Consider the following 57,671-nt stretch of genomic DNA (forward strand, 5'->3'; position numbering starts at 1 on the left):
TCCCCTTGTGCGAAATGAAGAGCTTTTGTATCAGCTGAATGGAGTTTCCATGTATTCCTCAACTAATACAGAAGAAATGTGGAATTTTGTAAACAATATGGGATTTGAAAATCTGGAAAATCGTTTTCAGTATGCTGGAGCTACAGAGGTTATGGATATGCTTCTTGGCGTGAAGTATCTGCTTTGCAGGAATACCCGGACGCTTAACACTTCCTATGAGAAAATTGGTGAAAGCCTGTCTTTTGATCTTTACGAGAATCCACGGGCTCTGCAAACAGGGTACATGGTCGATGCTTCTGCGATGGATTATGTGCTGGAAGGGAATATTTTGAACAATCCTATGGAGATGCAGAACCGGCTATTGCGGGGAATTGCAGGAACAAGGTTGTATAAGCTGAAAAATATAAGCTCAGAAACAACTCTGACAGGAATGTCAGCATTTAACATCCGGCTGAAAAAAGGCGAGCATGGTTATCTTTACATTCCGGGAACGGAACCGGATACTGTGACGATCAACGGGCAGGAACAGAAATCGGATTACTGGAATAATAATTTCCTGGATCTTGGGACATACGATACGGAAACGATCGTGCACGTAACGGCAGGATCCGGAGTACATGAAGCTGTTCTGGGAACATACCAGGAAACCGAGCTGGATAAGATCTACGAAAAACTTTCTGCAGAACAGGCAGATCTTACATCTGGAACAAGCAGTATATCTGTAAATCAGGATGGTATGTTTATGATCAGCTGTTTTTATGATCCGGATGTGAGAATCTATGTGGATGGAAAAGAAGCCGTAACACAGAGTCTGCAGGGTTTGACCGAAGTAAAGCTTTCAGCGGGAACGCATACTGTAGAGATGAAATATGAGACGCCGGGACTTAAAGTGGGAGCAGTTCTTTCTATATTAATATTGATAATGATGGGAATTTCAAATTTGTGGTGGATGAGGAAGAAAAGAAGTGCTATACTTTCGGACAGGAGCGGAGGCCATAACTGAATATTTGACCAGACAGAGCACGAAGTGGATGATTTTTATCCGCCGGAACCGGACCGACTATGCGGAAGTGGGACGGACGTGCAGGGACAGAGAGAAAATCTGTCAGACAGAAAGGGAAGATCATGGAAAAACTGTGGAAGAGACTGGAGACACAGATGATACAGTCTTATGAAAGTATGGTAAAAGAGAACTCCGATATGACGGTGTGGAATCAGGCATTTGATACCATGGCTGAAATTGTGGAAAACGGCCGTGATGAAGATCAGGATTTTGCGCCGGAGCTTTTTGTTCTGGATAAGAGCAGAGACTTTATGTTTAATCTTAAGGTGTGGCTGAACGATTACATGGAAATGCTGGAACAGGAAGAAGAGCAGGAACAGCTGGAAAAGGTCTGCAGAAAGCTTCTGGAGCTTTTTGCATGGAAAAAAGAGTCGCCGTCTGAGATACGGTTCCGTCTGGCATCCTCCATGCTGTCACTGGATAAAAAAGAAGAAGCCGGAGTTTTCTGTGAGAAATGGTATGGACAGGATAAAGATGATCCAGTAGCGGCTACGGCGCTGATCTATGCGAGAATTGCAGATGGAAAACTGAAGGACGCACAGAAAATCGTGGACCGCTGGCTTAAGAAAGACGAAGGATATACAGAAGAGAATGCAGAGCTTCTTGGGGCTGCGTCTTTTCTGCAGACAGTATCCGGAAATGTATTTGCGTGATATGTTTTGCCAGGAGTGTTGACTGAGGGGCAGAAATCGCGCAGGCGGAGATTGGGGAGTGGGTAAGATATACAGACAGGTACGGTAATGCGATCTACGTCATGAACTACAAAAAGATCACCCCGGAAAAAATGGCAGAGATCGAGAATGCGATGGATAAGCTGGCATAGAAGATCCGGAAGAATTATGGACATGTAAAGCCCGGATTGAAGACGAAAGCGTTTTTTTATCTGATGAGGGGGCTTATGAAGGATGGATGGAATGAGGTGGATGCCCGTTACTGGAAGCAATTTGGCTGGAACGGGAAGGCACGGCCGTGGAAGTAAAATATGAATTTTCGACCGGTTGTAACATTCATGAATAAATTCCGGTAAAACCCCTGTAAAATCAGCAAAAATTCTTTGTAAAATACCTTGACAAGCCGTATATTTACGGTCTATAATGAGCAAGCGTGCGAAAGAAACGTTATATTTTCGCATGCCGTAATTTGTAAATAGCAACCGCAAGGCCCCATGGGAAAGCCCATGGAGAAATAAATCGGGAGGTGAAATGGAATGCCAACATTCAACCAGTTAGTAAGAAAGGGCCGTCAGACAGCTGTTAAAAAATCTACAGCACCGGCTCTGCAGAAAACATACAACTCTTTAAGAAAGAAAGCAGTTGATCAGGCTGCTCCACAGAAACGTGGTGTTTGTACTGCTGTTAAAACAGCTACTCCTAAAAAGCCTAACTCAGCTCTTAGAAAGATCGCCAGAGTTCGTCTTTCCAACGGTATCGAGGTAACAAGTTATATTCCAGGAGAGGGTCACAACCTTCAGGAGCATAGCGTTGTTCTTATCCGTGGAGGAAGAGTTAAGGACTTACCTGGTACAAGATACCACATCATCAGAGGTACTCTTGATACCGCAGGTGTCGCTAACAGAAAACAGGCTCGTTCCAAATACGGAGCTAAGAGACCTAAAGTTAAAAAATAATTTTTGTAGATCAGAAATCTACGCCGTTTCCTGATTGCAGATAATCAGGAGGATTACAAAGATATTATTCATCTAATGTATTACAGCGGAAGACTATAAGGATTTGTACGGTATTCCATATACCCTGTCGGTTGCGGGTTAAATATAGGACCTTACCAGTGCGAACATGCAATAGTTTTACTGCGTGAGTACCGATGATATAATCAATATGATTAAGGAGGGAAGTAACGTGCCACGTAAAGGACATACTCAGAAAAGAGACGTTCTGGCTGACCCGATGTACAACAACAAAGTGGTTACCAAACTTATCAATAACATCATGTTAGATGGTAAGAAAGGTGTTGCTCAGAAGATTGTATACGGCGCATTTGCCAGAGTAGAGGAAAAAGCTGGTAAACCAGCAATTGAAGTATTTGAAGAGGCTATGAACAACATCATGCCAGTTCTCGAGGTAAAAGCAAGACGTATCGGTGGTGCTACTTATCAGGTTCCGATCGAGGTAAGAGCAGACAGACGTCAGGCACTTGCTCTTCGTTGGCTTACAATGTTCTCACGTAAGAGAGGCGAGAAGACAATGGAAGAAAGACTGGCTAATGAGCTTCTGGACGCAATGAACAACACAGGTGCATCCGTTAAGAGAAAAGAAGACATGCACAAGATGGCTGAGGCAAATAAAGCATTTGCTCACTATCGCTTCTAATTCGAGGAGGAAAATTCATTGGCTGGAAAAGAAGGAAGAGAATATCCATTAGAGAGAACCAGAAATATCGGTATCATGGCGCATATCGATGCTGGTAAAACAACTCTTACAGAGCGTATTCTTTATTATACAGGAGTTAACTACAAGATCGGTGATACTCATGAAGGTACAGCGACAATGGACTGGATGGAGCAGGAGCAGGAGCGTGGTATCACAATCACATCCGCTGCTACCACATGTCACTGGACTCTTGAGGAGAACTGCAAGCCAAAGCCAGGTGCTCTTGAGCATCGTATCAACATCATTGATACACCAGGACATGTAGACTTCACTGTTGAGGTTGAGCGTTCCCTTCGTGTGCTTGATGGTGCTGTCGGCGTTTTCTGTGCTAAGGGTGGTGTTGAGCCGCAGTCAGAGAACGTATGGCGTCAGGCTGATACCTACAATGTACCTCGTATGGCATTCATCAACAAGATGGATATCCTTGGTGCAAACTTCTACGGTGCAGTAGAGCAGATCAAGACTCGTCTTGGTAAAAACGCTATCTGCCTTCAGCTTCCGATCGGAAAAGAGGATGACTTCAAAGGAATCATCGATCTTTTCGAGATGAAAGCATACATCTACAATGATGAGAAGGGTGATGACATCTCTATTACTGATATCCCGGAGGATATGCAGGAAGATGCAGAGCTTTATCATACAGAGCTGATCGAGAAGATCTGCGAGCTGGATGATGACCTCATGATGGAGTATCTTGAGGGAGATGAGCCTTCTGTTGACAGACTGAAAGCTGTCCTCAGAAAAGCTACATGTGAGTGTACAGCAGTACCTGTTTGCTGCGGTTCCGCTTACAGAAACAAAGGTGTTCAGAAACTTCTGGATGCAATCCTTGAGTACATGCCGGCTCCTACAGATATCCCGGCTATCAAGGGTGTTGACCTTGACGGCAACGAAGTTGAGAGACATTCATCTGATGATGAGCCATTCTCCGCTCTTGCATTCAAGATCATGACTGACCCATTTGTAGGAAAACTTGCTTATTTCCGTGTTTATTCAGGAACAATGAACTCCGGTTCTTATGTACTGAATGCCACAAAAGATAAAAAAGAGCGTGTTGGACGTATCCTTCAGATGCACGCTAACAAACGTATGGAGCTGGATAAGGTTTACTCCGGTGATATCGCTGCAGCAATCGGATTCAAATTCACTACAACAGGTGATACAATCTGTGACGAGCAGCATCCGGTAATCCTTGAGTCCATGGAGTTCCCGGAGCCAGTTATCGAGCTCGCTATCGAGCCTAAGACAAAAGCTGGACAGGGCAAACTTGGTGAGGCACTTGCTAAGCTTGCTGAGGAGGATCCGACATTCCGTGCTCATACAGATCAGGAAACAGGACAGACCATTATCGCTGGTATGGGTGAGCTTCACCTGGATATCATCGTTGACCGTCTTCTTCGTGAGTTCAAGGTTGAGGCTAACGTAGGTGCACCTCAGGTTGCTTACAAAGAGACAATCACCAAACCTGTTGATGTAGACAGCAAGTATGCTAAACAGTCTGGTGGTCGTGGACAGTATGGTCACTGTAAAGTTAAATTCGAGCCTATGGATGCCAACGGAGAAGAGCTGTACAAGTTCGAGTCCACAGTTGTTGGTGGTGCTATTCCGAAGGAGTACATCCCGGCAGTTGGCGAAGGTATCGAGGAAGCTATGAAAGCTGGTATCCTTGGAGGATTCCCGGTAGTTGGTGTACATGCTAATGTATACGACGGTTCTTACCATGAAGTCGATTCTTCTGAGATGGCATTCCACATTGCAGGTTCTCTTGCATTCAAGGATGCTATGCAGAAAGCAGCTCCGGTTCTTCTTGAGCCAATCATGAAGGTCGAAGTTACTACACCAGAGGATTACATGGGTGACGTTATCGGTGATATCAACTCCCGTCGTGGACGCATCGAGGGTATGGAAGATATCGGTGGCGGTAAGATGATCCGTGGATATGTTCCGCTTTCCGAGATGTTCGGATATGCTACAGACCTTCGTTCCAGAACACAGGGACGTGGTAACTACTCTATGTTCTTTGAGAAATATGAGCAGGTTCCGAAGTCTGTACAGGAGAAGATCCTTTCTAAGAAGGACTGATCCACTATAAATAAATAAAATGCTTGCAAATAACCTTGGTTTGCAATATAATCAAGGTTAGCAAGTTTAAATCTGAAAAAATGCTCTGATTACAGAGTCAAGTTTTTTAAGGAGGACATTTTAAAATGGCAAAGGCTAAGTTTGAGAGAACAAAACCGCATTGTAACATTGGTACCATTGGACACGTTGACCATGGTAAAACAACTTTAACAGCTGCAATCACAAAAGTTCTGGCTGAGAGAGTTGCTGGAAACGTAGTAGAAAACTTTGAAGATATCGATAAAGCTCCAGAAGAAAGAGAGCGTGGTATCACAATTTCTACAGCTCACGTTGAGTATCAGACAGAGAAGAGACATTATGCACATGTTGACTGCCCAGGACATGCTGACTACGTTAAGAACATGATCACAGGTGCAGCTCAGATGGATGGTGCTATCCTTGTTGTAGCAGCTACAGATGGTGTTATGGCTCAGACAAAAGAGCACGTTCTTCTTGCTCGTCAGGTAGGTGTTCCTTACATCGTTGTATTCATGAACAAATGTGATATGGTAGACGATGAGGAGCTTCTTGAGCTCGTAGAGATGGAGATCCGTGAACTTCTTTCCGAGTATGACTTCCCAGGAGATGATATCCCGGTAATCAAAGGTTCTGCTCTTAAAGCTCTTGAAGACCCGAACGGTGAGTGGGGCGACAAGATCATGGAGCTTATGGATGCTGTTGACAGCTACATTCCAGACCCACAGCGTGACACAGATAAACCGTTCGTTATGCCTGTAGAGGATGTATTCTCTATCACAGGACGTGGTACAGTTGCAACTGGTAGAGTTGAGGCTGGTGTTCTTCACGTATCTGATGAGGTTGAGATCGTTGGTATCAAAGAGGAGACTCGTAAAGTTGTTGTAACTGGTATCGAGATGTTCCGTAAACTTCTTGATGAGGCTCAGGCTGGTGATAACATCGGAGCACTTCTTCGTGGTGTTCAGAGAAACGAGATCGAGCGTGGACAGGTTCTTGCTAAACCGGGAACACTTACATGCCATACAAAATTCACAGCTCAGGTTTACGTTCTGACTAAAGATGAGGGTGGCCGTCATACACCATTCTTCAACAACTATCGTCCGCAGTTCTACTTCAGAACAACAGACGTAACAGGTGTTTGCAACCTTCCAGAGGGAACAGAGATGTGCATGCCTGGAGATAACATCGAGATGACAATCGAGCTGATTCATCCGATCGCTATGAGCCAGGGTCTTACATTCGCTATCCGTGAAGGTGGACGTACTGTAGGATCAGGACGTGTTGCTACAATCATCGAGTAATACAATCTGAATATAGATTTGTTATCGTAAGATAACGTTGTGTCCAAACGTAAGATACCCGTAGAACTTCGGTTCTACGGGTTTTTCTGTTGCCTGGAAATGTACAAAAGAGTGGAAAAGAATAACGAACAGTATAGAAAAACGGTTGCCTGGAGAGAGTCCTGACAACCGTTTGTGATAACAGAATGATAACAAAATCCTGAAAGCAGATTGACAAATTTGAAATCAATGCTATACTACCACTATAACAAAGTTAGCAATAGGCTCTGGTTCGATTCCAGATATCGCCACCATATTAGGAATTCTTTTGAGTTCTATGATTTCGGGAATAGTATATGACATCGAAAAGTGCATTTACAAGAAAGGAATTGATATTATGAAAAAAGAAATCTTATTAGTAGGTCTGGGTATTTGCGGCGATATGGTGTAATGGTAGCATGGAATGATAAGCAATTCCCCCAGACCACCAAAAATAAAGAGCTCTTCGTGAGCTCTTTTTCTTATGCACAAAATTAAGTCAGATCATATGTCTTGATGTCATTGCCTTCAGTGCCCTTCTTAATGATAGTATGGCAACCTATCGTAGTTCCCATAGCGCGCAGTTTCCATTCTTCCTGGGTAGCATTCAGCTTATCCAGTTCTTCTTGTCTTTTATCTTTATCTTCAATAGCTAATATTTCAGCTTTTTCCTTTTCATAGACATTTTTAAATTGACACCATTTCCTGAAAAAGTCCTGCATTGTAGGATTATCGAATGTCAGCGCAACCTTCTGATCAGGTGTTTCAGCAAGTGAGAGGTTCACTGAATCATCAATAGAAAACAACAGAGAGAGTACATCTCCGACTGTTTCAATATTAAAATCCAGAAAAACACTTACATTTAATCCCAGTGCAGTTGCTATCTTTTCTAACTGATCTGGTTTTGGATTCCGGATTCCCAGTTCATATTTTCTGATCGTTCCTACGTTAATGCCGGACAGCTCGGCTAATTGTATCTGACTGTATCCTCTGAATTCCCGGAATGCCCGGATTTTCTTACCTACCATAATGTGCTGCCTCCTTAATAATATTTGTGCTTCTATTCTAGCACAAAAGTGAATGATACAAAAGAGTGAGATTTAACAAATTGCCGATACGCAAGCAATAGGTATGGAATGGAAAAAATAAATTCGCAAATGTTTATTGACAAATTCACAAAAGTGAATTATTATAAGAGAACAACAAAAGAGTCACAAAAGTGACTGGAAAGGAGGACGATATGAGAACTAATTATATGATGACCGTTGATGATGTCATGGAAGAATTAGGTGTGAAACGCAGTAAAGCTTATTCTATTCTGAAACAGCTCAATGATGAACTGGTAAAGGAAGGATATGTGGCAGTTCGTGGAAAGATTCCACGTCCCTACTGGGAAACAAAATTTTACGGATGCACTCAGAGAGCAGTGTGAAGGAGGTTTTTAGATGTCAGCTTACAAGGACAAAACACAGGGAACCTGGTATGTGAGCTTCCGCTATATTGACTGGACAGGTAAGAAAACGCAGAAGCTGAAAAGAGGGTTCAAGACAAAGAAAGAAGCATTGAATTATGAAAAGGAATTCATAAGAAAGACTGCGGCGGATATGAAAATGGAGATGAACAGTTTTATTCAAGTCTATTTTGAAGATAAAAAGAATGAACTGAAAGAAAATTCAATTCGTAATAAGCAGCACATGATGAACAAGCACATTGTTCCATATTTTGGAACAAGAAAAATGAATGAAATTACACCAGCAGAGATTATCCAGTGGCAGAATGCCATTCAGGAAAAAGGATACAGCAAGACTTATGAGCGTATGATCCAGAATCAGTTAAATGCACTGTTTAATCATGCACAGAAAATTTACAATCTGAAGGAAAATCCATGTAAGAAAGTAAAAAAGATGGGGAAATCGGATGCAAATAAGCTGGAGTTCTGGACGAAAGCAGAATATGACAGATTTATCGCCGGGATTGAGCCGGGGAGTGAAGATTATCTGATATTTGAAATTCTGTTCTGGACAGGAATTAGGGAAGGAGAGCTTCTAGCATTGAGTCTTTCGGATTTTGATATGAGTGAAAATCTCCTGCATATCAATAAGACCTATAACCGGATCAAGAAAAGAGATGTGATTGATACTCCAAAAACAGAAAATTCGGTCCGTACTATTGATATTCCTAATTTTCTTAAGGAAGAGGTACAGGAGTATGCAAAGAAGCATTATGGATTTCCGGAAGATCAGCGGTTGTTCCCGATTGTGGCGAGAACATTGCAGAAACGTCTTAAGAAATATGAAGCACTGACTGGTGTAAAACCAATCAGAGTGCACGATATCCGTCACAGCCATGTGGCATATCTGATCTACCAGGGCGTAGAACCACTGATTATCAAGGAAAGGCTGGGGCACAAAGACATTCAGATGACATTGAACACTTATGGGCATCTGTACCCGTCACAGCAGAAAAAAGTTGCTGAGATGCTGGACAATAAACGTTAATACGGAGGAAAAGAAGCAAATGAAAACAAAGAAAGTAGTCGGAAAAATATTTGATGCAATTAACTACAGTAAGAAGCTGAAAATAAGTTCCATTTTACCGGATCGGGATTCAGATTATGTGATTCTTCTTGAATTAGAGGACGGAAGCAAATTTGAAATCATTATTATTCCTACAAGGAGATTTGTGTAAGGAGCAAAAGCTATGACTACTGACAGACAAAAAGAAAAAGCCCAGATAAAATATCTGAGCAAGTTCTCTGATAATCAGATTCACTGATATACCATCTTGGCAGATTAAGTATATCACGAATTGAAAGATACAACAATTCCCGAATATCTGTTCATCGGAGACTTGCTCGGAGGGGCAGGAGGTAGAAGTGACATTATTTGAACAGGTAAAAGAATGTGTGACAGCCAGACAGGCTGCGGAGCATTATGGGATTAAAGTAAAAAGAAATGGAATGGCATGTTGTCCGTTTCATAAAGACCGGCATCCAAGTATGAAGGCAGATAAAATATATCATTGCTTTGCATGTGGAGTGGGTGGCGATGCAATAGATTTTACAGCAAGGTTATTTGGAATATCACAGTATGAAGCTGCGAAAAAGCTGGTAGAAGATTTTGGACTGGATATTAAAGTTGAAAACAGAAGTAAATATGAAAGGACGCCCCGAAACAGGGCTATCTTAAAACAAAAGCAGTCGAAAGTTGTGATGATCAGAGAAAAACTGGAACAGTGGTTGAAACATGCAACAGACGTGCTGATCAGATATCTGAAATGGATTCAGTTCTGGAAAGAGTTTTACAAACCAGAACCAGAAGAAGAGTGGCATGAATTATTTACGGAGGCATTGGCAAATGAAAGAAAGATAAATGACTATCTGGACGTGCTGATGTTTGGAACAGGAGAAGAAATTGTAGAATTTTTCAAAATGAAGAGAAGGGAGGTTGAAAAAATTGAAGAAAGAATTAACGAATATCAGCGAGAAGTCCTTGATGGAATTAGAAGATATTGTGAACGAGGAAATGCTTACAATAGAAGATGTCAATAATATGCTGGAGCATACGGATAAGGGAAGAACAAAGCAGACAATCAGAAACTGTGTAACGGTACTTCAAAATGATCCGGTACTGAAAAAAGCGATTAAACGAAATGAGCTTTCCGGAAGAATGGACATTGTAAAAGAGGTGCCATGGGAGCGGAGAAATAACAGTCCTACGGTTACAGATACAGACGAATACAATCTGAAAATGTATCTGGAAGAGCATTATGAAATAACAAGTGAGCGTGTGATCAAAGCGGGAATAGATATTGTTTCCAATGAAAATAAATATCACCCAATCAGAGATTATCTGGAGAGCCTGGTTTGGGACGGAATTCCAAGAATAGAAAATATGCTTCCGCATTTTATGGGAGCAGAAAAGAGCAAATACACAATCGGAGTAATGAAAATGCACATGTTGGCAGCGATTTCAAGAATTTATGAACCGGGAATAAAATATGACATTATGCTGTGCCTGGTTGGAAGTCAGGGAGCCGGAAAGTCTACGTTTTTCAAATATCTGGCGATAAAAGAAGAATGGTTCAGTGACAATCTGGATCATCTGGATGATGAAAATATTTACAGAAAACTGCAAAATCACTGGATTATCGAAATGGGAGAAATGAAGGCAACTATCACAGCAAAGAATATTGAACAGATAAAATCGTTTTTGAGCAGACAGAAAGAAACTTACAAAGTACCTTATGAAGTTCACCCGGAAGACAGACCACGACAATGTGTATTTTGTGGTACTTCAAATGATCTGAATTTCCTTCCGCTGGACAGAACCGGAAACAGACGATTTGCTCCGGTGATGACAGATATGTCGAAAGCAGAAGTTCATATTCTGGATAATGAAGCAGAGAGCAAAGCTTATATCGAACAGGCCTGGGCGGAGGCAATGGTACTGTATCGACAGGGAAATGTGTTCTTAGGATTCACAAAGGAAATTGAGGAAGAGGCAAAGCGTCTGCAAAAAGAATTTATGCCGGAAGATACCAATGCCGGAATCATACAGGCATTTCTTGATGACTACGATGACGAGTATGTATGTACCAGAATTCTGTTCGATGAAGCGCTACATCGAACCGGAGAAATGAAACAGTGGGAAGGTAAAGAGATTGCTAATATTATGAACAATGCAATTGAAGGCTGGAAACCACATGGTACACATCGGTTCGGAAAGGAATATGGAATACAGCGTTCATGGAAAAGGATGGAAGATTCTGTGAAGAAAGATAAAGACGGCTTTATGGAAGTACCGGAACAGTTGGAGATACCGTTTGAGTAAAGATTATTGTAAACGATGTAAACGGAACTTGAAGGAAAAACTTAAAAAGTTAACTTTTAAAATCTTTTGAGCCCCGTTTACAAATTCCGTTTACAAATTGGAAAGGAGCAGAAAATGATGAAACAGGGAAGATTAGGATACAACAGTAGTAATGGAAGATATGGATTATTATCATCAGACTTATGGATTGATACAGGATTTCACTGTGGAGAAGGACTGGAAGTGCTGGTAGGTGATGAATGGGTACAGACCAGAATGGAGATGAATCTGGCAAGAGAATGGTATCTGGTGGGGACACCTTATTGTGGAGATCTGGAATATGTGCAGGCAAGGATACCTGGATAAATAGGTCTATGATCCGCTTCGGCTGGTGTAAAGCAGACCTCCACCGGACGTTATGCCCCCGGCAGGGCGCAAGGGGACTTTTGATGGACGGTACGGCTGTCGAAAGTGCTTTTGCGTTACTTTTGACAAAAGTAACAAAACCGCCGTATCCGGCGAAAGTTTCTTAAATATCGCCATGTCTGGCGTAAATAAAAATTATGTGCCATATCTGGCACTCAAACAGAAAAGAGGTGAGAAAATTTATGATGAAAAGAACAATCAGTGGCATGATCGGAGCCGGTTCACTGGCTCATAACAGACGGGATTTTGTAGCAGAAAATGTAAATCCAGACAGAGTACAACTGAACATTTGTTATAAGAATGAGAATCTGAAAGAAGTCTATAAAGAACTGTTTGATGATGCGGTGGAGAGATACAATGCCGGGAAAAGAAAGGATCGGCAAATTGCAAATTATTATGAAAAAATCCGACAGGGCAAACAGGAGAAGCTGTTCCATGAAGTGATCTTCCAGATAGGAAATCGTGAGGATATGGCAGTGGGAACGTCAGAAGGAAATCAGGCTGTAAAGGTACTGGACGAATATGTGAAAGAGTTCCAGAAGCGGAATCCGACACTTCGGGTATTTAACTGCTATCTGCATCAAGACGAAGCTACTCCTCATCTGCATATTGACTTTGTTCCTTATGTGACCAACTGGAAGGGAAAAGGAATGGATACCAGAGTTTCACTGAAACAGGCATTGAAAAGTCTTGGTTTTCAAGGTGGAAATAAGCATGATACAGAGCTGAATCAGTGGATAAATCATGAGAAAGAAGTGCTGGCTGAAATTGCAAAGCAACATGGAATCGAATGGGAGCAGAAAGGTACACATGAAGAACATTTGGATGTTTATAATTTTAAGAAGAAAGAGCGTAAGAAGGAAGTGCAGGAACTGGAACAGGAAAAAGAAAATCTGACAGCAGAGAATAAGGGACTGACTTCTCAGGTTGCAGAAGCAAGAGCAGACATTAAGCTGCTGGAAGAAGAAAAAATTCAGTTCCAGAAAGATAAAGAAACAGCGGAAAAACGTGCGAAGAAAGCAGAAACAGAATTGAAAAAACTGGAGGACAGAAGAGAATTCCTGCAACCGGTGATGGATAATGTCAGCAAGGAAATAAAAGAGTATGGAATGATTAAAACATTTCTTCCGGAAGCTACAGCATTGGAACGTGCGGTAACTTACCGGGATAAGAAAATAAAACCATTATTCATTGAAATGAAAAATAAAATCGGTGCGATGGCTGCACAGGTGAAAGAACTCACAAGAGAAAGAGATAGTTGGAAAAGTAAGTTTCAGAAGAAAAAACAAGAGCATGAAAAAACAAAAAAGGAACTGGCAGAAGTTCAGAAAGATTATCAGAAATTGTCTGGTGAGAAAGAAATACTGCAGGGAATTGCAGACAGATATAACCGACTTTTACGCATGTTGGGGAAAGATATGGTAGAAAGACTGGTGCAGGACGATATCCGGATGCAGGCGGAACTTGAAGCGAAAAAACAGAAAGAGCAGATGCCGAAAAAAATAGGTGACCGCATACAATGGGCAAGAGAACGAAGTGAAGAACACAATGCACAAATTAAGAAGAATAAAGCAAAGTACAGAGGAATGGAGTTGTAAGAATATGACGAAACAGATTTATGATGAAAAGAACGGACTGAGCTACACATTGCATGGAGATTATTATCTGCCAGACCTGGAAATCAATGAGGAGGAACCTACATATGGGAAATATGGAATAATGCGAAAGAAGTTTCTGAAAGAGCACCGGAGTGCAAGGTATCAGTATCTGGTACTGACCGGGAAGCTGACGGAGCATCTGAATCAGGTTGATAAAGAAGTAAGAGAAAAAATTGAAATGTTAGCGGAACAGATGGCTGAACAATGGGGAGTGACGGAAGAATTGAAGATGCGGGATCAGATGGAATGGGTGCGGAGGATGAACAATATTAAGAATGTTGCGGAAGAAATGGCAGAGAAGGGATTTCTATATAAATAAATACAAAATATCGCTAATAGCGATAAAATATCTTGACATAAAATGAGAAGTTGGGTATAATGAAACTACTTTAACGAAGGTATATCCATCCAGAAGATGTAATGTGAGCAGAAATGCTTGGAAGGTTGGACGACCTTAAATTAAACCCGGGCAATGTCGTAATGGTCTAGGAAGAGTAGATGATCTACTGTGATGCCAAGTAAATGTGTTACTGTGATACGAGGTTGCTACGTCTTAAGCGTGTGGATGGAACACGCTTTAATGATAGATTAGTCAGTGATTTGAAAAACTACCTTATTCATAATTCCTTTCTTGGATGGCGTCTTTGTTTACAAAGATGAGAAAGGAGGCAAAAGATATGTTTTGCAGAAAAGTTAAAGCGTTTTTCAAATCCGGTATTGAGAATGTTGTTGCATTTTGTAAGAAACATAAAAGTACAATTGCTAGATTGGCTGGTAAGTTTGTTATCTATGTATGCAAAACAGTTATCGAATATTTATTAGATAACTACTCTTAATACCAACTAATCTATTTTTTTATTTACAGAAATGGAAGAGGATACAATGGGTGAAGCATTAAGATTGTTAAGAATATTTAATGGATATAAATCAGCAGAATTAGCAAAAAAACTGGAATTATCACAGAGCTATGTGTCAGAATTGGAAAATGGGAAAAAACAGCCTACGATGGAGGTTTTAGACAAATATGCGAAAGTGTTTGAAATGAAAAAATCAACATTAATGCTATTTGCGGAATCTTTAGAAGGTGAAGAAATAAAAAATGATAAAAAACAAAGAATTGCTCGTGCCGGAATGAAATTACTTAAAATATTGGAAAAGGTAGGGGAATTTGAAGATGAGTAAAACATACCCTATAGAATTTAGTCCATTGTATAGAATGAGAAACAGAAGAAAGTTGGCTAGAGTACTAAAGCTGGATGAAAAATATTTTAAGCAAAATCATACATACAAATATAATCATTTTTCGGAACCAAAATCTAATGGTATTGGAACTCGAAATTTCATGGTCCCGGAAAAAGAATTAAAAAGTATTCAAAAAAGAATTTGTAAATTAATGAGTAGGATAAAAACACCTGAGTGGGTAATATCTGGAAAAAAGAAACATAGTTATATTTCAAATGCCCGAAATCATTGTAGAAATTATAATGTGAAAACAATGGATATTTCACAATTTTATGATTCGGCAAAAAGAAAATATGTATACAGTATGTTTAAAGAAAAGTTTTTAATGGCAGATGATATCGCTTGGATTATGACAGATCTAGTCATGTGTGGAGGAACGTTACCTACAGGAAGTCCAACGAGCCAACTTGTGGTATACTGGTCTTATAGTGATATGTTTGAAAATATATATGAAATTGCACGAAAATATAAATGTGAGTTTACGTTGTATGTGGATGATATGACTTTTTCATCGAATATTGGTATATCAAAACAGTTGAGAAAAGATGTTGAAGAACTTTTGAATAGTTATTGTTTACATGCAAAGGCAAAAAAAGATCATTACTATCAAAACAATGCATTTAAGAAAGTGACAGGAGTAGGAATAAAAAAAGGGAAATTGCTTGTTCCAAATCAAAAAAGATATGAGATTATTGAAATGTATAAAACCTGCTTGAAGAATAAGGATATAGTTGAGATTGAAAAGCTAAGAGGGTTGCTTATTTCTGCCAGACAAATAGAACCTGATATATTTCCGGAAATTTATAGATTTGTAGAAAAATATAAAGATGATTTAAACTTGTTGGCGAGAAATCGTTATTATCGCAACATGAGAAAAAGGGGAAAAGTTCAAAGGCGTGAAGACGTAGCTTTGGTTTAGAAATAAAATAGATAGGTGGAAGTTGATGTTAGAACAAATTGTGGAGAAAACTAATCAATATATTGAAGAAATGCCAAAAAAAGAGAGAAAAAAATACGGACAGTTCTTTACGAGCATTGAAACAGCTAGATATATGGCTGGATTATTTGTTATACCGGAGCAGACTACAGTAACGTTACTAGATGCTGGTGCGGGATCCGGAATTTTAACATGTGCCATGATCGAACGTTTAGATAAAATAGAGGATATTAAAGAGATTATTGTAACCTGTTATGAGAACGATGAGAATGTATTACCATTGTTGCAGGAAAATCTTCTTTATATGCAGAAATGTTCAAGTAAAAAAATAGATATAAAAATTATAACTGAGAATTATATAACCAGCCAGTATCTCGATTTTAATCATATGTTAGGTGGAAATTGGAATCCGGAAAAATATGACATAGTGATTGGAAATCCCCCGTATATGAAAATATCAAAGGATGCTCCGGAAGCGACAGCAATGCCGTCAGTTTGTTATGGAGCGCCTAATATGTATTTCATTTTTGCGTCAATGGGATTATTTAACCTAAAAGATGCTGGGGAAATGGTTTATATAATTCCAAGGTCATGGACATCAGGAGCTTATTTTAAGAGATTCAGAGAATATTTTTTGTCAGAAGGAAAGATCATTCATATACATTTGTTTGGTAGCAGAAATAAAGTATTTGATAAAGAAAATGTTTTACAGGAAACTATTATAGTAAAAGTTAAAAAGACAAAGGTGCAGCCAGATAATGTTACTATTACATCTACGCATACAAATAAGGATTTTGACCAGTGTACCACATTAGTAGTTCCATATAATCTTGTTGTTTCTGGAAAAGAATTATATGTATATTTGGTTACAAATGAAGAAGAAGTTTCAGTATTGAAGAAGTTGCATCAGTGGGATAAAACGCTTCCGGATATAGGATTAAAAATGAAAACAGGATTGACTGTTGATTTCAGAAATCGAGATATTTTACGAGACGATGTAGAAGAGGGGGCGATACCTTTATTTTATTCACAACATATAAAAGATGGTGTAGTCCAGTTTCCTATTAAAAAGGAGCATGAATATGTTGTGACAGAGCAGAAGGGTTTAATGCAGGATAATCACAACTATTTGTTTGTAAAGAGATTCACAGCTAAGGAAGAACCGAGAAGATTGCAGTGTGGTGTATATTTGTCGAAAAAATTCCCACAGTATTCAAAGATAAGTACACAAAATAAGATTAATTTTATTGATGGGCTACTTACAAATATGTCTGAGTGCCTGGTGTATGGTTTGTATGTGCTGTTTAATTCAACAATTTATGATGAATATTACCGGATTTTGAATGGTTCAACGCAGGTTAATTCAACTGAAATTAATGCAATGCCAGTTCCTGATATTAATATTATTCAGGAAATGGGAAGGAAAATAATGAAAAGCAAAGATATGTCAGAAAAAAATTGTAATATGATATTGGAGGGGTACTGTGGATAAGATTGAAGAAGCACGCGAAATATTGAAATTTGTAGGAATGCCAAAAGCACAGCAGGCAGATATATGTTGTTATGTTTTATTAGCGATGGCTGGAATAAAACCAGATATGTCATGGAGAAATGCAACAAATGAGTGGATTAGAATTCATGATATTATTCAGTTTACAAATTCAAATTATGGAAGCACTTACGCAGAAAATAGTAGAGAAACATTTAGAAAGCAAGCATTACACAGATTTAGAACAGCAGCATTAGTAGAAGATAATGGGAAAGCAACGAATAGTCCAAATTATCGTTATCGCTTAACTAATGAAACAGTGGAATTGTTGAAACACTATCAAAGCGTTGGCTGGAACGAAATATCATCGAGATATATGATGTACCATGAAAGACTAGTTGACATTTATGCATCGAAAAAGGAAATGAAGATGATGCCTGTGAAAATAAATGGGGATGATTTTAAGTTTTCGCCGGGGAAACATAATGAACTACAGAAAGCAATTATAGAGGAGTTTGCACCGAGATTCGCTGAGAATGCAGAGTGTCTATATGTAGGAGATACGATAGAGAAAGATTTAGTGAAAAATATAGATAAACTGAAGAAATTGGGCTTTGAGATTACACTTCATGATAAAATGCCGGATGTCGTATTGTACAGGGAAGACAAAAATTGGATTTATTTTATTGAGTCAGTGACTTCAGTAGGTCCAATGGATCCAAAACGTATTCTGGAAATTACAGAAATGACAAAAGATGTAACCGCTGGAAAAATATTTGTTACGGCATTTTTGGATTTTAAAACTTACAAAAAGTTTTCGGAGGAATTGGCCTGGGATACAGAAGTATGGATAGCTGAAATGCCAGAGCATATGATACATTTGAATGGTGACAAATTTATGGGACCAAGATAAAGTACGGAGGTGGAAAAATGTTTGGAAATTTAATATATTTTAATAAGAAAAAAATAGATCAGTATTCAACTTTGATTAGAGGGAAAAATGTCGAGATTGATATAAAAGAGAATGATAGTGAAGAAAATAAAGTAGCTACATATCTGTTAGAGTGCGCTGAATTTGAAAAATTATTGCAAGATAGAGAAGATTATATTGATTTTGTGGGGGAAACTCCAGATTTATCGATTAAAGAAGTTAGAATTTCATCGATTATTAAAGTTACAGGAGAAATTTACGTTCCAGAACAATTTGATATGATTCAGTTGATTAATGAATATAAAACATATGTAATGGCAGGTATTGATTGCAAAGATCAAGAGGAAAGAAAGATGATTAATCAGGTTTTTGAAAACTCTAAAATGCGTATTCCTATTTTTTGTGAGTTGGGAAGCGAGTGCGATTATTGGCTTGGAATAGGAAAAGCATTACCAGAAAATTTGATGGTTGAATATAATGATTTAGAAGATTTTGAAGGAAAAGAAGTTACAATAATAGCAAGATTAGAATCACGAAAATATTTTAAAGATAAACCTTTGCCAGTATTTGATATATATAAGGATTTCTTAGGCTTAAACAGGGCATTAAGAAAAGAAATAGCGTCTGAAAAAAAAGAAGAATTTGAATGCATTGATGTTGAAGAAGATTATTTAGGATTAGAATTATTGGCAATATACTAAAGAGGGATATGTATGAGAAATGCGATAAAAGAATTTATAGAACCATCCGATTATGAAAAACATAATTTATGGGAAAATGCAATATTTGTATTTGATACAAATGTATTGCTGAATTTGTATAGATATTCAGCAAAAACAAGAAATTCTTTGTTGGATGCATTTGAAAGTTTCAAGGATAGAATTTGGATTCCATATCAGGTTGCTTACGAATATATGAACAAAAGATGTGAGGTAATATATGAAACTGTTCAAAGGTATGAGCAATTTAAAAAAGAAATAGATGCATTTACAAGTAAAGCCATTGAAACATTGAGGTTGACACAGAGTGATGAAGAAGTTTCTGAATTGAAAAGATATTTGTTTAAGTGGTTGGATAGTAATAAAGATAGAAACTTGTTGGTTTTAAGTGCAGAACAAGATGAGATTTTGAACAAGATATTAACAATATTTGAAGGACGAGTGGGAGAAAAAATTTCGGATGATGAATTGATGGCAATCAAAGAAGAAGGAAAAAAGAGGTATGAAAAATCAATACCACCCGGATACAAGGATGATAAAAAGAAAAAGGATAAAGAAGATGATAATAATGCATATGGTGATTTGATAATATGGAAACAGATTATTAAATATGCAAAAGCTACATCAAGGGGAATTATATATGTTACTCATGATCAGAAAGAAGATTGGTGGAACATTGTAAAAGGAAAAACTATAGGACCAAGAATTGAGTTGAGAAAAGAGTTCGTGACGGAAACTCAACAGGAATTTCATATGTATTCTATGCATAGTTTTATTAGCACTTATAATAAAATGAACAATAATTTAATTGATAAAAGTGCAGTTGAAGAAGTAATTGGACTGGAAAAGGCTAATAAAAGAAATAGAAGAGCTAATAGAAATGTCAAAACAATTTCTTTATCGGAAAAAATTGCAAGGACAGAAGAAACTTTGGATAAAATTCAAAACAGAATTGATAGAAGAAGAAAAATCATGGGAGATATTGAAAACAAATATCAAAACCAAGGTATTGAATTACCTGAGAACATTCAGACGCAATATGATAATACAAAAGTGAAAAGACAGGAATTAGAAGAAATTTACGAAGGAAAATTGCGTGAGCTAGAAGGACTTAAGCAGATGGCGAAGATGTCATGATAACACCATGATAACAAAATCCCCCAAAACCATACGGACACAACGGAAAATCCGGATTTTTCCCCACCAATCACACGAAAAATCACTATTTGCACACTGCAATACACCGGTCTGATATCGTGAAGGTGGACGTACTGTAGGATCAGGACGTGTTGCTACAATCATCGAGTAATTTTAGCATAACATCTTAATATAAATATAGAGTACCGCAAGGTACATTGTGTCCAAACGTAAGATACCCCGGAACCGTAAGGTTTCCGGGGTTTTTCTGTTAGAGCCAATGGCGTTGACAGTGTCACACATACATGCTAACATAAATTTAATCGAATAACTATTGACGGAGAAAGAGCCAAAAAACCCCGTCCCCAATGGAGGAAAAAATGTCCGAACTTCAGGCGATCAATGAGACATCATATTTATCTGTCCCAAATGCTCCCGTGTATCGTAAGATCATGAGATGCTTTTACAGAGAATATGAGAAGATGAATTTCAAGATGTATAAAGAGGACATATTTCAGTTGTTAAAAAAGGACGAGTTGTTCCGGGATTATACCATGGAACAGCTGGTCCTTGATTTAGATATGCTGGTAAAATGGAAGAATCTCACACCGATCCAGGATCCGGGAAGGGTTTATACAATAGCGGAATATAAGAACAAACAGTACCAGTATACAATGTCAGAATATGCCGTTGAAATAGAGCGTTTAACAGTAAGACTGGAAAATATATTTGTAGAATCAGGAAATCTTTCTACTAATTTTTTTGTTCGGCTGGAAAAAAGTCTGAATGAGGCGGAGCTTATGCAGACGGCATCGTTAAAAGAAGTAAATGAGTGGTGGAATCTTATGCAGGAGGATTTCCGGAGACTGAATCAGAACTATCAGGACTATCTGCGAGATTTTTATTCCGGTAAATCAGAGCAGCTGATGAAGTCTGTGGAATTTATTGTGCACAAGGATAAATTTATTAAATATCTGAATGAATTTATTCAGGAAATGCAGCGTCATTCCAGAAAGATTGAAAGACTCCTGGAGAAAAACACTCTTCTTATGGAAAATAGTATTCTGGAAAAAGTTGTGCAGAGTGAGCTGGAAATACCACATGCAACTCTGGAAATCAGAGGAAACGCAGAGCCGAGTATAAGAGAGAACGTAATGGGCAAATGGAATTCTCTGAAAAACTGGTTTATAGATTCCAATGGACGTGAATGTGAGTGTAAAAAAGTTCTGAAGATCACCAACGACATAATCAGGAGCATTATTCAGAATGCAGCTCTGATCGTGCAGATACAGAACTGGGGTATCAGCAGAAAAGATGATTATAAAAAATTTCTCCATATGTTTTTGCAATGCGAAGACCTGGATGAAGCCAGAAGACTTTCCGCACATGTTTTTGGCGTGCAGAAGATTCAGCACTTCAAGACCATAGAAGCCAGAGAAGAAGACTCGATCAACAACAGTGTATATGATGAGGAACCTTCAACATATCTGTTGAAACCGCACACGAGGAATTATCGTGAGAAAAAAGATAAAAGAGGATTCGAGGATAAAACATTTCAGAAGATGATCCAGAGAGAAGCATATCTGAAACAGGCGAGGAAGCAGAAAGAAATCGTGATGCATTATATCCGGGATAACAAGATCACATTTTCGGAAATTGACGAAACTGTAGAAGAAAGCACAAGAGCAGTATTTTTACAATGGATATCTCTGGCAAATATGAGTTCACAGAAAACAGGAAGAACGGAATATGGACAGGAGTATCGCCTGACGAGAAAAGACGGAACCTGTGTGCTGAAATGCGAAGATGGAAACCTTGTGATGCCATCGTACATACTGGAGTTTAAATAAGAATGAATGAAGTCAGAACATTGTTGGAAAAATTCTGGATCTGCAAGGATACAGATAAAGAGACTTATTATAAGATAAAAAGAGACATTCCAAACTTTCAGAAATTCATCCGTGAGCAGCTGGGATGGAAACTGATCCACACGGAAAACCTTCTGAAATTAGAAAAAAGGCCTGCACATGCAGAGCCTTATATGGGAATTGAAGAGTTTGCGGAAATCAGGGACTACTGTATTTTTTGTGTGGTTCTGATGTACCTGGAAGATAAGGAAGAACGAGAGCCTTTTCTTTTGTCGGAACTGATCAGTTATGTAGAAACGCAGCTAAAGGAGTATATGACCATTGATTGGACTTCATTTACTCAGAGAAAATCCCTGGTAAGAGTTTTGCAGTATATGGAAAAACTGCAGATGATATGGGCGCGTGATGGACGAAGTGAAGGGTTTGGTTCTGAGGCAGGACAGGAAGTATTATATGAAAATACAGGATATTCGAAATATTTTGCCACGAGTTTTCCCACAGATATTTCCGGATATGAATCCTGGAGAGATTTTGAAAAAACAGATTTTGATGAAATCGAACAGGATAAAGGCGCATCCAGGGTCAACCGTGTTTACCGTCAGCTTGCAGTCTGTCCGGCTATGTACTGGGATGGAAATGAAGATGCAGATGGACTTTATCTGAAAAACCAGCGCCAGTGGGTAGCAAGATATCTCCAGCAGAATCTGGGAGGAAATCTGGATATTTACAGAAACATGGCGTGTTTAACATTGGATGAAAGTGACTGTTATGGGGCAGTGCATCCCAGGGATGCCATGCTGCCGGAAGCAGTGCTTCTGATCTGTGCCAGAATACAGGATGAACTTACAAAGGAAAAACTTAAGAAAGCAGAAAACGAATGTATTTATATTTCAAAAGAAAAATTTTCAGAGCTTGTGCGAAACTGCCGGGAAGAATGGAAAAAGGGATGGAGTAAAGAATTTCGCGAAATGGAAGAAGCAAAGCTGATAGAGACAGTCAGAGTATATATGGAAAACTGGATGTTGATCCGCTGTGAACAGGATCAGGTTGTGATCTTACCGGCGGCTGGAAGGCTTGCAGGTTTTTATCCGAAGGATTTTGAGGGAGGTACAGAAGAGTGAATGACCGTTGGCAGATGAACAGGATCGGATTTGTGAATTTCTGGCTGTATGATGAAGAAATTTTTGAATTCCTGGATGGAAAACTTCTTCTTCGTGGACAGAATGGTTCTGGAAAATCCATTACAACACAAAGTTTCATTCCTTTTGTGCTGGATGGTGACCGCACACCAAGCCGACTGGATCCTTTTGGTTCCAGTGACCGGAAGATGGAATATTATTTTCTTGGTGAAGAAGGAAGAGACGAGGCAACCGGATATCTTTTTCTGGAATTTAAGAAAAAAGATTCAGATGAATACAGGACGATCGGAATCGGTCAGAGAGCACGCCGTGGAAAACCTATGGATTTCTGGGGATTTGTTATTCTTGACGGAAAGAGAATCGGATACGATCTGTGGCTGTATAAAGAAGTTGGAAGCAACAAAATTCCTTATGATAAGAGAGAAATAAAGAATATTCTCGGGGAAGAGAATTTTTTTACAGACAGTCAGAGCGAATATAAAAAACATGTAAATCAGTATATTTTTGGATTCCGTAAAGAAGAGCAGTATGAACAGTTTATCCGGCTTCTTGTAAAGGTGCGTGCGCCAAAACTTTCCAAGGAATTCAAGCCTACAAAAGTATATGAAATACTGAATGATTCGCTGCAGACACTGACGGATGAAGATCTCAGAGCCATGGTAGATGCCATGGAAAAAATGGATGATATTCAGGACAGTCTTCAAACCCTGAACCGGGCATTTTCAGATGTGAAGATCATCCGAAATGAATATACCCGCTATAATCAGTATATGCTTGCAAAAAAAGCGCAGGCATATCTGGAAAAAAAGAAAGAAGTAGAAATTTTTCAGCAGGCTTTTGAAAAACGTGCACAGGAAATAAAGGAAGCAAGGGAAAGCAGTCAGAAGAAAACAGATCTTTTGAGGGAACTGCGGGAAAAAGAAAAACTGGCAGAGACAGAACGGAACGGGCTTCTTGATATGGATCTGGAAGAAATCGATCATAAACTGGAACATGCCAGAAAAGAGAAAGAGGAAGCTGAGCGGAATGAGGCCCGCTGGGAAGAGAAGATCCAGGAATGTAAGACAAGAATCTGGGAAGGTGAGCAGGAACTGAGAGGAATCCAGGATCATCTGGAACAGAAACAGCAGGAGCTGGAAGAGCAGAAAGAAGAAATTCTGGAGCAACAGGAAATTCTGCGGTGGGAGCATCATGAAAAATCTTTTCGCATTATAGAAGAAGAAAACCTTGAAAAAACAGAAGAAATCATCAGAGACCTGGATATGCTGAAAAAACTTATTGAAGAATGCAGACAGATCATTAAGCAGTATGAAATTTTTTCCAGGGAGTACGATGAAATATCCAGCCAGCTGGAAGAATGCAGACGTGAGAAGGCGGAAATAGAGCTGGCGTTGGAGAATGCTCAGAAACAGGTACTGGCCAGTATCGATCAGTGGATCGTGGAGATTTTTGAGTTAAAAAAGAATTCCAGTGAATGGAAACCGGAAGAAGAGCTTCTTCGGAAGCTTCAGGAGAGGATCAGAGTATATCATTCGGTGGAAGATGCAGGGGTTTTACAGGAAATGCTGCGGTTGGATTATGAGCAGCAGAGACAAACGCTTCTGGAGCAGAAAACGGCGAAAGAAAATGAGAAGAAATCCCTGACGGAACAGCTGGAAGAAACGCGGGAAGAACTGGAAACGGTCCGGAATCAGGGTGAGCTGGAACCGGACAGAGATGAGCAGACGGAACGCTCCAGAACTGCTCTGGAAGAAAAAGGAATCACAGCGATACCGTTTTATAAAACTGTGGAATTTTCGGAAGAACTGGATAAAGCTGCCTGTGCAAGGATGGAGGCACAGTTGCAGAAAGCCGGAATCCTGGATGCACTGGTGATCGCGGAAACGGATCTGGAACATCTTAAAGAATTTTTTCCGGAAATGCAGGATACAGTGTTGCATCTTGATAAGATGGGAAATTCGGCTTTTTCCGGATTGAAGGTAAATGAAGAATTATCGCTGGATCTGAGACAGGAAGTTTCCCGTATCCTTTCGAATATTTATGAAGAAGAGAACGGACAGGGGATTTATATCGGAACAGACGGATGGTTCCGGCAGGGAATTCTCACAGGACGGGCAGATAAAAGCAAAGAGGCAGAATTTGTAGGTGTTCTGGCAAGAAAGCGACGTAAAGAACAGAAGATCCGGGAACTGGAAGCTGTTATCCGGGAATTTAATGAGAATCTGTCTGCAGTAGAAGATGAGATTTTAAAGATTGGGAATCGGCTGGAAAAACTTCAGGAAGAGTATAAGAATCTTCCTGGATTTGGAGATATTAATGCTGCACTTTCACAGGAAAAAGAATACAGCCTGCGCCTTCAGATAAAGACAGATGAATACAGACAAAAGAAAGCGAAGGAATGGGAGAAGCTTCAGGAGAAGAACAGAAAATATCAGGAGATGCTGCAAAAATGCAAAGCTTTTCCCTATGGACGGACAGAAGAGGCATATGAAGAAGCAAGAGACGCAGCGGAAGAATACCAGAGTATCTGGCAGGAGGTAAGACAGAATCTGTTACAGATCATCACGGATAAAAGCAGCTGTGAATCAAAGCAGGATGCGATTGCTCGGGATGAGCAGCAGATGGATGATGCTTTTATAGAACAGCGTAATTACATTACAAAAAGAAAAGAAGTGGAGATCCAGATCCGTCAGCTGGAAGAATACTTAAATCGTCCGGACATTGCAGAAAAAGCGAATCGTCTGAAACAGCTTTGGGAAGAACTCAGAAAGATTAAAGACCAGATAAATGACATTGGAAAAGATCTTGCGGTTTTGGCAGACAGACTGGAGCGGATGCAGAAGGAGGAACCGGATAAACGGGCAGAGCTGCAGCAGGAGATCAAAGCAGAGACAACTTTAAGAGGATTCTTTGAGGAAGAGCTTTCCCTGAAGCTTGTGATGGACAGAGAAAATAAAGCGTTGCATGACTGTGCAAGAGAAGCACAAAGCTTTTTGCGTGAAGGTGATAAAAACAGGGAACAGAGTGAATTGTTCCAGTCGTTGTTCCGTGTTTATCAGCAGCATAATGGAAGCCTGACACCTTATGGAACTTCCATAGAAAGCTGTTTTGGCTCAGAAAACAATGTGTCCGGAGAAAAAGGAACAGCTTTACGCAGCCGTGTACGGATCGTATCCACCTGGAAAGGAAAGAGAGTTTACCTGGAGGAATTTTACAATATTCTGAAAACATCGATCGAAGAGACAGAACTGCTGATCCGGGAAAAAGACAGGGAGCTTTTTGAGGATATCCTGTCCCAGACGATCAGCCAGCAGCTTACAGACCGGATCGCTGAAAGCCGGAAATGGGTTGCAGATATGTCTGGACTTATGAAAGACATGGACACTTCCATGGGACTGAGCTTTTCTCTGGAATGGAAGCCACGGAAACCGGAAAATGATACGGAGCTTGACATCGGAGAGCTTGAGAAGATTTTGCTTCGTGACAGAGCACTTCTTACACTTGAGGATATTGAAAAAGTTGCGGCACATTTTCGAAGTAAGATTCAGGCAGAAAAAATGAAGCTGGAAGAAAACGGCGGAGTGGTAACTTACATGGATCTTGTAAGAGATGCGCTGGATTACCGGAAATGGTTTGAATTCCGTATGTTTTATAAACGAGGGGAAGATGCGAAAAAGCTTCTGACGAATGCAGCTTTCAATCGATTCAGCGGTGGGGAAAAGGCTATGGCAATGTATGTGCCTCTTTTTGCAGCAGTGAATGCACAGTATCAGAAAGCAGAAAATAAAGATCATCCACGTATGGTAGCGCTGGATGAGGCTTTTGCAGGTGTTGATGATAAGAATATCAGCAGCATGTTTGAACTGGTAGAAAAACTGGATTTTGATTATATCATGAATTCCCAGTCTCTCTGGGGCTGTTTTGAGACAGTGAAAAGTCTGCGTATCGCAGAGCTGCAGAGACCGCAGAATTCACAGGTTGTTTCTGTGATCTGTTATACATGGAACGGAAGTGAAAGAATTTTAGATGAGCAGTGAGATTGTATGCAATAGCAGGAAATGTGTGGAATATTTTAAAAGTCAGAAAGCATATAACCGGTGCTTCCGGGAACTCTGGAAAAAATGGCGTTCCTATGGAAAAGTGGCAGGAAGGATTACTTTGAAAAATGCTTCTGATGAAGAACGGCGGGCGATAAGTGGAATTACGGGGAAAATGTTTTTTGAGAAAGATATCCGGTTTACATTTTTGGAATTCGAGCAGGGGCTGCAGGAAACACGTTTTGCGCCGGTTGATATAAAAATTGTTCTTGAGGAATATTTTGGAAAAGAACTTGTGACAAGACAAGGAGAGAAAAAAGAACAGCAGAAGCAGAAGGAACATTTTCTGGAAAGTATATATGAATATTTTCAGAAAAAAATCGGAACAGAAGCAGCAGTGTTAAAATGGATAAGCGAGATGATCTCTTCGAAAAAGTATGGTTATCAGCTGATTATGAGGGAATATGAGAAAGAGCCAAAGCAGGCCAGAATATTGGCATATCATGCGGGAAATGCTTTGGAGAAACTTGAAGAAATCCGAAATGTGCAGTGTGCGCTTCCTCTTGCGGTATTTGCGGCAGAAGTATCGGACAATCCTCATTATTTTGACAGGGGAACAACGGCAGGAACTTTTCTGGTTCATGGAATCTGTTATGAACGAAAACGGCAATTGCCGGAAAATGCTTATCAATGGCGGGAATTACTTGAACAGGAAGGAATCGTTCCGGATAATATTTCCTCGCTGGTACACGTATATGGACTGAAAATGAAAAAAGAAGGTAACTGGCATCCGGCATATGAGGCATTTTGTGAAGAGGGCGAACCTTATGTGGTTACTATGGAAAATCTGAAAGGGATCACAGAAGTTCGGCCGCTGAGCAAAAAGGTGTACATCGTAGAAAATGAGATGGTGTTCAGTTATCTTATTGAAAATCTGCAGAGAAAAAATTATACATTGCTGTGTACATCCGGTCAGTTGCGTTTTGCGGCGCAAAAGCTGATCGGGATGATTCTGAAAAGTGGAAGTGACATTTACTATAGTGGGGATATTGATCCTGACGGAATAGGAATTGCGGACAGATTGTGGCAGAAGTACGGGAATCGGATTCATTTATGGAGAATGGAACCGAAAGATTATGAGAAAAGTATTTCAGGTGAAGCAATCAGCGAAACGGGTGTGATAAAGCTGGAGCGTATTGTCCATCCACAGCTTTTGAAAACAGCAGAATATATTAGAGAGAAAAGGCGATCCGGCTATCAGGAAAATATTTTGAAGGAGCTTCTGACTGATATGGAGCCAGAAAACCCCGTCCCCAATGGAGGCCAATCATGAAAACAAAGAAAATATTAAAAACAGCAGCCATCATCCTTCTAACAATCCTCATCATCCTGGCGGGCTACATCATTTACCTTTATGCCAGCTATCATAGAATCGAGGATAACAAAAAATTAGAAGTAGAAACCGTTTCCGAGAATGACAAAGAGGGAGATACCCTGTCAGCAGAAAAAAAATACTCCGCGCTTACATATAATATCGGTTTCGGAGCATATACGCCGGAGTACAGTTTCTTTATGGACGGCGGAAAATACTCCTGGGCGAAGAGCAAGGAGAGTGCGAAGGAGACAGTAACAGGTGCAGGCGAGCTGGTTGCATCACTGGATCCGGATTTTGCACTGATCCAGGAGATCGACCTGGATGCAACAAGAACCTATCATCTGGATGAATATTCCATACTGAAAAAAGTGATACCTGCGTACAACTGTGTGTTTGCACAGAATTATGACTCGGCATTTCTTTTTTATCCGTTTACGCAGCCTCACGGAAAAAGCAAGGCAGGCCTTGCCCTGTTTTCAAGATATCCGGTTACGGATTCTTTAAGAAGAAGTTTTCCGGTGTCTACATCGTTTACGAAATTTTTCGACCTGGACAGATGCTACAGCATATCCAGAGTGCCGGTGGACAATGGAAAAGAGCTGGTGATCTTTGAACTGCATATGTCAGCCTATGGTAACAGTGATGCTGTCCGGGAAGGTCAGATCAGTATGCTCCGCGAAGATATGCAGAAAGAATATGAGGCAGGAAATTATGTGATCTGCGGAGGAGATTTCAACCATGATCTGAAGGTCACAGAGGAGGACGAAAAGAATCAGGAGACGGAATCATGGGCATATCCGTTCCCGCGAGAGGAACTTCCGAAGCATTTTTCTTTCTGTCTGGATCAGTTTTCAACAGAAGAAAAAAAGAATATCTGGAACAGTGCCCGTAATGCGGACAGTCCGTATGTACCGGGCGAAACGTATACTGTGACACTGGATGGATTCATTATTTCCGATAATGTGGAATGTATGAAATACGAAAATGTAAACACCGGATATTCTTATTCTGACCACGATCCGGTATATATGGAATTTCAGCTGAAAAAATAGAATAAGATAATGAAAATCACTGCGAAATGAGATATGATTTCGCAGTGATTTTTTTTAGGATTTTATTGTAAATTTTACCAAAATACTCTCGACTTTATATCACTTTAATGTTATACTTATACAGCTGTTTAAAGCTTTAAAGTGAAAAATGAAGAAAGTAAACAAAGAAAGAAGATAAAAGATGAAAATAGTTGTATGTATGAAGCAGGTGCCGGCGAGCTCCAAGGTGGATATTGACCCGGAAACCGGTGCCATGAAACGAATGTCCGGTGAGACAAGAACGAATCCATACGATCTGTTTGCACTGGAGACAGCACTTATGATACGTGAAAAAACAGGTGGTACGGTAACAGTTCTGACCATGGGACCGCCTCAGGCGGAGGAGATGATCCGCGACGCATATACAATGGGAGCAGATGAAGGCGTGATCCTTTCTGACCGTAAATTTGCAGGAGCCGATGTGCTGGCAACCTCTTATGCGCTGGCTCAGGGAATCCAGGTGATCGGCGGAGCGGATCTGATCATCTGCGGACGGCAGACAACCGATGGTGACACTGCACAGGTAGGCCCTGCGATCGCAGAGCATATGGGACTTCCACATGCAGCCTGGGTAGCAGAGATCATGGATGTAAACGAAAAAAGCATTCAGGTCCGTCAGGATCTGGTCAGTGTTTCACAGGTTTCCGAGATCCCGTATCCATGTCTGCTGACAATCGATAAAGACACCTGTGTACCGCGCCTGCCTTCCTACTTATTAAAGAAAGCAACAGCAGAACGTCCGGTACGTATCTTAAGCTTTGAAGATATGTTAGATCACGATCTGAGCCGCTATGGACTGATCGGTTCCCCTACTTCCGTAGAAAAAATGTTTGCTCCTCCGGAAAGCGAAAAACAGGTTTATCTTGAAGGAAATGCGAAAGAAAAAGCAGATAAGCTTGTAGCGATTCTGACTGGAAAGAAAATCATATAGGGGGAAGAGGAACATGGAATTTTTGAAATTTGACGCAGATAAATGTGTGCTTTGCGGTATCTGTGTGGAGAAATGTCCTTTTGGAGCCCTTGCAATAGAGGGAAAAGGAATTGTTGTGGGTGAGACCTGCCGTATGTGTGGCCTCTGCGTCAGAAACTGCCCGGAAAAAGCAATTCGCTTTGAGCAGAAAGCGAAATCGGTTGACAAGGATAAATGGAGAAATTTCCTGATCTATGTAGAGCAGGAAAGAGGCGAGATTCATCCGGTCACATTCGAACTGATCGGAGAAGCGAGAAAGATGGCCGTAAAAGTAGGCTATCAGGTAAACTGTGTGATCGTGGGAGCAGAAGGAACAACAGAGAATGCGAAAAAACTTCTCCCATATGGTGTGGATAATGTTTATGTATATGAGGACAAAGGCTTCGAGGGCTTTCGTGCAGACTGCTATACGGATGCTGTTGCAGACTGTATCGCAGCCAACAAGCCAAGCTCTGTGCTGATCGGAGCAACTGCTCTGGGACGTTCCCTGGCACCGCGACTTTCCACAAGATTCCACACAGGACTGACTGCTGATTGTACCACACTGGATATCAAACCGAATACAGATATGATCCAGATCAGACCTGCTTTTGGCGGAAATATCATGGCGCAGATCGGAATCACAAAATCAAGACCGCAGTTTGCTACAGTCCGTTATAAGGTCATGGATAAGGCAGAAAAGGTAAAAGACCCGAAAGGTCAGATCGTTGTCTGTCATGTAAATGAAAAGATGACAGATTCCAGAATACATATTTTATCCTCTGAGGTGATCGACAAGGAAAAGAGTCTGGAGGAAGAGGATGTTCTGGTTGTAGCAGGACGTGGTGTGCGAAATGAAAAGGATGTGGAAATGTGCAGGGAGCTGGCAGATGCTCTTGGCGGACAGCTGGCATTTACCCGTCCGATGATCGAGAACGGATTCGGCGATGTGGCACATCAGATCGGACTTTCCGGAAGAACGGTACGTCCGAAACTTATCATTACCTGCGGTGTATCCGGTGCCATCCAGTTCACTTCCTGTATGACGGGTTCTGACTGTATCGTAGCGATCAATAATGATCCGGATGCACAGATTTTCAATGTGGCAGATTACTGTATCGTAGATGACTTGTATCAGGTTGTGCCGGAGCTGACAGAACTGATAAAAAATCGGAAGGAGGATTAAGTCATGGCATACCCTTATAAAAAAATGACTTCAGAAGATTTTGACTATATCCGTTCTGTTACGGCTTCAGACCGTGTATGGGTCGGAGATGAAATTGCAAAAGAATATTATCGCGACGAGATGCCGGAGTACGGTGTATTCCCGCCGGAGCTGTATGTGGAGGTCTTAAATAAAGAAGAGATCTCTGCGATCATGGCATATGCGTATAAAGAAAATATTCCGGTCGTATGCCGTGGAGCAGGAACCGGACTGGCAGGCGGAGCCACCTGTAAATATGGTGGAATCATGTTGTCTGTTATGCGTATGAACAGGATTTTTCCAATTGACAGAAAAAACCAGACGATCACAGCAGAACCTGGTGCTCTGCTCATCGATATTCAGGCTGCCGCTGCAGCAGGAGGACTTTTTTACCCGCCGGATCCGGGAGAAAAAACAGCGTCCATTGGTGGAAATGTTATCACAAATGCGGGTGGTATGAAGGCAGTACGCTATGGACTGACAAGAGATTTTGTGCGCTGCATCGAAGCTGTCATGCCGGATGGATCGATCATGAATTTTTCATCCAATGTTGTAAAAAACACCACGGGATACGATGTGAAAGATCTGGTGATCGGATCAGAGGGAACTTTATGTATTCTGACACAGGTAACATTAAAGCTGCTTCCTGCACCGACCTGCACCTGTACGCTGATCATGCCGTTTAAGAGCCTTGAGGAATGTGCAGATATGGTTCCGAAGGTTCTGGAACTTCCGTTTGTGCCGACTGCCATCGAGTTCCTAGAGAGAGAATTGATCGATATCGTAGAACGTAATCTGAACAAGATGTTCCCTGTAAAACAGGGCGAGGCAGTGCTGATCGTTATGTACGATGCATCCAGCAAACAGGAGCTGGACAGTGCAGTGGAAGCAGCAGCAGAAGCAGCTCTTGCAAATGGAGCTCTGGACTGCTGTATCGCAGGGACACCGGAGCGTGCCGGAGCTGTATGGAGTGTGCGAGGCGGAATCCTGGAAGGAATGAAAGCAGATTCTGTGGCACAGGAAGAATGTGATGTAGTTGTTCCACGTGCAAGGATCGCAGAATATGTAAAGGCTGCCAAGAAGATTGCAAGTGCACATGGAATCCGCGTGGAGCCATGCGGACACTGTGGTGACGGAAACATCCATACAGAGATGCTCCGCGGACCGGAAATGAGCGATCAGGAGTGGAAGGAAGCCACACATGCAAGCCTTGTGGAACTGTATGCACTGTCCAAAGAACTTGGAGGACAGCTTTCCGGTGAACATGGTATTGGAAACGGACGTCTGGAATTCCTGGAGGAGTTTGCAGGTCCGCGTATGATCGCGCTTTACAAAGCAATCAAGCTGGCCTTTGATGACAAACTGATCCTGAATCCGGGAAAAGTCATCGAATATAATAAATAAAAACGGGGGAAAGAGAGATGAGTCAGAACAAATCATTACAAAGCAAAATGCCTCTGGCCATGGGACTTGCATTTGTTGCATTTACCACACAGTTTGGCGGCGGATTCGCATCCGGAGCTCAGATTTACCAGTATTTTATTAACTACGGTATCTGGTGTCTGATCTTTCCGGCTGTAACACAGGGATTATATGCACTGTTTTTCTGGTATGGAATGCGTTACGCTTACAAACACAAAACCTATGATTACAGAAGCTTTTCCGACAGTCTTTACGGAAAAACAAAACCGGTGATGTCGAATCTTTATGAGATCTGTTACCTGATCATGATCGGAACAGCATCTGCAGCAGCATTTGCTACAGGCGGTTCCACACTACAGACTCTGTTTGGAATTCCATATTGGCTCTGCACGATGATCATTGCTGTATTTATTTTCGTGATCGCACTTTTTGGTACCAATGTTGTAAGAAAATGTGCTTCTACCTTAAGTGTACTGATCATTATCGGACTGGTACTGGTGCTTGTTCCGAACATCATTGCACAGTGGGGCGATATCACAGCGTCGATTCAGAGCATGGCCTCCGGAAAAATGTCCGTACTTTCTTCCGAAAGCGGAGCATTTGGCCCGGCCCTTTATTCCGCAGTACTGTATTTTTTCTTCCAGCTGGCTTCTGTTTCTGTTATGTATCAGCACATGGAGGATGTAACTGATGTGAAACAGATCAACAAAGCAGCTATCTGGATGTTTATCTGCAACTTCTGTGCAATGGAGCTTTCTATTCTCGGACTGCTGGCTATTGCATATGCAAGTGAGCTTGCAACAGCATCTGTTCCGATGCTTGTACTGGTTCAGAACGGAGTTGGCTCCGGAATCCTGACACCGATCATTTCACTGCTGATCATTCTGGGAGCAATCTCCACAGCAGTAAATATGATCTCCGGTATCGTAACAAGATGTGTAAACGCAGTAGAGCGCCGTATGGACAGCCCGGAGAAAAAGGCTCAGGGTCATCTTGTGAGAAACGCGATCTTCACAGCTGTATTCACATTCCTGGCATTTGCGATCGCACAGTTCGGCCTGATGACTGTTGTCAAAAAAGGATACGCATATCTTGGATATGCTGCCTTTATCACTTTGTTTGTCCCGTTTATCGTACACGCGATCGGAACACGTGGAAAAGAAATCTGAGAAAAACAGAAAGAAGATCTCGGAGCGTAGAAAATATGCTCCGGGATTTTTTAATAGAAAGGTTGATTTTTACACGGTAAAATATGATAATTATTGCAGGTCACAAAAGTGGAGGAAATTTTTATGCCAGATATGAAATTCATACAGGTTGCGATACTTGTATGGGGAGGTGCGTTTTGTCTGATCATGGCATTGTGCATGTTTTTGAGCAGCAACTATAACAGGGAAAAGCGCAGATATTTTATTTTGATGGAAAGCTCTACGGCAATATTACTGCTGATGGATGCGGCAGCTTATATTTTCCGGGGGTATCCAGGTAGTGTTGGAAGTGTGATGGTGCATGTGTCCAACTTTTTTGTATTTTTTATGAGTGAGATTGTTTTGATATGCTTTCACACTTATGCAGGTATTTATCTGCTGACCCAAAAAGAACGCAGAGCGCTTTTAAGGGTAAAAGCCGGATATATAATAGCATGTGTAGGAATCGTACTTGTGATCATCTCGCAGTTTACGAATCTGTACTATTATATTGATGCGGACAATTATTACCACAGAATGCCAATGTATATTTTGTCATTTATGCTGCCGGTGGTCTGTATGATCATAGATTTTACACTTCTGATACAGTACAGAAAAAGGGTCAGCAGGATGATGTTGGTGTCCATGCTGTTGTATATCCTGCTTCCCGTAATTGCAGCAGGGATACAGTCATTCTGGTATGGGATTTCGCTGATTAATTTTTCCATAGGAATCTCCATGATATTTATGTTTATTGTTGCCATGGCGGAGATGAATCAGGAGATGTATTTTCTGATGAGACGTGATGGCAAGATGAAGGAGAGGCTGGAGATCGCCACAGTGCTGAACCGGTGTGTCGGAGAGCTTCTGTCAGAGAAAGAGGATGACACGGCAATTCATAATCTTCTTGGGATTATCAGTGAGTATTTCAATGGAGATCGTAGTTATATCGTTGAGATCAATGAGGAGAAGCAGGTTTTTGTCAATACTTATGAGTATGCGGTGAACGGCATAACGGAGGAGAAGAATAATCTTCAGGAGATACCGCTTGATATGCTTGATATCTGGATGGACAGCTTCCGGAAAAACGGGCTGTATTATATTGCAGATCTGGAAACAGAAAAAGGCCAGCCGTATTATGAAACTCTTAAGATGCAGGATATTACCAGACTGCTGACAGTTCCGCTGAACAGTGAGGGAAAGATTATAGGGTTCCTGGGAGTGGACAATCCGCGGCTTCATTATGAAGACCATACGCTTTTGTCTTCACTGCAATATTTCCTGACAGACAGCTTGAAAGCCAAGAAGCAGAAGGAACAGCTTCGGTATATGAGCTATCGCGATATGCTGACAACCTTGTATAACAGAAACAAATATATTCAGGTGTTAGACAATTCCCAGGTTGAGGTTTTAAGTAAAGTTGGTGTAGCTTATATCGATATCAACGGACTGAAGCAGACCAATGACAGTTATGGTCACGAGGCAGGCGACCAGTTGATCATCAACACCGGACGTTCTATTATAGAGGTTCTGCCTGAGAATGCTTACCGTGTAGGCGGAGACGAATTCGTGATTATCTGTTTCAATATAGAAGAAGATATCTTCCGCAAAAAGATCCAGCGGATCTGCGAGAACATTGTTGAAAAAAATGTCAGTGTTTCTGTCGGAAGAGTATGGGAAGAAGCACCGGCTGATCTTGAAGTTATGCTGAAGAGAGCAGATGATCTTATGTATACAGAGAAAAAACGATATTATAAAAATCAGGATATCTTTTAAGATATTACAAAATAATAATCCCTGTTTCAATGGTTGGTTAATACTGCTGAAACAGGGATTTATCAGGCTTTTATAGTAGACTACCTAAAGGGAATATGATATAGTCAGTTATATAAATGTGCAGAATTAAAGGAGTGCAGCCGGAACTTTAATTCTGGCACTGTATTATGAACAGGAAGGAGAAATGTATGAAAGAAAGAAAGCTATTCAAAAACAGCAGCATTAAAAAAATAATAACAGCACTCTTATTATGTGTACTGTTAGTTACAGGTGCAGCACCGGCTTCTGTTTCAGCAACAACCAACGGGAAAACGCAGGATGACGCGTTCAACTGGATCTGTGCCAGAGGAAATGAACACTGGACATATTCATATGGTGAAACCTGGTGTGTCAGTCTGATCGTTGCATATTATAACTGGCTGGGAGTCGGAAGTGTCCGTGGAAATGCAAATGAATATGCATATAATGCGCTTCCAAGTGGCTGGAAACGAGTATACAGTGATCCGCAGCCGGGAGATATTGTAGTATGGAATGCAGGTGCATCGATTGGATGGGGAAATTCAATATCCTATGCAGACAGCAGTTACGGTCATGTAGGGCTTGTTGTGAGAAAGAATTCCTGGGGATCTATCACAACAGTGGAGACACGTGCCAGACAGGGACATGGTGCATATTATTATGAGCGAAATCCGCAGAGTGCGGCTTGTTTTATCCGACCGGATTTTGCGGCTGCAAATTCCGCACCGAATGCCATGAACATTGGACAGTCGTTTGATGCGCTGATTATACGTTCCGATGTCTGGATGCCTATTTATAAGAGACTGTCAGACGGAAATGTACTTCTCGGGCCACATAATACCCGAGCATATGCAAGAAATCACTGGCATTTTGAACGTCAGGCAGATGGAAGTTATATTATTACATCCCTTCAGGATGGAAAAGCGCTTGATGTAACAGGTGCCAGTTCAGCGAATGGAACCAATGTCGGTACATATACGAAATGGGGAACGGATAACGGGGCGCAGAAATGGTATGTTATCGGAAATGCAATAGCATACGAACTGGCACCGAAGTTGTCACCGGATAAGCGACTGGATGTAACAGGTGGTTATACTACTGTAGATACCAACATTGAGATCTATGAAGCCAATGGAACCAATGCACAGATATTTTCTATTTATAAATGCAGCAGTGCTAATGGATATCCAACATCGAGTACTTCCATTGTTCCGGATCAATATACCTATAATAAAAAGGTTGGAAATTCTTTCCAGATAAAAGAGAATTTTTCTTCAAGATATGGTGCTTCCTATGGTGATCTTTCCTGGAAGAGCAGCAACAGCAGTGTTGCTTCTGTAAACAGCAAGGGTGTGGTAACTGCAAAGAAGCAGGGTACTGCCCAGATCACAATGACTTCGATCTTTAATCCGAATATTTCAACAACGGTAAAGGTTGTTGTAGGACAGAATCATGTACATTCCTGGAACAGCGGAAAAATAACCGTGAAACCTACAACTACCAAAACAGGAGTTAAAACTTACACCTGTAAAAAGTGTGGTGCAACCAAAAAAGTTTCAGTTCCTGTAGTAAGCCTGGTAGGAAAAACAGTAAAAGTTAAAGCATCCAATGGTGTTTATAAAGTACTTAAAAATAACTGTGTTGAATTCACAAAACCAATAACAAAAAAAGCAACAGTAAGTATTCCTGCAACTGTTAAGATTAGCGGAAAAAATTACAAAGTAGTGACGATTTCAGCAAATGCTTTTAAGAATAATACAGTGCTCAGAACACTTACAATTGGAAGCAATGTGTCAACGATCCGGGCGAATGCATTTTATGGATGCAGGAACCTCAAAAAGATTACAATAAGATCGTCGAAGCTTACAGGCAAGAATGTTGGAACAAATGCTTTTGCGAAAACAAACTCCAAACCGACGGTGACAGTTCCGGCTAAAAAGCTGAGTTCTTATAAGTCATTGCTACGATCCAGAGGAATGAGCAAAAAAGCAATATACAAAAAATAAAATTTAAAAATCAGAAAACCCCGGGAGCTGTACCGGGGTTTTCTATTTCAGAGGAGAATCCTGCAAACAGGGTTCTTTCTTATTTTGGTAAATTCCTGTAACGTTTTTCAGACTGGTGCGTCTTACAGGTGAGAAAGGAGGAAAGAAGCAACTTATGAACATAGAGGAGCTTTACCGGACATATTTTGAAATCGTGTATCGGTATATCCGCTCGATCTCGCGGGATGAGATATTGGCTGAGGAGATTACTCAGGAGACTTTTTTTAAGGCACTTAAGAAGGCAGATGAGTTTCGGGGAGAGTGTGATGTGAGGGTGTGGCTTTGCCAGATTGCGAAGAATACTTTGTATGATCAGCTGAAAAAGCAGAAAAAGTATCTTCCGAATGAGGAAGCACTGGAGCAGACAGAGAGTGAATCTGGTGGGAATTTCGAGGAAAAACTGGCTCAGAAAAGTGAAGCCATGGAGATTCACAAGGTTCTGCATGGAATCCAGGAACCATATAAAGAAGTTTTTTCCCTGCGGACATTCGGAGAGTTAAGCTTTCGTGAGATCGGGATGATTTTTGGGAAAAGTGAAAACTGGGCACGGGTGACTTACTACCGTGCAAGAGTAAAGATCAGAGAGGAGCTGGAACATGAAGATCACGTGTGATGTTATACAGGACCTGATGCCGTCTTATGTGGACGGGATCTTAAGCGAGGACAGCAGAGAGCTGGTAGAAGAGCATCTGAAAAGCTGTAAGGAATGTCAGAAGATGCTGGAGATCATGCAGGCAGACCAGGAGAAAGAAAAGAACCAACCCGGGCACGGGCAGGATGCCGCTTTTAAGTGCGGAGAAACGGAAAATAAAAATGCAGGGAGTGCAGCGGCGTTGAAAAAGATCCGGAAAAAGCTTCGTATCCGCAGGATTATCACAGCAGCCGTGGCCGTGATCCTGACATTGACTGTGGCAGCGGCCGGTTATGATCACTGGTACTATAACGAGAAATATATGACACTGGAAGACAGCGGAATGTATGTAAAAAATAACGGTCTGTATTCTTCGAAAAACCTGATCAATCGCATAAAGATACACTACACAGAAGATGGAAAAACAGAATTTGTCTATGCCATTGATGCGCCTTACGCAGGCCCCCTAGAACTGAAGGGAGAGGACATGATGCTGCAGGATTTTTCACAGAAGACAGAGGAAGAATCACCGGATGATGACAGCATTCCAAAAACAGTAAAGGAAGTTTACTACATGGGTGAAGACGCATGGAAAAAATTCTTCCAGCTGATCGAACTGGAAATAGATGGAAAGCAGGAAAAGGCAGAGAAGATGGTGGACGAGATGAAGCAGGAGTCGGAGGTTTTGTGGACGGAATAAAAATTCAGATGAATCGTTCTTGACGGTGAATCCATGTGGAATTATCATGTAACCAGTAGAATTTGCGGCAGCTCATGGGGCAGAGCGTTTCTGTGACAGCCTGGATGACTTGATTGCAGATCCGGAGGTGGAAGCCGTTTATGTGGCAACGCCTAACCATATGCATTATGAACAGGCAAGGAAGCTTCTGAATGCAGGGAAGCATGTTCTCTGCGAAAAATCCCTTGCATCGAACAGGCGGGAAGCAGAGGAAATGTTCCGGCTGGCCCGTGAGAAGAACGTGATCCTTCTGGAAGCTGTGCGGACTGTTTTTGATCCAGGTATGGAAATCATAAAAAATAATATGGAAAGACTGGGCGCGATCCGTAAGGCTGCGTTTGTATTCTGCCAGTATTCCAGCAGATATGATAGTTTTAAAGAAGGAAAAGAACACAATATTTTCCGCAGGGAATGCTCTGCCGGAGCATTGATGGATATCGGTGTTTACAGTGTCCATATGATGCTGCAGCTTCTTGGAAAACCGGAAGCAGTCCGGGGATTTTCCGTGATGCTCCACGGGGATATAGACGGTGCAGGGACGATTCTTGCAAAATATGAGGACAAGATTGCAGAGGTATCCTATTCCAAGATCACCAATTCTGCATTGCCAAACGAGCTTCAGGGTGAAAACGGAGTGATGCAGTTCCATGGAAGTGCAAACAGCCCGGAGAATGTGAAGATTATTTTCCGCGATGGAAAAGAAGAGGTTCTTTATCATCGCGAAACAGAAAATGATATGAAATATGAACTGGAACATTTTCTGAGAATGATCCATGGAGAGGAGTCGTCCGAGATTCATGTTCAGCGTTCCCTGGATGGGCTGGAGCTGATGGACGAAGTGCGGAGACAGTGTGGAATCGTGTTCCCGGCGGATGAATAGAAAAAAGAGTATATAATCACACAGATGAGGAAAAATCCTCTTCCGGTTGTAAAAAAATGCAGCCAGGTGGGGATTTTTTGTGCTATATATGGTAAAATAGAGCGCAGATGGCAGATAAAAAATATTGTGCCATAAAAACGCAGTGGTATGGCGACAGACCTGCTATTGTAAAATGAGGAGGACATGAGATGTTATTTGTATGCTATCCAAAATGCAGTACCTGCAAAAAAGCGCAGAAATGGCTGGATGAGAGTGGTGCTGATTATACTCTGAGAGATATTAAAACAGAGAATCCTACAAAAGAAGAACTAAAACAATGGTGGGAAAAGAGCGGGCTTCCGCTGAAGCGTTTTTTTAATACCAGTGGAAATGTTTATAAAGAACTGAAGCTGAAAGATAAGCTCCCGGACATGAGTGAGGAGGAACAGCTTGCCCTTCTTGCCACAGACGGAATGCTTGTGAAGCGTCCGATTCTTGTAGCAGAGGATAAGGTGCTGGTTGGCGCGAAGGAAAAAGAATGGGAAGAGTATTTAAAGCCATGAAGAAGGATCTGAATTTCGGTGAGGTTATTAAGGAGGGAGCGATCCTGACCGTTGCAGTGGCGATCATCGCAGCTGCGGTATATTTTTTCCTGGTGCCAAGCCATACCTCGATAAGCAGTATTTCCGGTCTTGGAATCGTGCTGTCCAATTTTGTGCCGCTGCCGCTGTCTGCGATCACCATGATCCTGAATGTGGTGCTTCTGATCATCGGATTTTTTACATGCGGAAGAGAGTTTGGTGTTAAGACGGTTTATACGAGTATTATGCTGCCAGTGTTTCTGGGAGTTTTTGAGATTATTTTTCCAAACTTTGGTTCTATGACGGGCAGCCAGGAACTGGATGTTCTGTGCTATATTCTGGTAGTCAGTGTGGGCTTAAGTATTCTTTTTAATCGGAATGCTTCTTCTGGCGGACTGGATATTGTTGCAAAGATCATGAACAAATATCTTCACATGGAGCTGGGAAAAGCCATGTCACTTTCCGGTATGTGCGTGGCACTTTCGGCGGCGCTTGTGTATGATAAAAAAACAGTAGTCCTGAGTATTCTGGGAACGTATTTCAACGGAATTGTTCTGGATCATTTTATTTTTGACCATAATATCAAGAGGCGTGTGTGCATTATTACAAAGAAAGAAGAGGAGCTTCGTCAGTTCATCGTTCATGACCTGCACAGCGGTGCAACGATCTATGAGGCAATCGGCGCCTACAACATGGAAAAAAAGTATGAGATCATTACCATTGTAGATAAAGGTGAATATCAGAAGCTGATGAAGTTTATAAACCAGGAGGACCCGAAAGCATTTATCACGGTTTATAATGTATCGAATATGCGGTATCAGCCGAAGAAATAAAATTTGGCAGCTCCATCTGTCTGGGAGCATATGAAATAGAAAGCTGGTGAGGATGCAGAGATGGAAAATACAGGAATTAATCCGAAGGTTATTGCGGAAATAAGAAATTTTGCGAAGCTGTATGAAGTCAGAAAAGTAATTCTGTTTGGATCACGGGCAAGAGGTGATTTCAGAAGAACCAGCGATATTGACCTGGCGGTAAGTGGCGGAGATTTTAACCGTTTTGCGCTGGATGTGGATGAAGAGACAAGTACATTGCTGGAATATGATATTGTAAATCTGGACGCTGAAATGCAGGACGAGCTGCGGGAATCAATAAAAAAAGAAGGTCGGATATTATATGAAAAAATATGAGAATTTCTGTGCATCATTGGGAAACATGAAAGAGATTTATAATTATAAAGAGCCCTATGACAATGTTGTACTTACAGGTCTGGTGGGACTATATGAGATCACATTTGAGCAGTCATGGAAGATGATGAAAGAAATTTTACAAGATCATGGCTATGAAGAAGGCGCAACGGGATCTCCTAAGATTATTCTGAAAACTGCTTATAAGGCAGGAATGATAAAGGATGAAAATATGTGGCTGCGTGCATTACAGGCGAGAAATAATGTAACACATTCTTACAATCAAAAAATAGCTTTGGGTATTGTTGATGAAGCGAAAAATGAATTTTATAAAATGTTCACGGATTTAAAGGAAGAAGTGGAAAACAACTGGCTCTGATGAATTCAGATATGCGGTATCAGCCGAAGAAATAAAAAAATTCCCGGACCATATCATATGGCACCGGGAATTTTTTGCACTCTTTTTAGAGGAAAATATATTTCAGGATAAACAGCACTGCCAGTACATACATCAGAGCGCTGATCTTCTTTTCTTTTGCCTTACCTGTGATCAGGTTGATAGCTACGTATGTGATAATTCCCATGGAGATACCTTCGGAAATGCTGTAGAAGAACGGCATTGCGATGATACATACATAACATGGGATCGCCTCGGACATATCGCTGAAATCAATGCTGATAACATTGCTGAGCATGTACAATCCGACGATCACCAGAGCCGGAGCTGTGGCAAAGGACGGGATCGCTAGGAAGATCGGAGACAGGAACAGGGACAGGCCAAATAAGATGGCAGTTGTCACTGCGGTAAGTCCGGTTCTTCCGCCTTCGGATACACCGGAAGCACTTTCTACGAAAGTAGTAGTCGTGGATGTACCGAGAACAGCACCTGCAGTTGTTGCAACAGCGTCTGCAAGAAGGGCGCCCTTGATGTGAGGAAGCTTACCATTCTCGTCCAGCATACCGGCCTTGGAGGATACACCAACGAGAGTTCCGAGAGTATCAAAAAGATCTACAAATAAAAATGCAAACAGGATAACAAGGAAATCCAGTGAGAAAACTCCGTCAAACTGCAGCTTCGCAAAGATCGGAGCAAGACTCGGGATAGAGAGTCCGTTGCTGAAATCCGGGAGCAGGCTGTAGAAGCCGATCTCCGGGTTCGGAACATAAAGTCCGGCGAACTGACAGATGATTCCAAGTCCCCATGTGATCAGGATACCCCAGAGGATGTTTCCCTTTACATTCTTAACAACCAGGATTCCGGTTACGATGATACCGATCAGAGCCAGGATAACGGTAATCCCAACGTTGTTGAAGGAAGCCTCCACACCCTTGGCTGCGTTGTAGCCATCTACAGAGAAAAGCTGCAGCAGAGTGGAGCCGCCGATCACGATATTGGCATTCTGTAATCCTACAAATGCGATGAAAAGACCGATACCAACGCTGACTGCGGATTTCAGGTTCAGAGGGATCGCGTTGAAGATCGCTTCACGTACATTGGTAAGTGAAAGAACGATAAATACAATACCTTCTGCAAAAACTGCGGTCAATGCATACTCCCAGCTGTAGCCCATACCGATAACGACTGTATAGGCAAAGTATGCGTTCAGACCCATTCCGGGTGCCAGTGCGAACGGGTAGTTGGCGAAGATTGCCATCAGCAGCGTTCCAAGGAAGGCTGCCAGTGCGGTAGCTGTGAATACAGCTCCGGAATCCATGCCGGTCGCGGACAGGATGTTGGGGTTGACGGCCAGGATATACGCCATTGTCATAAAGGTCGTGATGCCGGCCAGCACCTCAGTTTTTGAGTCCGTTTTATTTGCGGACAGCTTGAAGATTTTTTCTAACATATTTCTTTCCCTTTCTTAAATATGTTTTTGGACAACATGTCTATTTTATCATATAAAAAATTTGTGTGCAATCGTTAATGCTTAACAGATATTGTTATGTAAGGTAATTTTTTGTAAAATACTTTTACAAGCAGGTAATTTGTGTGTAAAATACAGAAAAGAGAGTATTCGATTTACAGACGGGTTTATTTTGTGATGAAGGGAGAGTAGATAATGTCTGAGAAAAAACTTCGGAATATTACAGATGTGATCTGTTTTCTGATGATCCTTGGGTACGTGATGTATCTTGTAGCCACCTGGGGAAATCTGCCGGAGAGGGTGCCGATACATTTTAATGCGCATGGAATTCCGGACCGGTATGGGAAGAAGGGCAGTCTTCTTCTGGAGCCGATTTTAGGGCTGCTGATCCTGGCGCTTCTGATGTTCTGCCAGAGATTTCCGCAGTGGTGGAATTATCCGGTTGAGGTGACGGAGGAGAACAGAGAGCGTATCTTTGAGATCGCGTCAAAAATGATATCTGTCATCAAGCTGTTATCCATTGGAGTATGTCTTTATGCCGGAATCAGCGGGAATCTGGGAACGGCACCTATGTGGCCGGTGTGGATACTGATCGCAGGGATTTTTGTAACATTGCTCCGGGGAATCCGGGAGATATATAAGACTGGTAAAGAAACTGACATGGATGAAGATGATAAATCGTGAAGCGGTCGCGTTTGTGATCATGTAGCAGAGTGGAAGGTAAAGGTTCGATTTATTGTACTGAATATGGATGGAACCAGCGAAAGCGGATCGCGTATATCCGCCTCGCGAAATTATAATAAAAACAGGAAAGGAATCTCAGCAGCATATGGCAGATACAAGAACAGATGAGCTTTACAGAGCACTTCAGGATAAGGGCTATCCCGATGAACTGTGCCGGGAAATCGCCTATAAACATATGAATACCGATTACACAGCTACACGGATGCTGGGGTATTTATACAGGGTGACAAGTCCCAGAGTGGAGGATGTGATCGATGAGATGCTGGCGATCTTAAGTGACCGGGAAGCCATCATCTGGAAGAAAGAGCTGGAGCACGCCCAGGCTACGATCAACAGCGTGTATCGGGAGGGGTTGTAACGGAAATCCCGGAGCTGTGCCAGTGCTGGCGATCAGAAGCACTGCAGCAGTTCCGGGATTTTATGATTTGATCCTTGAATAAGAGATAGTCGAGATAAAATCCCTGTACTTAATACAAAGAGATCACCGACTGCCTGTCCACGATCTCAACATCCAGGGCGGCCTGGCAGGAGGAGCTGACAGAGCCGGTGCGGATCTTTTCCAGAAGAAGGCTGGTGGCCAGCTTCGCCTTCTGGGGGATGTTCTGGGAAACCGAAGTCAGTTTTGGCAGGGTGTACTGGCAGAGAGTCAGGTTATCATATCCGATCACAGAGAGATCCACAGGAATGCGGTAACCGCCCAGGCGTGCACCCTCCATAATTCCGATGGCACAGATATCCGCTGTAGTTACCGCTGCGGTAACTGGAGAGCTGTTGGATGCGATCTCATGGCCGGCCTGGATACCGCCCTCATAGGAAGGAGAGTACTCATAAACGTAATCCGGGTTAAAAGTAATATGGTTCTCCTCCAGCGCCCGTTTATAGCCATTGAAACGGTTGGCAAGAACGTGGCTGATTTTGTAATCGGCCACAAAGGCAATGGCGGAATGACCGTGATTGATCATATATTTTGTGGAAAGATACATGCCTTTTTCATCATTGGAGGTAATATTGATGAGATTGGGATGATTCAGCTCGCAGTCAAAGGTGGCGATGGGGCAGGTGACGGAATCCATCAGCTTTGCCATGTATTCGCCGGCGGCAGGATAAAGAATGATGATTCCGTCTACATTCCAGTTCTTCAGAAGGGAAATGATATCCGCATTTTTTGATACAGAGCGGATCATGGTGAAATATTCATTCTTCTGCAGTTCTTTTTCGATAGCACCGATCATGGTGCTGACATAAGGGTTCTCAAAATAGTTGGTTCCCAGGAGCACATCTTTTTCATCAAGGGAAATGATGATGCCGATGATGTGGGATTTTTTATTGGATAAGCTCCGGGCATTCAGGTTGGGAACATATCCGTATTCTTCTATGATCGCATTGACCTTGTCTCTGGTTTTCTGGGAAACGCGGCTGGTTTTGCCGTTGATCACATTGGAGACGGTCATCATACTGACGCCGGCCAGGTCTGCGATATCTTTTAATGTCATACTACACACCTCTGTTCTTCCATAGCAGTTTCCGGGAAGGAAACTGCTGTCATACATATATATATAAAATTCTAACACATTTCTCAGGTAAAAATAAAAATACAATGAAAAATCCAGAATTTATGTATCCTCTTATTACAGGTTTACAAGGTTTAAACACGAAATATAAATGTTCGAAAAAACGGTTTATAAACTATATATATTATAGTCCGACATAGTGAAAAAATCAATGTATGATTGCGGGAAAATAAAAAAACACAGCCTTGAAATATGAAAAATGCACAAAAATCACATATAAATACTAGAAAAATCGACGAAATAATAAAATTATATTGACGAATATCTATGCGCGTGATAGATTAACAATAGATTTATCGTTAAACTAAAAGGAACGGAAAACGTAGTCAAAAAACGGAATCTTCAGTATTGCGATCTTCCAGTTCCTTTGGACATGGGAGGATTTCCTGTGGCCATACCTGGTAATTACAAATAAAGACAAACAGCTTCTTGCCGTTGGTCTTAAGATGTTTAACGGACAGTATTCCACAGATTATGGTGCACTGTTTGCGGCAACTGCCATTTCCATCATCCCGGTTCTTCTGATCTATCTGTTCTTCCAGAAACAGTTTATCGCCGGAATCGCAGCATCTGCTGTAAAGGGCTGATGGCATACAGATAATAAACGGAGGGACATAAATGCAGGACATATATAAATTAGAAACACATCCCCTGGCATTAAGTGAAAATATGATCACAGGGGATAAATACAGGATTACGTTTCTCACAGAGGGACTGATCCGTCTGGAGTATGATAAGGAGGGCGTATTTGAGGACCGCCCCACGCAGATGGTGTTTTTCAGGGATTTTCCAAAAGCGGACTATCGTGTAGTGCGTACAGAGGATGGGATCGAGGTCCATACGAAAAGAATCCACCTTATTTATAATGAGAAGGAATTTACCAGCTGGGGCTTAAGCATTCAGGTAAAAGGAAACTACAGCATCTGGTACCACTACGGAGAAGAGATCCATGATCTGAAGGGAACCGTCAGAACGCTGGATATGGTGGACGGAGCAACAGAGCTGGAGCATGGTATTCTTTCCAGGTTCGGATATTCTCTGGTGGACGACAGCAGATCGCAGGTGCTTCTGCCGGACGGCTGGATCGAGCCAAGAAGAAAGGGCATCAAGGATCTGTACTTCTTCGGATACGGACATGACTACAAAGAAGCGCTTCATGATTTTTACAGACTTTGCGGAAAAACACCGATGCTTCCAAGGTTTGCTCTCGGAAACTGGTGGAGCAGATATTATAAATATTCTGAGGAAAGCTACAATGAGCTGATGGATAAATTTCAGGAGAAAAATATCCCGTTCACGGTTGCCGTTATTGATATGGACTGGCATGTGACCGATGTTGACCCGAAATACGGAAGCGGCTGGACCGGATATACCTGGAATAAAGAGCTCTTCCCGGACCCGAAGCGTTTCTTGGAAGGTTTACATAAAAGAGGAATGCGTACCACATTAAATGTACATCCTGCAGACGGCGTACAGGGCTGGGAAGAAATGTATGAGGACATGGCAAAGGCCATGGGTGTGGATTATGAAAATGAGGACCCGGTAGTATGCGATCCGGCAAGTCCGAAATTTATGGAAGCCTATTTCAAATATCTTCATCATCCGAGAGAGGAAGAAGGTGTGGATTTCTGGTGGATCGACTGGCAGCAGGGAAGCAACTGCAAGATCGAAGGGCTTGATCCTCTGTGGATCTTCAACCACTTCCATTTCCTGGACAGTGCCAGAAACGGAAAACGTCCCATGACCTTTTCCAGATATGCAGGTCCCGGAAGCCACAGATATCCGATAGGCTTTTCCGGAGATACTCATATTACCTGGGATTCCCTTGATTTTCAGCCATACTTTACATCCACAGCTTCCAACATCGGTTATGGATGGTGGAGCCATGATATCGGCGGACATATGCTTGGATATAAGGATGACGAGATGACCGCCCGCTGGACACAGTACGGGATCTTTTCCCCGATCATGCGTCTTCACAGCTCATGCAGTGACTTCAACGGAAAAGAGCCGTGGCGTTTCAAAAAGGAGACAGAGGTTGTTATGGAAGAAGCTCTCCGTGAGCGCCACAGAATGATGCCGTATCTTTATACCATGAACTACAGAAGCTATCAGGAAGATCTTCCTCTGGTGGAGCCCATGTATTATGAATATCCGGAGGCACCGGAGGCATATACGGTAAAAAATCAGTACTTTTTCGGAGACCAGCTGATGGTAGCGGCTGTGACAACACCGAGAGTAAAAGGTCTTAATGTAGCGAAGACAGCAGTATGGCTGCCGGATGGGGTATGGTATGATATTTATACAGGTCTGCGCTATGAGGGTGGACGAATGGTGGATATGTACCGTACTCTGGACAGTATCCCGGTTCTTGCAAAAGCAGGCGGTATTCTGGTGATGACCGATGAGATCCGTGGAACAGAGGCGGAAAAGAATCCGGAAAGCCTGAATATCCGGGTATTCCCGGGTGCTGACGGAAGCTTCAGATTGTATGAGGATGACAACGAAACCTGTGCTTACGAAAATGGTGCCTGTGTATTTACGGAAATGGATTATAAGGAAAAGGATCAGGGAGTGTTTACCATTCATCCCGCACAGGGAAAAACAGAGCTGATCCCGGCAAAGAGAGCTTATACCGTGGAGTTCTGTAATTTTGCGAAAACAGGAACAGATACTGTGAAGGTTCTGGTTAACGGAGCAGAGACTGAGGCTGCTGTAAAATATGAGGAGAAGCTTCAGAAGATCTGTGTGGAAGTGGAAGCAGACACAGCGGCAGAGGTGCAGATCATTCTCGCTGGCGAAGTGGCAGACAATCAGACAAAAGAGCGTATCTTTGATTTCCTGAACCAGGCAGAGATCGGTTTTGTGCTGAAGGACAGATTATATCAGCTGATCACAGCCGGAAAGAAGCTGCCGGTTCTTTTATCTGAGCTTCAGTCCATGGAGCTGGACAAGGATCTTTACGGAGCACTGATGGAGATCCTGACTGCGTAAAAACATGAATAAAATCGCGTTTCCAAACCATACTATCATTATTATCAAAAGAAAGGATGATCATAATGATATTAAAGGAAAAAGAACGTACAGTGATCCAGGATCTTCAGACACAGGAAAAAAGCTGCATTGAAAAATACGGAAAATACGCACAGCAGGCCAGGGATCCGGAGCTTAAAAGCTTATTTCAGACTCTTCAGAAAAAAGAGCAGGAGCATTACGATTCCCTGAGCCAGGTGCTTTCCGGTACAGTTCCACAGGTAAACTGTAATGACAGTGACGGCCGTGATTACCAGCCAAAGGCTGCTTACACATCGGTGATGTCCTCAGAGGATAAGGAACACGATGCTTTTCTTGCAACAGACTGTATCGGAACAGAAAAGCTGATTTCCGGAGAATACAACTCGGATGTTTTTGCTTTTGAAGACAGTGGTGTGAGGAAGCTTCTGGCAGATATCCAGGTGGAAGAGCAGAATCATGCGGAGATGCTTTACAAATACAAAACTGTGAACGGAATGTTCTGATATATAAAAAAAGGGAGGATTTCAGTAATGGAATTCTTCCTTTTTTTGTTATATAATCAGGAGAACAGCAGGGAGAAATACTTTCCTGCAAAGAGAGGAGAAATAAGCATGAAAGGAACCAGCTGCGAATACTGTGCAAACTATACATATGATGAAGAGTGTGACGAATATTACTGTGATGTCAATCTGGATGAGGATGAATATTATCGTTTTGTGAGCAGTGATTACAAGGAATGTCCGTATTATCGGTCCGGAGATGAGTACAAGGTGGTACGGCATCAGATGTGACATAGAGTAACGGAAAAAATGGAGCAGAAAATAATGTGATAAGACAAATGCGGGTTTTCCACGAAAAGGAATGAGAGTTTTGTGGAAAATCTGCATTTTGATGTTTTGATATGTGCAAAAGGCTTCAAATTTGTAAAAATTAGCGTGTTTACATTTGAAAAAAATATCTTTATAATAAAAATATTGGTCTGACAGGTGGAGCCTTTATACCATCCAGACGATGATAATGCTACAGGATTTTGTCTGAGACAAAATTTCGGGTAAGTGCCTGACAGACTTATAATAGATTTTTTGACTTGACGGAGGGTGTGACAGATTGGATATTATAAAGAAATTCGGGGATATGGTGGGAGAGGAATCCATCAGGAATCCGGAAAAAGCACGAAAACTTCTTCTCACTGGCTACCGGCTTCAGGAAAAACGTCTGCAGCTTTTTCCTGACAGGAAGCTACCGGCTTCAGGACAGTATGTAGCCCGTGTAGTTATGCAGAATATTATCAAAGCCCTTGCAAAACCGGACGATACCGCTCTGGTGAGCATTTTTGTACCGGGAGAGCTTCTGACAGCAGCAGGGATCACTCCCTATTCCGTGGAGGCGATGTCCTGCTTTATCGCAGGAACCAGATGTGAGCAGGCATTTCTGGCACAGACGGAATCAGAGGGATTTCCGGAAACCATGTGCTCTTATCACAGGGTCTTTCTGGGAGCGTCCATGGCAGGACTGGTACCGAAGCCCAAATGTACCATCTACACGAACCTCGCCTGCGACGGAAACATGATGACGTTTCCTTATCTGAAACAGAAATATCAGATCCCGGGCTTTTATATTGACGTACCCTATGAAAAAAATCAGGACTCCATCAGCTATGTTGCAGATCAGCTCCGCGAGATGAAGAAATTCCTGGAGGATGTAGGCGGGAAAAAAATCTCCGAGCAGTCGGTACAGCGTGCAGTTGCCAACAGCAATGAAGCGGCCTCCTATTACAGCCGCCAGCTTGCCCTCAGAAAGGATCACGATCCGGTGACTTCCCTGACAAATGAGCTGTATGCAATCTTCATGTGCCACCTTCTTGCGGGCTCAGAGGAATCTCTGAAATATACAAAAATGCTCCTTGAGGATGTGAAGAAGGCACCAAAGGGGGAAGGACTTCATATTTTGTGGATGCATATGATGCCGTTTTTGCAGGATCCGGTAAAGGATGTATTTAATTACAGTCAGAACGTGCATATCAGTGCCTGTGATTTTGTTGCAGACGGTTTTCAGCGGATGCAGGCCTCGGATCCTTATGAGGCTCTTGCGGAAAAAATGGTCAATTGCATTTACAACGGAAGTGTGAAGCAGAGGATCCGGCGTGCCCGGGAGCTGGCGGACCTTACAGCGACGGACGGCGGGATCCTTTTTGCACACTGGGGCTGCAAGGGAACCATCGGAGCTTCCAGCCTGATCAAAAATTCTCTGGAAAATGCAGGACTTCCAACCATGGTCCTGGACGGTGACGGCTGCAACCCGGCCAATTCCAGTGACGGCCAGGTATCCACACGACTTCAGGCATATCTGGAAATGCTGTCAGAAGGTAAGGAGGAAAAACGGTCATGATACATTACGTCTGTAAATATACACCGCTGGAGTTGTTTAAGGGCTTTGGCGAGGAATGTGCGGTTCTTGAGGAAATGCCGGAGAATTTTGAGCTTTCGGACCAGATCGCACACGCCAATCTCTGCGGCTTCGGAAAATCCGTGATCCAGGCAGTGCTGGAGGGAAAGGTAGAGCAGCTTGTTCTTGTTAACTGCTGTGATTCCATGCGCCGTGTGTACGACATTGTGGAAAGTACCGGTAAATGTAAATTTCTGTATATGCTGGACATGCCTCATGAGGATAACGACTGTGAAAAGGTGAAGCTTGCCCAGGGTATCCACCGTCTTAAGAAAGCTTATGAGAAATTTTCGGGGAAAACCTTCGATAAAAGTGGATTTCTGAACGCTTTTTCCCATGAAGATGTGGATAACCAGCCATACATTGGCGTTCTGGGTGTCCGTGTCAGCGGTATCCTGGAAAAAATGATCCGGGATAATATCCGCATGGATGTGGAAAACCTGACCTGTACAGGCGGAAGACGTCTTGCAGTGATCCGTGAGGAACTGGAAAAAATGGAAGACGATGCCATGTTCCTGGCTTATGCGGATGCACTTCTTTCCCAGATGCCCTGTTTCCGTATGAATAACAGCACCAGAAGAAACCGGCTGTATCTGGATCCGAATCTGAAGGGTATTATTTATCATACCATCAAGTTCTGTGATTATTATGGTTTTGAATATGCAAGTATCAAGAGAGATATCAAGGTTCCGCTTCTGAAGATCGAGACAGATTTTACAAGCCAGAGTGCAGGACAGCTTATTACCAGAGTGCAGGCTTTTGCGGAGACCCTGGAAGGCTCTGAGGATATGGACCCATCAAAAGGAATCAGCGAGGAGATAAGAAAAAAAATGGAATCAGGAGTTTATTATGTGGCAGGGATCGACAGCGGTTCCACAAGTACGGATGTTGTGATCCTGGATAAAGACGGAAAGATTAAATCGACCATGATCATTCCCACAGGTGGCGGCGCTATGATGAGTGCAGAGAAGAGCCTGGAGATGGCCGTGGAAAAAGCAGGGATCAGGAAAGAAGATATCGTGCGTATCGTTACTACCGGATATGGACGTGCCTATATTGACAGTGGTGATGACAGTATCACAGAGATCACCTGTCACGCAAAGGGTGCCCATTATCTGAATCCCAATGTGCGTACAGTTATTGATATCGGTGGTCAGGATATCAAGGCTATCAGCATTGATGACAACGGTGCAGTAAAGAACTTTCTTATGAATGATAAATGTGCGGCGGGAACCGGACGTTTCCTGGAAATGATGGCCCGTACACTGGGACTTTCTCTTGAGGAGATGAGCACAAAGGGCCTGGAATGGAAAGAGAACGTGGTGATCTCAAGCATGTGCACCGTTTTTGCGGAGTCTGAGGTAGTTTCTCTGGTTGCACAGAATAAGGATGTGGCAGATATCATTCATGGCCTTAACATGTCGGTTGCTTCCAAGGTTGGTGCCCTTGCTGCCCGCCTTGGCAAAAAAAATCCGGGCGAATATATGATGACCGGTGGTGTTGCCAGAAATAAAGGTATCATCCAGGCACTGGAGGAGAAGCTGGGTGCGAAGCTTTATATCTGTGATGAAGCACAGCTTTGTGGTGCATTGGGTGCGGCACTGTTTGCTTATGAGAAGTGTAATGCGGCACTGTGATCAGAAGTGTGGAAATTTTTTGAAAAATCATTATATTTCCTGAGAAAAGAAATGACATAAGCCTGATGGAATGATAGAATGATAGACAGAATGGTAGTTTCCTGAATGATAATTCTATCACAGGAGGGTTTTTACAATGAAAAAAGCGCAGATCATCGTGGACAAATATTTCCTCGCCGGAAAAACAGACAAAAGGATCTTTGGTTCCTTTATAGAACATCTCGGACGTGCGGTTTATGAGGGCATTTATCAGGAAGGCAGTCCCCTTTCTGATGAGCAGGGCTTCCGTAAGGATACCCTGGAGCTGGTAAGGGAGCTTCAGGTTCCTATTGTCCGTTATCCGGGCGGAAATTTTGTATCCGGATTCCGCTGGGAGGATAGTGTCGGGCCGAAAGCTCAGCGTCCGTCCAGACCGGAGCTGGCCTGGGGCGTGATCGAGACCAATCAGTTTGGTCTCAATGAGTTTGTGGACTGGTCAAAAAAAGCCGGCAGTGATGTGATGATGGCGGTGAACCTGGGAACAAGAGGACCGGAGGATGCGAAAAATCTTCTGGAATACTGTAACTTTAAGGGTGGTACCTATTACAGTGATCTCCGTAAGGCTCACGGCTATCAACAGCCGCATGATATTAAATTATGGTGTCTCGGAAACGAGATGGACGGCCCGTGGCAGATGGGGCATAAAACCGCGGCAGAGTACGGAAGAGTTGCAGCAGAGACTGCCCGCCTGATGAAATTTATGGATCCGGAGGTTGAGACTGTTGCATGTGGAAGCTCCAATCTGGAAATGCCTACCTTCGGTTCCTGGGAGTATACGGTTCTTGACGAGGCTTACGATCAGGTGGATTATCTTTCACTTCACCAGTACTATGGAAATGCAGCGGGAGACACTGCAGATTTCCTGGCAAGCTCCAAGGGCATGGATGATTTTATTTCAGGTGTGGTTTCTATCTGCGATGCTGTAAAAGCAAAGAAGCATGGAAAAAAACAGATCGATCTTTCTTTCGATGAGTGGAACGTATGGTATCACAGTAATGAACAGGATAAGAAGCTGGAAAAATGGGTACAGGCACCACATCAGCTGGAGGATGTTTATAACTTTGAGGATGCACTTCTTGTAGGAAGCATGCTGATCACACTTCTCCGTCATGCAGACCGTGTAAAGATTGCCTGCATGGCACAGCTGGTAAATGTTATCGCACCGATCATGACCTCTGATACAGGTGCATGGCGTCAGACGATTTTTTATCCATATATGCTGACAAGTGTTTATGGAAGAGGAACGGTACTGAATACACAGGTTCTCACACCGGTATACGAGAGCAGAACTTATGGTGAGGCTCCGTATCTGGATTCCGTTTGCGTCTGGGATGAGGAAAAGGATACACTGACGATCTTTGCAGTGAATAAGAGTCTGGATGAGGATATGGAAGTTTCCTGTGACTTGAGACAGTTTGAGGGATATAAGATTGTAGAGCATATCGTGCTGAATAACGATAATCTTCAGGCAGTCAATACAGAGACGCAGCCAGAGAATGTAGTTCCTGTAAAAGCCAGTGCAGAATGCTCAAAGCTGGACGGCGGAAAACTGGAAGCAGTTTTTGAAAAACACAGCTGGAATATGATCCGTCTTGCGAAATAAGGGTCAGTGAAGTATAGTAAAAGCAGTTACAGAAAATGTAAATCATGCTACATTATGGGAGGTTTTTATGTACACACCTGCAAAGAAACGATACGAAACCATGGAGTATAACCGCTGCGGTGAAAGCGGTCTGATGCTTCCGAAGGTGTCTCTTGGATTATGGCATAATTTCGGAGATACTTCTGATTATGAAAACATGAAGCAGCTGTGTTTCACGGCTTTTGACAATGGTATCACACAGTTTGACCTTGCCAATAATTACGGACCTGCATACGGAAGTGCAGAGCGGAATTTCGGCAAGATCCTGGAAGAGGAACTGATGCCTTACCGTGATGAAATGATCATCACAACTAAGGCAGGCTATGATATGTGGGAGGGTCCTTATGGAAACTGGGGCAGTCGCAAGTATCTTCTGGCGAGCCTTGACCAGAGCCTGAAGCGCATGGGTCTGGAATATGTGGATATTTTTTACCATCACAGAATGGATCCTGAGACTCCGCTTGAGGAGACTATGGGGGCGCTGGCAACAGCGGTTCAGCAGGGTAAGGCTCTCTATGTGGGACTTTCCAATTATGATGGAAAAACCTTAAGCCAGGCAGCAGCGATCCTGAAGGAGCTGAAATGCCCCTTTGTGATCAACCAGAACCGTTATTCTATTTTTGACAGAACTGTGGAAAAAAACGGTCTCAAGAGAACCACCGGCATTTTGAAAAAAGGCCTGATCACCTTCAGCCCTCTTGCTCAGGGACAGCTGACAGACCGTTACCTGAACGGAATCCCGGAGGACAGCCGTATTCGTAAAGACGGAAGATTCCTTAAGGAAAGTGTGCTGACGCCGGAGCGTCTGGATCAGATCCGGCGACTGAACGATCTGGCAGCCCAGCGTGGAGAGAAGCTGGCTGATATGGCACTTAGCTGGCTGCTTCAGCATAAGGAAGTTACCAGCGTGCTCATCGGAGCTTCCAAGCCGCAGCAGATCCTTGATAATGTGAAGGCGATCCACTGTGCACCGTTTACAGCTGAGGAGCTGCGTCTGATCGACGAGATTTCGAAATAAGAGAAGTTTGACAACGGGATAGGTGTGTGCTATATTGAAAAACAGAAAAGAAAAGAGCCAGCGGGAGCTTGTGTGACAGGCTGAGAGGAAGATAGATCTTCGACCGTACCTGATTTGGGTAATGCCAACGGAGGGATTGTGATATAAGAGCGTGTCTCCGTGGAGTTTGCCATGGGATGCGCTCTTTTTCGATGCAGGGATGGAACTGGGATGATCCGGCAATGTGTTGCGGATATGAAGGTGACAGAGATTGCATGTGGAGCTTCTGCGGCGAGCGGGCAGGAAGGGGAGCGCCTTAATGTCTGGCAGGAGAGTGATATTCCGGAGGATTTTTCCGGAAGGATCATGTAAGCGATGGGAATCCGTGTTTTCGGAGTGAGAGGAAGTAAGGGAACTTCGACCGCCAAAAGTTATTGGCAGACTGCCGTAGCCGGGATATTTTTGCCTGGGCTCCGACAGGGCTCTGCCTGATATTTCAGGGAGGAAAAAACACTATGGAAAAACAAAGGATGCACACGCTTCGTATGGTAATGCTGGCAATGATGGTTGCGATCGGTGTCGTTATTTCACCGATTCTGAGGATTGAGGGAATGTGCCCCACGGCGCATCTTGTCAATATCGTATGCTCGGTTCTGATGGGACCGTGGTACTCACTTCTCTGCGCGACCATGATCGGCGTGATCCGTATGATGTTTATGGGAATCCCGCCACTTGCACTGACAGGTGCAGTATTTGGCGCGTTTCTTTCAGGTGTGTTCTACAGACTTTCCAAAGGTAAGATCATCTGTGCGGTGATCGGTGAGATCTTTGGAACAGGTATCATCGGGTCCATGGTTTCTTATCCGGTGATGGCATTCCTGATGGGAAGAGGCGGACTGACAGCATTTTATTATACGCCGATGTTCCTTGCAGCAACCACAATGGGAGGATGTGTTGCCTATATTTTCCTGAAGGCTCTGAGTAAAGCAGGCCTTCTGGTGAAATTCCAGGCAGCTTTGGGTTCAAAAACATATGAGACAAAGAATTTTACAACTGCGAAAGCGAATTAAAGAAGAAAAGCCTCTGATCCATTGCATCACCAATCCGATCTCGATCCATGACTGTGCCAACGTGGTCCTTGCAGTAGGTGCAAGGCCGATCATGGCGGAGCATCCGGCAGAGGTGACAGATATTACGGCATCGGCCGGTGCGCTGATGCTGAATCTCGGGAATATTACCGATGCCAGGATCGAGTCAATGAAGCGTTCTATGAAAACAGCGATGGAAAATAAGATTCCGGTTCTGCTGGACCTGGTAGGGGTTGCCTGCAGTGATCTCAGGCTGGATCTGGCACGGGAGCTTTTAAGGATCGGTCATCCGGCAGTGCTGAAA

54 protein-coding genes, 1 pseudogene and 1 riboswitch (2 of these 56 running past the window's edge) are annotated in these 57,671 nt (G+C 42.3%); of the genes and pseudogenes, 52 read left to right on the forward strand and 3 right to left on the reverse strand.

Annotated elements, in window-relative coordinates; translation table 11 throughout:
• The 6 genes from WMO28_RS02730 to tuf form a co-directional block, all read left to right on the forward strand.
• Positions 1-1,003: the 3' end of a YfhO family protein gene (locus WMO28_RS02730; protein WP_349055985.1), read on the forward strand. Its footprint begins 1,544 nt before the window's first position; only the last 1,003 of its 2,547 coding nucleotides appear in the window; its start codon lies off the left edge, out of view; its stop codon occupies positions 1,001-1,003.
• 122 nt (positions 1,004-1,125) lie between these two features.
• The gene (locus WMO28_RS02735; protein WP_349055987.1) at positions 1,126-1,716 is read left to right on the forward strand and encodes a hypothetical protein; all 591 of its coding nucleotides are present in this window, start codon (positions 1,126-1,128) and stop codon (positions 1,714-1,716) included.
• Positions 1,717-2,270: 554 nt separating this feature from the next.
• A complete protein-coding gene (rpsL, locus tag WMO28_RS02740; RefSeq protein WP_015526360.1) occupies positions 2,271-2,690 on the forward strand; it encodes a 30S ribosomal protein S12 in 420 nt (139 codons plus the stop codon).
• A 229-nt stretch (positions 2,691-2,919) separates the two neighbouring features.
• Positions 2,920-3,390, forward strand: a complete 471-nt coding sequence (gene rpsG, locus WMO28_RS02745; RefSeq protein WP_207660371.1) for a 30S ribosomal protein S7 — start codon at positions 2,920-2,922, stop codon at positions 3,388-3,390.
• A gap of 18 nt (positions 3,391-3,408) precedes the next feature.
• Entirely contained in the window at positions 3,409-5,532 is a 2,124-nt protein-coding gene (gene fusA / locus WMO28_RS02750) for an elongation factor G (protein ID WP_256442543.1), read from the forward strand.
• 125 nt (positions 5,533-5,657) lie between these two features.
• Entirely contained in the window at positions 5,658-6,851 is a 1,194-nt protein-coding gene (tuf, locus tag WMO28_RS02755; protein WP_008705156.1) for an elongation factor Tu, read from the forward strand.
• 512 nt (positions 6,852-7,363) lie between these two features.
• Here tuf and WMO28_RS02760 read toward each other — a convergent pair.
• Entirely contained in the window at positions 7,364-7,897 is a 534-nt protein-coding gene (locus WMO28_RS02760; protein WP_349055988.1) for a helix-turn-helix domain-containing protein, read from the reverse strand.
• Positions 7,898-8,109: 212 nt separating this feature from the next.
• Here WMO28_RS02760 and WMO28_RS02765 point away from each other — a divergent pair, with 212 nt between their 5' ends.
• The 33 genes and pseudogenes from WMO28_RS02765 to WMO28_RS02920 all read left to right on the forward strand — a co-directional run bounded on the left by WMO28_RS02765 (position 8,110) and on the right by WMO28_RS02920 (position 42,703).
• Complete coding sequence (locus WMO28_RS02765) at positions 8,110-8,301, forward strand: helix-turn-helix domain-containing protein (RefSeq protein WP_072446991.1); 192 nt, start codon at positions 8,110-8,112, stop codon at positions 8,299-8,301.
• A gap of 13 nt (positions 8,302-8,314) precedes the next feature.
• Positions 8,315-9,367, forward strand: a complete 1,053-nt coding sequence (locus WMO28_RS02770) for a tyrosine-type recombinase/integrase (protein WP_195565942.1) — start codon at positions 8,315-8,317, stop codon at positions 9,365-9,367.
• A 19-nt stretch (positions 9,368-9,386) separates the two neighbouring features.
• Positions 9,387-9,557, forward strand: a complete 171-nt coding sequence (locus WMO28_RS02775; RefSeq protein WP_009243121.1) for a hypothetical protein — start codon at positions 9,387-9,389, stop codon at positions 9,555-9,557.
• 187 nt (positions 9,558-9,744) lie between these two features.
• Complete coding sequence (locus WMO28_RS02780; protein ID WP_195565944.1) at positions 9,745-10,419, forward strand: CHC2 zinc finger domain-containing protein; 675 nt, start codon at positions 9,745-9,747, stop codon at positions 10,417-10,419.
• Positions 10,364-11,701, forward strand: a complete 1,338-nt coding sequence (locus WMO28_RS02785) for a VapE domain-containing protein (protein ID WP_195566048.1) — start codon at positions 10,364-10,366, stop codon at positions 11,699-11,701. The genes WMO28_RS02780 and WMO28_RS02785 overlap by 56 nt, the downstream gene beginning before the upstream one ends.
• 117 nt (positions 11,702-11,818) lie before the next feature.
• A complete protein-coding gene (locus WMO28_RS02790; RefSeq protein WP_035124999.1) occupies positions 11,819-12,046 on the forward strand; it encodes a DUF5348 domain-containing protein in 228 nt (75 codons plus the stop codon).
• 242 nt (positions 12,047-12,288) lie between these two features.
• Positions 12,289-13,704: a plasmid recombination protein gene (locus WMO28_RS02795; protein WP_349055989.1), complete on the forward strand. Its 1,416-nt coding sequence runs from the start codon at positions 12,289-12,291 to the stop codon at positions 13,702-13,704.
• 4 nt (positions 13,705-13,708) lie between these two features.
• Positions 13,709-14,083, forward strand: a complete 375-nt coding sequence (locus WMO28_RS02800; RefSeq protein ID WP_349055990.1) for a TnpV protein — start codon at positions 13,709-13,711, stop codon at positions 14,081-14,083.
• 563 nt (positions 14,084-14,646) lie between these two features.
• Positions 14,647-14,946, forward strand: coding sequence for a helix-turn-helix domain-containing protein (locus tag WMO28_RS02805; protein WP_055260948.1), 300 nt, complete (start codon positions 14,647-14,649; stop codon positions 14,944-14,946).
• The gene (locus WMO28_RS02810) at positions 14,939-15,925 is read left to right on the forward strand and encodes a reverse transcriptase family protein (protein ID WP_118003820.1); all 987 of its coding nucleotides are present in this window, start codon (positions 14,939-14,941) and stop codon (positions 15,923-15,925) included. Before WMO28_RS02805 ends, WMO28_RS02810 begins: the two co-directional genes overlap by 8 nt.
• Positions 15,926-15,950: 25 nt before the next feature.
• The gene (locus tag WMO28_RS02815) at positions 15,951-17,435 is read left to right on the forward strand and encodes an Eco57I restriction-modification methylase domain-containing protein (protein WP_118003821.1); all 1,485 of its coding nucleotides are present in this window, start codon (positions 15,951-15,953) and stop codon (positions 17,433-17,435) included.
• Positions 17,428-18,345: a BsuBI/PstI family type II restriction endonuclease gene (locus tag WMO28_RS02820; protein WP_118003822.1), complete on the forward strand. Its 918-nt coding sequence runs from the start codon at positions 17,428-17,430 to the stop codon at positions 18,343-18,345. The genes WMO28_RS02815 and WMO28_RS02820 overlap by 8 nt, the downstream gene beginning before the upstream one ends.
• 17 nt (positions 18,346-18,362) lie before the next feature.
• Positions 18,363-19,064: a hypothetical protein gene (locus tag WMO28_RS02825; protein ID WP_118003823.1), complete on the forward strand. Its 702-nt coding sequence runs from the start codon at positions 18,363-18,365 to the stop codon at positions 19,062-19,064.
• A gap of 12 nt (positions 19,065-19,076) precedes the next feature.
• Entirely contained in the window at positions 19,077-20,219 is a 1,143-nt protein-coding gene (locus WMO28_RS02830) for a PIN domain-containing protein (RefSeq protein WP_118003824.1), read from the forward strand.
• A gap of 380 nt (positions 20,220-20,599) precedes the next feature.
• The gene (locus WMO28_RS02835) at positions 20,600-22,069 is read left to right on the forward strand and encodes a TIGR02677 family protein (protein WP_349055991.1); all 1,470 of its coding nucleotides are present in this window, start codon (positions 20,600-20,602) and stop codon (positions 22,067-22,069) included.
• A 2-nt stretch (positions 22,070-22,071) separates the two neighbouring features.
• Positions 22,072-23,208 (forward strand): TIGR02678 family protein, encoded by a 1,137-nt coding sequence (locus tag WMO28_RS02840; RefSeq protein ID WP_349055992.1) that lies wholly within the window; start codon positions 22,072-22,074, stop codon positions 23,206-23,208.
• Entirely contained in the window at positions 23,205-27,263 is a 4,059-nt protein-coding gene (locus WMO28_RS02845) for a TIGR02680 family protein (protein WP_349055994.1), read from the forward strand. The genes WMO28_RS02840 and WMO28_RS02845 overlap by 4 nt, the downstream gene beginning before the upstream one ends.
• 25 nt (positions 27,264-27,288) lie before the next feature.
• On the forward strand, positions 27,289-28,596 hold the full coding sequence (locus WMO28_RS02850; RefSeq protein WP_349055995.1) for a TIGR02679 domain-containing protein: 1,308 nt from the start codon (positions 27,289-27,291) through the stop codon (positions 28,594-28,596).
• Positions 28,593-29,690 carry an endonuclease/exonuclease/phosphatase family protein gene (locus tag WMO28_RS02855; RefSeq protein WP_349055996.1) on the forward strand — a complete coding sequence of 366 codons (1,098 nt, stop codon included), beginning with the start codon at positions 28,593-28,595 and terminating at the stop codon, positions 29,688-29,690. Before WMO28_RS02850 ends, WMO28_RS02855 begins: the two co-directional genes overlap by 4 nt.
• 181 nt (positions 29,691-29,871) lie before the next feature.
• Positions 29,872-30,660 carry an electron transfer flavoprotein subunit beta/FixA family protein gene (locus tag WMO28_RS02860; RefSeq protein ID WP_178641872.1) on the forward strand — a complete coding sequence of 263 codons (789 nt, stop codon included), beginning with the start codon at positions 29,872-29,874 and terminating at the stop codon, positions 30,658-30,660.
• Positions 30,661-30,673: 13 nt separating this feature from the next.
• Positions 30,674-31,864: an FAD-binding protein gene (locus tag WMO28_RS02865; RefSeq protein ID WP_178641875.1), complete on the forward strand. Its 1,191-nt coding sequence runs from the start codon at positions 30,674-30,676 to the stop codon at positions 31,862-31,864.
• A gap of 3 nt (positions 31,865-31,867) precedes the next feature.
• Positions 31,868-33,286, forward strand: coding sequence for an FAD-binding oxidoreductase (locus WMO28_RS02870; RefSeq protein WP_349055997.1), 1,419 nt, complete (start codon positions 31,868-31,870; stop codon positions 33,284-33,286).
• A 17-nt stretch (positions 33,287-33,303) separates the two neighbouring features.
• The gene (locus WMO28_RS02875) at positions 33,304-34,473 is read left to right on the forward strand and encodes a hypothetical protein (RefSeq protein ID WP_178641881.1); all 1,170 of its coding nucleotides are present in this window, start codon (positions 33,304-33,306) and stop codon (positions 34,471-34,473) included.
• Between the two features lie 123 nt (positions 34,474-34,596).
• Positions 34,597-36,267, forward strand: coding sequence for a diguanylate cyclase domain-containing protein (locus WMO28_RS02880; RefSeq protein WP_349055998.1), 1,671 nt, complete (start codon positions 34,597-34,599; stop codon positions 36,265-36,267).
• A 188-nt stretch (positions 36,268-36,455) separates the two neighbouring features.
• Positions 36,456-38,291 (forward strand): RICIN domain-containing protein, encoded by a 1,836-nt coding sequence (locus WMO28_RS02885; protein ID WP_349055999.1) that lies wholly within the window; start codon positions 36,456-36,458, stop codon positions 38,289-38,291.
• 154 nt (positions 38,292-38,445) lie between these two features.
• Positions 38,446-38,943, forward strand: coding sequence for a sigma-70 family RNA polymerase sigma factor (locus WMO28_RS02890; RefSeq protein WP_178643253.1), 498 nt, complete (start codon positions 38,446-38,448; stop codon positions 38,941-38,943).
• Positions 38,927-39,661 carry a zf-HC2 domain-containing protein gene (locus tag WMO28_RS02895; RefSeq protein WP_178643255.1) on the forward strand — a complete coding sequence of 245 codons (735 nt, stop codon included), beginning with the start codon at positions 38,927-38,929 and terminating at the stop codon, positions 39,659-39,661. Before WMO28_RS02890 ends, WMO28_RS02895 begins: the two co-directional genes overlap by 17 nt.
• A gap of 73 nt (positions 39,662-39,734) precedes the next feature.
• Positions 39,735-39,941, forward strand: a pseudogene (locus WMO28_RS17155) (Gfo/Idh/MocA family protein); the annotation flags it as partial.
• Positions 39,915-40,580: a Gfo/Idh/MocA family protein gene (locus tag WMO28_RS02900; protein WP_435375772.1), complete on the forward strand. Its 666-nt coding sequence runs from the start codon at positions 39,915-39,917 to the stop codon at positions 40,578-40,580. The pseudogene WMO28_RS17155 and the gene WMO28_RS02900, both read left to right, overlap by 27 nt.
• A 188-nt stretch (positions 40,581-40,768) precedes the next feature.
• Positions 40,769-41,122, forward strand: coding sequence for a Spx/MgsR family RNA polymerase-binding regulatory protein (locus WMO28_RS02905; RefSeq protein WP_178643259.1), 354 nt, complete (start codon positions 40,769-40,771; stop codon positions 41,120-41,122).
• Positions 41,119-41,973, forward strand: coding sequence for a DUF6198 family protein (locus tag WMO28_RS02910; protein WP_178643292.1), 855 nt, complete (start codon positions 41,119-41,121; stop codon positions 41,971-41,973). The genes WMO28_RS02905 and WMO28_RS02910 overlap by 4 nt, the downstream gene beginning before the upstream one ends.
• 60 nt (positions 41,974-42,033) lie before the next feature.
• Positions 42,034-42,327, forward strand: a complete 294-nt coding sequence (locus WMO28_RS02915; protein WP_178643261.1) for a nucleotidyltransferase domain-containing protein — start codon at positions 42,034-42,036, stop codon at positions 42,325-42,327.
• Positions 42,314-42,703 carry an HI0074 family nucleotidyltransferase substrate-binding subunit gene (locus tag WMO28_RS02920; RefSeq protein WP_349056000.1) on the forward strand — a complete coding sequence of 130 codons (390 nt, stop codon included), beginning with the start codon at positions 42,314-42,316 and terminating at the stop codon, positions 42,701-42,703. Before WMO28_RS02915 ends, WMO28_RS02920 begins: the two co-directional genes overlap by 14 nt.
• An 85-nt stretch (positions 42,704-42,788) precedes the next feature.
• Here WMO28_RS02920 and WMO28_RS02925 read toward each other — a convergent pair whose 3' ends face one another.
• Positions 42,789-44,171 carry an NCS2 family permease gene (locus WMO28_RS02925; protein WP_178643265.1) on the reverse strand — a complete coding sequence of 461 codons (1,383 nt, stop codon included), beginning with the start codon at positions 44,169-44,171 and terminating at the stop codon, positions 42,789-42,791.
• A gap of 213 nt (positions 44,172-44,384) precedes the next feature.
• Between WMO28_RS02925 and WMO28_RS02930 the strand changes: the two genes are divergently transcribed.
• Together WMO28_RS02930 and WMO28_RS02935 are read left to right on the forward strand one after the other, a co-directional pair.
• The gene (locus WMO28_RS02930) at positions 44,385-44,873 is read left to right on the forward strand and encodes a DUF1648 domain-containing protein (RefSeq protein ID WP_178643268.1); all 489 of its coding nucleotides are present in this window, start codon (positions 44,385-44,387) and stop codon (positions 44,871-44,873) included.
• Positions 44,874-45,018: 145 nt separating this feature from the next.
• Complete coding sequence (locus WMO28_RS02935; protein ID WP_349056002.1) at positions 45,019-45,291, forward strand: hypothetical protein; 273 nt, start codon at positions 45,019-45,021, stop codon at positions 45,289-45,291.
• Between the two features lie 109 nt (positions 45,292-45,400).
• Here WMO28_RS02935 and WMO28_RS02940 read toward each other — a convergent pair whose 3' ends face one another.
• Positions 45,401-46,426 (reverse strand): LacI family DNA-binding transcriptional regulator, encoded by a 1,026-nt coding sequence (locus WMO28_RS02940; RefSeq protein ID WP_349056003.1) that lies wholly within the window; start codon positions 46,424-46,426, stop codon positions 45,401-45,403.
• A gap of 524 nt (positions 46,427-46,950) precedes the next feature.
• Here WMO28_RS02940 and WMO28_RS02945 point away from each other — a divergent pair.
• From WMO28_RS02945 to thiM, 11 genes are all read left to right on the forward strand, one after another.
• Positions 46,951-47,091, forward strand: a complete 141-nt coding sequence (locus tag WMO28_RS02945; protein ID WP_243004392.1) for a hypothetical protein — start codon at positions 46,951-46,953, stop codon at positions 47,089-47,091.
• Between the two features lie 31 nt (positions 47,092-47,122).
• Entirely contained in the window at positions 47,123-49,498 is a 2,376-nt protein-coding gene (locus tag WMO28_RS02950) for a glycoside hydrolase family 31 protein (protein ID WP_349056004.1), read from the forward strand.
• A 65-nt stretch (positions 49,499-49,563) separates the two neighbouring features.
• Complete coding sequence (locus tag WMO28_RS02955; RefSeq protein ID WP_044961927.1) at positions 49,564-50,022, forward strand: ferritin-like domain-containing protein; 459 nt, start codon at positions 49,564-49,566, stop codon at positions 50,020-50,022.
• Positions 50,023-50,130: 108 nt separating this feature from the next.
• Positions 50,131-50,310 carry a DUF6472 family protein gene (locus WMO28_RS02960; RefSeq protein ID WP_015526328.1) on the forward strand — a complete coding sequence of 60 codons (180 nt, stop codon included), beginning with the start codon at positions 50,131-50,133 and terminating at the stop codon, positions 50,308-50,310.
• A gap of 316 nt (positions 50,311-50,626) precedes the next feature.
• Positions 50,627-51,907: a 2-hydroxyacyl-CoA dehydratase subunit D gene (locus WMO28_RS02965; protein WP_349056005.1), complete on the forward strand. Its 1,281-nt coding sequence runs from the start codon at positions 50,627-50,629 to the stop codon at positions 51,905-51,907.
• On the forward strand, positions 51,904-53,601 hold the full coding sequence (locus WMO28_RS02970; RefSeq protein WP_349056007.1) for an acyl-CoA dehydratase activase: 1,698 nt from the start codon (positions 51,904-51,906) through the stop codon (positions 53,599-53,601). The genes WMO28_RS02965 and WMO28_RS02970 overlap by 4 nt, the downstream gene beginning before the upstream one ends.
• 136 nt (positions 53,602-53,737) lie before the next feature.
• Complete coding sequence (gene arfA / locus WMO28_RS02975; RefSeq protein WP_349056008.1) at positions 53,738-55,243, forward strand: arabinosylfuranosidase ArfA; 1,506 nt, start codon at positions 53,738-53,740, stop codon at positions 55,241-55,243.
• 67 nt (positions 55,244-55,310) lie between these two features.
• Positions 55,311-56,300, forward strand: coding sequence for an aldo/keto reductase (locus tag WMO28_RS02980; protein ID WP_349056009.1), 990 nt, complete (start codon positions 55,311-55,313; stop codon positions 56,298-56,300).
• Positions 56,301-56,350: 50 nt separating this feature from the next.
• Positions 56,351-56,453: riboswitch (TPP riboswitch) on the forward strand.
• 57 nt (positions 56,454-56,510) lie between these two features.
• Positions 56,511-56,651, forward strand: a complete 141-nt coding sequence (locus WMO28_RS02985; RefSeq protein ID WP_178643277.1) for a hypothetical protein — start codon at positions 56,511-56,513, stop codon at positions 56,649-56,651.
• 143 nt (positions 56,652-56,794) lie between these two features.
• On the forward strand, positions 56,795-57,349 hold the full coding sequence (gene thiW / locus WMO28_RS02990) for an energy coupling factor transporter S component ThiW (protein ID WP_015526323.1): 555 nt from the start codon (positions 56,795-56,797) through the stop codon (positions 57,347-57,349).
• Positions 57,312-57,671: the 5' portion of a hydroxyethylthiazole kinase gene (gene thiM, locus WMO28_RS02995; protein ID WP_349056010.1), read on the forward strand. 543 nt of this gene lie beyond the right edge of the window; only the first 360 of its 903 coding nucleotides appear in the window; its start codon is at positions 57,312-57,314; its stop codon lies beyond the right edge, outside the window. Before thiW ends, thiM begins: the two co-directional genes overlap by 38 nt.

It is taken from the genome of Blautia aquisgranensis, assembly GCF_040096615.1.
GTDB classification, from domain to species: domain Bacteria; phylum Bacillota; class Clostridia; order Lachnospirales; family Lachnospiraceae; genus Blautia_A; species Blautia_A aquisgranensis.

Bases quoted from the DNA above. Each gene is read 5' to 3' on its own strand.
- WMO28_RS02980 (WP_349056009.1), top strand. From the start codon at position 55,311: ATGTACACACCTGCAAAGAAACGATACGAAACCATGGAGTATAACCGC.
- WMO28_RS02895 (WP_178643255.1), top strand. From the start codon at position 38,927: ATGAAGATCACGTGTGATGTTATACAGGACCTGATGCCGTCTTATGTG.
- WMO28_RS02905 (WP_178643259.1), top strand. From the start codon at position 40,769: ATGTTATTTGTATGCTATCCAAAATGCAGTACCTGCAAAAAAGCGCAG.
- thiW (WP_015526323.1), top strand. From the start codon at position 56,795: ATGGAAAAACAAAGGATGCACACGCTTCGTATGGTAATGCTGGCAATG.
- WMO28_RS02940 (WP_349056003.1), bottom strand. From the start codon at position 46,426: ATGACATTAAAAGATATCGCAGACCTGGCCGGCGTCAGTATGATGACC.
- WMO28_RS02760 (WP_349055988.1), bottom strand. From the start codon at position 7,897: ATGGTAGGTAAGAAAATCCGGGCATTCCGGGAATTCAGAGGATACAGT.
- WMO28_RS02945 (WP_243004392.1), top strand. From the start codon at position 46,951: ATGTTTAACGGACAGTATTCCACAGATTATGGTGCACTGTTTGCGGCA.
- WMO28_RS02890 (WP_178643253.1), top strand. From the start codon at position 38,446: ATGAACATAGAGGAGCTTTACCGGACATATTTTGAAATCGTGTATCGG.
- WMO28_RS02765 (WP_072446991.1), top strand. From the start codon at position 8,110: ATGAGAACTAATTATATGATGACCGTTGATGATGTCATGGAAGAATTA.
- WMO28_RS02925 (WP_178643265.1), bottom strand. From the start codon at position 44,171: ATGTTAGAAAAAATCTTCAAGCTGTCCGCAAATAAAACGGACTCAAAA.
- arfA (WP_349056008.1), top strand. From the start codon at position 53,738: ATGAAAAAAGCGCAGATCATCGTGGACAAATATTTCCTCGCCGGAAAA.
- WMO28_RS02810 (WP_118003820.1), top strand. From the start codon at position 14,939: ATGAGTAAAACATACCCTATAGAATTTAGTCCATTGTATAGAATGAGA.
- WMO28_RS02735 (WP_349055987.1), top strand. From the start codon at position 1,126: ATGGAAAAACTGTGGAAGAGACTGGAGACACAGATGATACAGTCTTAT.
- WMO28_RS02870 (WP_349055997.1), top strand. From the start codon at position 31,868: ATGGCATACCCTTATAAAAAAATGACTTCAGAAGATTTTGACTATATC.
- WMO28_RS02830 (WP_118003824.1), top strand. From the start codon at position 19,077: ATGAGAAATGCGATAAAAGAATTTATAGAACCATCCGATTATGAAAAA.
- WMO28_RS02920 (WP_349056000.1), top strand. From the start codon at position 42,314: ATGAAAAAATATGAGAATTTCTGTGCATCATTGGGAAACATGAAAGAG.
- WMO28_RS02860 (WP_178641872.1), top strand. From the start codon at position 29,872: ATGAAAATAGTTGTATGTATGAAGCAGGTGCCGGCGAGCTCCAAGGTG.
- WMO28_RS02770 (WP_195565942.1), top strand. From the start codon at position 8,315: ATGTCAGCTTACAAGGACAAAACACAGGGAACCTGGTATGTGAGCTTC.
- WMO28_RS02935 (WP_349056002.1), top strand. From the start codon at position 45,019: ATGGCAGATACAAGAACAGATGAGCTTTACAGAGCACTTCAGGATAAG.
- WMO28_RS02785 (WP_195566048.1), top strand. From the start codon at position 10,364: ATGGAATTAGAAGATATTGTGAACGAGGAAATGCTTACAATAGAAGAT.
- WMO28_RS02875 (WP_178641881.1), top strand. From the start codon at position 33,304: ATGAGTCAGAACAAATCATTACAAAGCAAAATGCCTCTGGCCATGGGA.
- WMO28_RS02985 (WP_178643277.1), top strand. From the start codon at position 56,511: ATGATCCGGCAATGTGTTGCGGATATGAAGGTGACAGAGATTGCATGT.
- WMO28_RS02800 (WP_349055990.1), top strand. From the start codon at position 13,709: ATGACGAAACAGATTTATGATGAAAAGAACGGACTGAGCTACACATTG.
- WMO28_RS02805 (WP_055260948.1), top strand. From the start codon at position 14,647: ATGGGTGAAGCATTAAGATTGTTAAGAATATTTAATGGATATAAATCA.
- rpsL (WP_015526360.1), top strand. From the start codon at position 2,271: ATGCCAACATTCAACCAGTTAGTAAGAAAGGGCCGTCAGACAGCTGTT.
- WMO28_RS02910 (WP_178643292.1), top strand. From the start codon at position 41,119: ATGAAGAAGGATCTGAATTTCGGTGAGGTTATTAAGGAGGGAGCGATC.
- WMO28_RS02790 (WP_035124999.1), top strand. From the start codon at position 11,819: ATGAAACAGGGAAGATTAGGATACAACAGTAGTAATGGAAGATATGGA.
- WMO28_RS02900 (WP_435375772.1), top strand. From the start codon at position 39,915: ATGTTCCGGCTGGCCCGTGAGAAGAACGTGATCCTTCTGGAAGCTGTG.
- WMO28_RS02840 (WP_349055992.1), top strand. From the start codon at position 22,072: ATGAATGAAGTCAGAACATTGTTGGAAAAATTCTGGATCTGCAAGGAT.
- WMO28_RS02880 (WP_349055998.1), top strand. From the start codon at position 34,597: ATGCCAGATATGAAATTCATACAGGTTGCGATACTTGTATGGGGAGGT.
- WMO28_RS02955 (WP_044961927.1), top strand. From the start codon at position 49,564: ATGATATTAAAGGAAAAAGAACGTACAGTGATCCAGGATCTTCAGACA.
- WMO28_RS02825 (WP_118003823.1), top strand. From the start codon at position 18,363: ATGTTTGGAAATTTAATATATTTTAATAAGAAAAAAATAGATCAGTAT.
- WMO28_RS02775 (WP_009243121.1), top strand. From the start codon at position 9,387: ATGAAAACAAAGAAAGTAGTCGGAAAAATATTTGATGCAATTAACTAC.
- WMO28_RS02970 (WP_349056007.1), top strand. From the start codon at position 51,904: ATGATACATTACGTCTGTAAATATACACCGCTGGAGTTGTTTAAGGGC.
- WMO28_RS02960 (WP_015526328.1), top strand. From the start codon at position 50,131: ATGAAAGGAACCAGCTGCGAATACTGTGCAAACTATACATATGATGAA.
- WMO28_RS02930 (WP_178643268.1), top strand. From the start codon at position 44,385: ATGTCTGAGAAAAAACTTCGGAATATTACAGATGTGATCTGTTTTCTG.
- WMO28_RS02855 (WP_349055996.1), top strand. From the start codon at position 28,593: ATGAAAACAAAGAAAATATTAAAAACAGCAGCCATCATCCTTCTAACA.
- WMO28_RS02915 (WP_178643261.1), top strand. From the start codon at position 42,034: ATGGAAAATACAGGAATTAATCCGAAGGTTATTGCGGAAATAAGAAAT.
- WMO28_RS02885 (WP_349055999.1), top strand. From the start codon at position 36,456: ATGAAAGAAAGAAAGCTATTCAAAAACAGCAGCATTAAAAAAATAATA.
- WMO28_RS02950 (WP_349056004.1), top strand. From the start codon at position 47,123: ATGCAGGACATATATAAATTAGAAACACATCCCCTGGCATTAAGTGAA.
- WMO28_RS02835 (WP_349055991.1), top strand. From the start codon at position 20,600: ATGTCCGAACTTCAGGCGATCAATGAGACATCATATTTATCTGTCCCA.
- WMO28_RS02815 (WP_118003821.1), top strand. From the start codon at position 15,951: ATGTTAGAACAAATTGTGGAGAAAACTAATCAATATATTGAAGAAATG.
- tuf (WP_008705156.1), top strand. From the start codon at position 5,658: ATGGCAAAGGCTAAGTTTGAGAGAACAAAACCGCATTGTAACATTGGT.
- WMO28_RS02865 (WP_178641875.1), top strand. From the start codon at position 30,674: ATGGAATTTTTGAAATTTGACGCAGATAAATGTGTGCTTTGCGGTATC.
- WMO28_RS02795 (WP_349055989.1), top strand. From the start codon at position 12,289: ATGATGAAAAGAACAATCAGTGGCATGATCGGAGCCGGTTCACTGGCT.